At 37.3% G+C, this 57,671-nt stretch carries 48 protein-coding genes (2 of these 48 cut by a window edge); 18 read left to right on the forward strand and 30 right to left on the reverse strand.

Going from position 1 to position 57,671, the window contains the following annotated elements; translation table 11 throughout:
- The 7 genes from ABXH06_RS00260 to ABXH06_RS00290 form a co-directional block, all read right to left on the reverse strand.
- Nucleotides 1-49: the 5' end (the start) of a polysaccharide lyase family 7 protein gene (locus ABXH06_RS00260; RefSeq protein ID WP_353516893.1), read on the reverse strand. 1,346 nt of this gene lie to the left of the window's left edge; 49 of the gene's 1,395 nt are visible here — the first part of the coding sequence; its start codon is at nt 47-49; its stop codon lies off the left edge, out of view.
- A gap of 190 nt (nt 50-239) precedes the next feature.
- A complete protein-coding gene (locus tag ABXH06_RS00265; RefSeq protein ID WP_353516894.1) occupies nt 240-1,190 on the reverse strand; it encodes a polysaccharide lyase family 7 protein in 951 nt (316 codons plus the stop codon).
- Nucleotides 1,191-1,383: 193 nt separating this feature from the next.
- Nucleotides 1,384-3,309, reverse strand: a complete 1,926-nt coding sequence (locus ABXH06_RS00270) for a hypothetical protein (protein ID WP_353516895.1) — start codon at nt 3,307-3,309, stop codon at nt 1,384-1,386.
- Nucleotides 3,310-3,890: 581 nt separating this feature from the next.
- Nucleotides 3,891-4,316, reverse strand: a complete 426-nt coding sequence (locus ABXH06_RS00275; protein WP_311577564.1) for a DUF3010 family protein — start codon at nt 4,314-4,316, stop codon at nt 3,891-3,893.
- Between the two features lie 107 nt (nt 4,317-4,423).
- Nucleotides 4,424-4,663, reverse strand: a complete 240-nt coding sequence (locus ABXH06_RS00280) for a hypothetical protein (RefSeq protein ID WP_311577567.1) — start codon at nt 4,661-4,663, stop codon at nt 4,424-4,426.
- Between the two features lie 88 nt (nt 4,664-4,751).
- Nucleotides 4,752-5,750 carry a Gfo/Idh/MocA family protein gene (locus ABXH06_RS00285; protein ID WP_353516896.1) on the reverse strand — a complete coding sequence of 333 codons (999 nt, stop codon included), beginning with the start codon at nt 5,748-5,750 and terminating at the stop codon, nt 4,752-4,754.
- Between the two features lie 268 nt (nt 5,751-6,018).
- Nucleotides 6,019-6,498, reverse strand: a complete 480-nt coding sequence (locus ABXH06_RS00290) for a GNAT family N-acetyltransferase (RefSeq protein WP_353516897.1) — start codon at nt 6,496-6,498, stop codon at nt 6,019-6,021.
- A 275-nt stretch (nt 6,499-6,773) separates the two neighbouring features.
- Between ABXH06_RS00290 and ABXH06_RS00295 the strand changes: the two genes are divergently transcribed.
- Complete coding sequence (locus ABXH06_RS00295; protein WP_353516898.1) at nt 6,774-8,303, forward strand: dipeptidase; 1,530 nt, start codon at nt 6,774-6,776, stop codon at nt 8,301-8,303.
- 97 nt (nt 8,304-8,400) lie between these two features.
- Here the strand turns inward: ABXH06_RS00295 and ABXH06_RS00300 are convergent, their stop codons facing one another.
- The 17 genes from ABXH06_RS00300 to ABXH06_RS00380 form a co-directional block, all read right to left on the reverse strand.
- Nucleotides 8,401-10,182, reverse strand: coding sequence for a DEAD/DEAH box helicase (locus tag ABXH06_RS00300; RefSeq protein ID WP_311577580.1), 1,782 nt, complete (start codon nt 10,180-10,182; stop codon nt 8,401-8,403).
- 300 nt (nt 10,183-10,482) lie between these two features.
- Nucleotides 10,483-11,307 carry a DUF4097 family beta strand repeat-containing protein gene (locus ABXH06_RS00305; RefSeq protein ID WP_311577583.1) on the reverse strand — a complete coding sequence of 275 codons (825 nt, stop codon included), beginning with the start codon at nt 11,305-11,307 and terminating at the stop codon, nt 10,483-10,485.
- Nucleotides 11,308-11,516: 209 nt separating this feature from the next.
- Nucleotides 11,517-12,965, reverse strand: coding sequence for an NADH-quinone oxidoreductase subunit N (locus ABXH06_RS00310; RefSeq protein ID WP_353516899.1), 1,449 nt, complete (start codon nt 12,963-12,965; stop codon nt 11,517-11,519).
- Nucleotides 12,966-12,967: 2 nt separating this feature from the next.
- Nucleotides 12,968-14,404, reverse strand: a complete 1,437-nt coding sequence (locus ABXH06_RS00315; protein ID WP_353516900.1) for a complex I subunit 4 family protein — start codon at nt 14,402-14,404, stop codon at nt 12,968-12,970.
- Nucleotides 14,401-16,269: an NADH-quinone oxidoreductase subunit L gene (nuoL, locus tag ABXH06_RS00320; protein ID WP_353516901.1), complete on the reverse strand. Its 1,869-nt coding sequence runs from the start codon at nt 16,267-16,269 to the stop codon at nt 14,401-14,403. Before nuoL ends, ABXH06_RS00315 begins: the two co-directional genes overlap by 4 nt.
- An 8-nt stretch (nt 16,270-16,277) precedes the next feature.
- Nucleotides 16,278-16,586: an NADH-quinone oxidoreductase subunit NuoK gene (gene nuoK / locus ABXH06_RS00325; protein WP_353516902.1), complete on the reverse strand. Its 309-nt coding sequence runs from the start codon at nt 16,584-16,586 to the stop codon at nt 16,278-16,280.
- Nucleotides 16,583-17,113, reverse strand: coding sequence for an NADH-quinone oxidoreductase subunit J (gene nuoJ, locus ABXH06_RS00330; RefSeq protein ID WP_311577597.1), 531 nt, complete (start codon nt 17,111-17,113; stop codon nt 16,583-16,585). Before nuoJ ends, nuoK begins: the two co-directional genes overlap by 4 nt.
- Nucleotides 17,110-17,625, reverse strand: coding sequence for an NADH-quinone oxidoreductase subunit NuoI (gene nuoI, locus ABXH06_RS00335; protein ID WP_311577601.1), 516 nt, complete (start codon nt 17,623-17,625; stop codon nt 17,110-17,112). The genes nuoJ and nuoI overlap by 4 nt, the downstream gene beginning before the upstream one ends.
- A complete protein-coding gene (gene nuoH / locus ABXH06_RS00340) occupies nt 17,625-18,596 on the reverse strand; it encodes an NADH-quinone oxidoreductase subunit NuoH (RefSeq protein ID WP_353516903.1) in 972 nt (323 codons plus the stop codon). Before nuoH ends, nuoI begins: the two co-directional genes overlap by 1 nt.
- Nucleotides 18,589-21,450: an NADH-quinone oxidoreductase subunit NuoG gene (gene nuoG / locus ABXH06_RS00345; RefSeq protein ID WP_353516904.1), complete on the reverse strand. Its 2,862-nt coding sequence runs from the start codon at nt 21,448-21,450 to the stop codon at nt 18,589-18,591. Before nuoG ends, nuoH begins: the two co-directional genes overlap by 8 nt.
- Nucleotides 21,437-22,738, reverse strand: a complete 1,302-nt coding sequence (gene nuoF / locus ABXH06_RS00350; RefSeq protein ID WP_353516905.1) for an NADH-quinone oxidoreductase subunit NuoF — start codon at nt 22,736-22,738, stop codon at nt 21,437-21,439. The genes nuoG and nuoF overlap by 14 nt, the downstream gene beginning before the upstream one ends.
- A complete protein-coding gene (gene nuoE, locus ABXH06_RS00355; RefSeq protein ID WP_353516906.1) occupies nt 22,735-23,268 on the reverse strand; it encodes an NADH-quinone oxidoreductase subunit NuoE in 534 nt (177 codons plus the stop codon). The genes nuoF and nuoE overlap by 4 nt, the downstream gene beginning before the upstream one ends.
- 14 nt (nt 23,269-23,282) lie before the next feature.
- Nucleotides 23,283-25,079: an NADH-quinone oxidoreductase subunit C/D gene (gene nuoC, locus ABXH06_RS00360; RefSeq protein WP_353516907.1), complete on the reverse strand. Its 1,797-nt coding sequence runs from the start codon at nt 25,077-25,079 to the stop codon at nt 23,283-23,285.
- The gene (locus ABXH06_RS00365; protein WP_349254878.1) at nt 25,079-25,717 is read right to left on the reverse strand and encodes a NuoB/complex I 20 kDa subunit family protein; all 639 of its coding nucleotides are present in this window, start codon (nt 25,715-25,717) and stop codon (nt 25,079-25,081) included. Before ABXH06_RS00365 ends, nuoC begins: the two co-directional genes overlap by 1 nt.
- Complete coding sequence (locus tag ABXH06_RS00370) at nt 25,717-26,184, reverse strand: NADH-quinone oxidoreductase subunit A (protein ID WP_311577620.1); 468 nt, start codon at nt 26,182-26,184, stop codon at nt 25,717-25,719. Before ABXH06_RS00370 ends, ABXH06_RS00365 begins: the two co-directional genes overlap by 1 nt.
- A gap of 541 nt (nt 26,185-26,725) precedes the next feature.
- On the reverse strand, nt 26,726-29,158 hold the full coding sequence (locus tag ABXH06_RS00375; protein ID WP_353516908.1) for an AAA family ATPase: 2,433 nt from the start codon (nt 29,156-29,158) through the stop codon (nt 26,726-26,728).
- 68 nt (nt 29,159-29,226) lie between these two features.
- On the reverse strand, nt 29,227-29,709 hold the full coding sequence (locus ABXH06_RS00380; RefSeq protein ID WP_353516909.1) for a zinc ribbon-containing protein: 483 nt from the start codon (nt 29,707-29,709) through the stop codon (nt 29,227-29,229).
- Between the two features lie 256 nt (nt 29,710-29,965).
- Between ABXH06_RS00380 and leuS the strand changes: the two genes are divergently transcribed.
- From leuS to lipA, 13 genes are all read left to right on the forward strand, one after another.
- Nucleotides 29,966-32,557: a leucine--tRNA ligase gene (gene leuS, locus ABXH06_RS00385; RefSeq protein WP_353516910.1), complete on the forward strand. Its 2,592-nt coding sequence runs from the start codon at nt 29,966-29,968 to the stop codon at nt 32,555-32,557.
- A gap of 30 nt (nt 32,558-32,587) precedes the next feature.
- On the forward strand, nt 32,588-33,154 hold the full coding sequence (locus ABXH06_RS00390) for an LPS-assembly lipoprotein LptE (protein WP_311577634.1): 567 nt from the start codon (nt 32,588-32,590) through the stop codon (nt 33,152-33,154).
- Between the two features lie 55 nt (nt 33,155-33,209).
- The gene (gene holA, locus ABXH06_RS00395) at nt 33,210-34,253 is read left to right on the forward strand and encodes a DNA polymerase III subunit delta (RefSeq protein WP_353516911.1); all 1,044 of its coding nucleotides are present in this window, start codon (nt 33,210-33,212) and stop codon (nt 34,251-34,253) included.
- Nucleotides 34,246-34,947 (forward strand): nicotinate-nucleotide adenylyltransferase, encoded by a 702-nt coding sequence (gene nadD / locus ABXH06_RS00400; protein ID WP_353516912.1) that lies wholly within the window; start codon nt 34,246-34,248, stop codon nt 34,945-34,947. Before holA ends, nadD begins: the two co-directional genes overlap by 8 nt.
- 134 nt (nt 34,948-35,081) lie before the next feature.
- Complete coding sequence (gene rsfS / locus ABXH06_RS00405; protein WP_353516913.1) at nt 35,082-35,399, forward strand: ribosome silencing factor; 318 nt, start codon at nt 35,082-35,084, stop codon at nt 35,397-35,399.
- A gap of 9 nt (nt 35,400-35,408) precedes the next feature.
- Nucleotides 35,409-35,879, forward strand: coding sequence for a 23S rRNA (pseudouridine(1915)-N(3))-methyltransferase RlmH (rlmH, locus tag ABXH06_RS00410; RefSeq protein ID WP_353516914.1), 471 nt, complete (start codon nt 35,409-35,411; stop codon nt 35,877-35,879).
- 2 nt (nt 35,880-35,881) lie between these two features.
- Complete coding sequence (gene mrdA / locus ABXH06_RS00415) at nt 35,882-37,879, forward strand: penicillin-binding protein 2 (RefSeq protein ID WP_353516915.1); 1,998 nt, start codon at nt 35,882-35,884, stop codon at nt 37,877-37,879.
- The gene (gene rodA / locus ABXH06_RS00420; protein WP_311577655.1) at nt 37,879-38,994 is read left to right on the forward strand and encodes a rod shape-determining protein RodA; all 1,116 of its coding nucleotides are present in this window, start codon (nt 37,879-37,881) and stop codon (nt 38,992-38,994) included. Before mrdA ends, rodA begins: the two co-directional genes overlap by 1 nt.
- A gap of 13 nt (nt 38,995-39,007) precedes the next feature.
- The gene (locus ABXH06_RS00425; protein ID WP_353516916.1) at nt 39,008-39,796 is read left to right on the forward strand and encodes a septal ring lytic transglycosylase RlpA family protein; all 789 of its coding nucleotides are present in this window, start codon (nt 39,008-39,010) and stop codon (nt 39,794-39,796) included.
- A gap of 177 nt (nt 39,797-39,973) precedes the next feature.
- Entirely contained in the window at nt 39,974-41,146 is a 1,173-nt protein-coding gene (locus tag ABXH06_RS00430; RefSeq protein ID WP_353517232.1) for a serine hydrolase, read from the forward strand.
- Nucleotides 41,147-41,322: 176 nt separating this feature from the next.
- Nucleotides 41,323-41,586, forward strand: coding sequence for a DUF493 family protein YbeD (gene ybeD / locus ABXH06_RS00435; protein WP_353516917.1), 264 nt, complete (start codon nt 41,323-41,325; stop codon nt 41,584-41,586).
- Between the two features lie 87 nt (nt 41,587-41,673).
- On the forward strand, nt 41,674-42,336 hold the full coding sequence (gene lipB, locus ABXH06_RS00440) for a lipoyl(octanoyl) transferase LipB (protein WP_353517234.1): 663 nt from the start codon (nt 41,674-41,676) through the stop codon (nt 42,334-42,336).
- A complete protein-coding gene (gene lipA / locus ABXH06_RS00445; protein WP_311577668.1) occupies nt 42,326-43,294 on the forward strand; it encodes a lipoyl synthase in 969 nt (322 codons plus the stop codon). Before lipB ends, lipA begins: the two co-directional genes overlap by 11 nt.
- 171 nt (nt 43,295-43,465) lie before the next feature.
- Here the strand turns inward: lipA and ABXH06_RS00450 are convergent, their stop codons facing one another.
- From ABXH06_RS00450 to prmB, 3 genes are all read right to left on the reverse strand, one after another.
- Nucleotides 43,466-44,611, reverse strand: coding sequence for an MFS transporter (locus tag ABXH06_RS00450; RefSeq protein ID WP_353516918.1), 1,146 nt, complete (start codon nt 44,609-44,611; stop codon nt 43,466-43,468).
- A gap of 63 nt (nt 44,612-44,674) precedes the next feature.
- A complete protein-coding gene (gene aroC / locus ABXH06_RS00455; protein WP_311577676.1) occupies nt 44,675-45,766 on the reverse strand; it encodes a chorismate synthase in 1,092 nt (363 codons plus the stop codon).
- Between the two features lie 42 nt (nt 45,767-45,808).
- Nucleotides 45,809-46,756 carry a 50S ribosomal protein L3 N(5)-glutamine methyltransferase gene (prmB, locus tag ABXH06_RS00460; protein WP_353516919.1) on the reverse strand — a complete coding sequence of 316 codons (948 nt, stop codon included), beginning with the start codon at nt 46,754-46,756 and terminating at the stop codon, nt 45,809-45,811.
- A 114-nt stretch (nt 46,757-46,870) separates the two neighbouring features.
- On the opposite strand from prmB, the gene smrB reads away from it, so the two are divergent.
- Nucleotides 46,871-47,416, forward strand: coding sequence for an endonuclease SmrB (smrB, locus tag ABXH06_RS00465; protein ID WP_353516920.1), 546 nt, complete (start codon nt 46,871-46,873; stop codon nt 47,414-47,416).
- 20 nt (nt 47,417-47,436) lie between these two features.
- Here smrB and sixA read toward each other — a convergent pair whose 3' ends face one another.
- On the reverse strand, nt 47,437-47,913 hold the full coding sequence (sixA, locus tag ABXH06_RS00470; RefSeq protein WP_353516921.1) for a phosphohistidine phosphatase SixA: 477 nt from the start codon (nt 47,911-47,913) through the stop codon (nt 47,437-47,439).
- Between the two features lie 190 nt (nt 47,914-48,103).
- Here sixA and ABXH06_RS00475 point away from each other — a divergent pair, with 190 nt between their 5' ends.
- The 3 genes from ABXH06_RS00475 (at nt 48,104) to ABXH06_RS00485 (ending at nt 56,060) form a co-directional block, all read left to right on the forward strand.
- Nucleotides 48,104-50,875, forward strand: a complete 2,772-nt coding sequence (locus ABXH06_RS00475; protein WP_353516922.1) for an insulinase family protein — start codon at nt 48,104-48,106, stop codon at nt 50,873-50,875.
- Between the two features lie 147 nt (nt 50,876-51,022).
- The gene (locus tag ABXH06_RS00480) at nt 51,023-55,591 is read left to right on the forward strand and encodes an EAL domain-containing protein (RefSeq protein WP_353516923.1); all 4,569 of its coding nucleotides are present in this window, start codon (nt 51,023-51,025) and stop codon (nt 55,589-55,591) included.
- 136 nt (nt 55,592-55,727) lie between these two features.
- Nucleotides 55,728-56,060, forward strand: coding sequence for a hypothetical protein (locus tag ABXH06_RS00485; RefSeq protein WP_353516924.1), 333 nt, complete (start codon nt 55,728-55,730; stop codon nt 56,058-56,060).
- A gap of 246 nt (nt 56,061-56,306) precedes the next feature.
- On the opposite strand, the gene ABXH06_RS00490 is transcribed toward ABXH06_RS00485, so the two are convergent.
- Nucleotides 56,307-56,510 (reverse strand): hypothetical protein, encoded by a 204-nt coding sequence (locus tag ABXH06_RS00490; protein ID WP_303448615.1) that lies wholly within the window; start codon nt 56,508-56,510, stop codon nt 56,307-56,309.
- Nucleotides 56,511-56,728: 218 nt separating this feature from the next.
- On the reverse strand, nt 56,729-57,671 hold the 3' portion of the coding sequence (gene fadJ / locus ABXH06_RS00495; protein WP_353516925.1) for a fatty acid oxidation complex subunit alpha FadJ. It continues 1,199 nt past the right edge of the window; only the last 943 of its 2,142 coding nucleotides appear in the window; its start codon lies beyond the right edge, outside the window; its stop codon occupies nt 56,729-56,731.

Genomic DNA, 57,671 nt, shown 5'->3' on the forward strand with positions numbered 1-57,671 from the left:
GTAGAAAAAATATGATGCTAAGAAATATAAAATAGTGTCGTAAAAGCACTTAAGCCTCCAACATTGTAATAAACAATGGATATTTTTTGATTGCTGAATATAAAAACTTCATTGGCGTCTTCTTGCTACATTTTAAATAAAAAGATCGGCAACGTTTTAGTTATTATTGATTAGTACTGCTGAAATAATTTTCCAGCAGTATGTGTTCATTTGTTTAGAAAAGGTTTAATCCGTAAAAATTAACGTTTTTTATGGCTGTTTTCTAATTGATAAAAGGTAGCTTGTACATAGTCTGTTTTGTCACCAGTATTGTTTTGATTATAAACACCGGCTTTAAAATACATATATTGATCACTTTTGTGGTAACCACTTTCACTCATATCAACTTCTTGTACGACATCGGCTTTACCTGGACGCATAATAGTAACCGTTAATAAATTACCATCAACATGAATCCGATAACTGAAAACTTCGTTAAGCAGCACTCCATCAGGATCGTCTTTGGCATTACTCGCACGAGAGCCAATTAAGTCATACCACTGTTCATCCCCCGTTAAAGGCTCATGAGCCATATAGATTGCACCACGTTCATTGTTCGGTAATTTTCGGTAATACAAACGAACAGGTTCATCATCTTTGGCATGAATTTGTCCGATGATGACACGACCAACTTGTTTCTCATCACCTGTGGTTGTGACATGGTTAACGGCGAGTGTCGCATCAAGCGTTCCATCGACACCGCCTGATTTTTTTCTTACGGATCTTTTTACTGTGCTAAATACCCAATTATTTTTGCTAATACCTTTTGTTTTGATCCTAAGGTTACCGGCTCTTAACATTTCACGTAATTCAGTCCGAGTATATTTGGTATTTTTAGACGTTTTAGGGCCATCAATTGGCGCAGTAAATACCATTCCACCATCTTTTGCCGTATAAAAAATAGGCGCAATAGTTAACCCCTTTGATAAATAATTTTCCGGAATATTATCTGCAATTCCATCCTTATTGGTATCAACAGGTAAGCTAATACTCCATTGGCTCAAATCAAAATTTTTAGCGGGTGTTAAGCTAGGATCTAACTTAATGATTTCGCCTCTAGTGTTTCTCAGCTCATTACTTTCAGCATAACTCTGTCCCGTTAAAGTTATTAATAACAGTAAACTTAGCAATGTTTTAATTGAAACCAACATTTTTTCACCTTATTTATCCTCGACTAATCATTGATTAGTACAAGTTTACCTCTGTAAAACTCAATTTAATTTTTCGTCAGTTGTCGGTAGAACATTCAGACTTAATATAAATAGAATAAAAATAGCGCCAATATAAGCGCTATTTTTGTATCTTGATTAATGACTTAACCAACGTTAATTATACTTTTCGCTTTTATAATCTGTCAGCAACAACCGCTTCTGCAGTGCTTGAATTATAAGGCGAGTCAGGGTTATCTGTATCTAAAGAATCACCTACTGTATAACTTTCAAAGTCATCTGCAAATACTTCTGTAGTACCTTCCATATCTGAATATAGTTTAAAATCATCGACTAAGAATGCAGCATCAGTTACGCCACCATTGTCACCAATTTTAAAGATCACCGTTGAAACCCCATCAGTCGTTAAGTCTGGACCTTCTTTTGTAGATGAAAGAAAAGGACCATACATAACATCATCAATCGTTAATGTTAACGAAGTCACTTCCGTGGTACTTGAAGAGTCCCAGGTCATTTCAACATCATGCCACTCGCCTAAGGTGTAAGTAACTTCACTTAAAATAGCGTCTTCATTATTACGAATTTGGAACACGCCATTTTGAATGCGTAAATCAATCACAGCGTTATTTGTGCTAGTTGAGCTACCGTATAAGCCGATATAGGCATCTTTACTATCATCCATTGTTTTATTAAATGAAACGGTCAGTTTACCTTGCTCTAACATTGAATCTTTGTAACGTAATTCGCCCGCATCATCGGTCATAGTATCGGTAATTGAGGCAACATTGAAATTAGGCTCAGCCGGTTCTTCTGGCTCTTCTTCAACTAAACGCTCAGCTTCTGCAACTACCGCTTCAGCAGTACTAGAGTTATATGGAGAGGCCCCGTTATCAGTATCTAAAGAATCACCTACTGCATAACCTTCAAAATCATCAGAGAATACTTCAGTCGTTCCTGCAGTATCTGAATACAGTTTAAAATCATCCACTAAGAATGAAGCATCAGTTAAGCCACCGTTATCACCTAATTTAAAGATGACCGTAGATACACCGTCAGTGGTTAAGTCTGGACCTTCTTTTGTAGATGAAAGAAATGGACCATACATTACGCCATCAATCGTTAATGTTAACGTAGTCACTTCTGTAGTACTTGAAGAGTCCCAAGTCATTTCAACATCATGCCATTCATCTAAAGTATAAGTAACTTCACTTAAAATAGCGTCTTCATTATTACGAATTTGGAACACACCATTTTGAATGCGTAAATCAATCACAGCATTGTTGGTACTAGTTGAGCTACCGTATAAGCCGATATAGGCATCCTTACCATCATCTAATGTTTTGTTAAATGAAACGCTCAGTTTACCTTGCTCTAACATTGAATCTTTGTAACGTAATTCGCCCGCATCATCTGTCATGCTATCGGTAATTGATGCAACTTTCGTGATCTCTACAGCTGGAGGAACAATAATTTCATCCGTAACAGGTCCAACGCCTTCAGACGTTGCCATCTCATCAAATCCGTCATTATCTGTATAAACAACAGAAACGGTGATAATCGAACCTAGTTCAGCCGCAGTTAAGGTGTAAGTTGAAGCATTTGAATCAGCAATATCTGAACCATCAACCATCCAAGTGTAAGCAACTGGCGTTGCTCCCGTGCCATTAGGATCTGTGATTGTCGCTTTTAGCTCACCGTCAACGACAGCATCACCAGAAATAGCAACAGTCCCTTCGGTATTCACCGCAGGAAATTCTACTGTGCTAGAAGGATTAGATTTAGCTACCTCATCATAACCATCATCATCAGTATATGAAGCCGACACGGTTATTTTTGTAGCAGCATCTGCCTCTACTAATGTGTATGAACTTGAAGTTGCACCCGAAATTACCACATCGTTTGCCATCCAAGAATAAGTTACCGCAGCAGCGTCATAACCATTAGTGTCAACCAAGTTTGCTGACAATGATGAACCAACTATCGTGTCACCAGAAATACTTATTGAGCCAATTGAGTTACCTTCTTTATTGCCTTCAAAGTCATTATCACATGCACTTAATGCCAATAGAATTGGCAAACTCATTAATAATTTCGTTTTCACAATCATTATTCCCCTAATAAATTATTGTATGAACCATTTAAGTACTAAAAAGAAAACTAATTTTGTTATTTATATTTCTTTTGTACTAAATACTAGATACGATACTCTCAACAGCTTACCAATTTGTCAACCAAAGTTTTTAAAAATATCTTAATGAGAACACAAAATCGGTAAACCAACTCGGTTAACAATAGAAATATTTCAGTCCATTAATTCACATTGTATTTAACATAGTAAAAGGATTGAAATTTATACAGATTGGTCATCAATTTTTCATTATTGTTCTGAATAATTGTTTATTTCCATCTCACTTTCACCACAAAATGATAGGCAATAAATTAAGTTGATTTAATTTAGGTATGATTAACTTGCTATAGAAAGGTTTATTACAGAAAAACAAAAACGAGTAATAAAACACTGCATTTATAAATGGTAAATTTTTTTATCAAAAGGCTCGCAAAAAAAACATTACCAATTTAAAGGGTATTGGTAATGTTTATTTTAAATAATTAAGGATGATGTGTAAGTTTAACATAAGCACTTTTTCTACAAAGTGCTCTAAAAACGTTGAATTTTAAGAGTTAATTATTTTCCAAATATGAAAAAACTGTTTGGAATGCCGTCTCTTGAAGATTTTTTAAACCTGTGTCTCTAAAATCTATATTCACTTGAGATTTTGCTAACGTATTTTTGACATAGCTTGCCGATAATATTTCTACCGGTAAATTATTAATTAATTGAATGGCCGCTTCTAATTTAAAACCAACAGGCCCACCAGAAAACTTACCTTTTAATGCACGACCTTTAATAACAACTTTATCAATTTTATAATCTTCAACCAACTTAGCAAAAGCAAATTGAAAATCTCGTAAATGATCGGCATCGCCTGCATCTTTAATGGATATTTTAGGCACTCTAATGTGTGGAATATCATATAAACCATTAGCTTTAGACATCACACAAATAATGGCATCACTACCTTTTAACTCTACACCACAAACTTTCATAATTTTCCTCACGTATAATCTCGCGTTATTATATGTGAGATTACCGTGATCTGCTGCTTTTTATTAAAATAATTAATAAATAATTACCCTACTTTAAATAACACCGCTTAGTTTTCTTTTTTCAACTTTATGATTAAATCAATGTGAGGAATCAGTTCTTCAATTTCTCTGATATGATCACGCAGTGATTTCCACTGACTTAACTCTAATTTACCTGAATCTAAAATAGCTCGTTTTAATTCACTCACTAAAGAATTTTCATCTTGTTGGCCAATAAATTCATTAATTCGCAATAAATCATCAAGATCTGATTGTGAAAGAATTTCTAATTCTTGTTCAGCTACCACAGCAAATACCTCACTTTACAAAGAAAAACTTATATTTATTAAAGACAATAAATAAGTATATGATTGAGTATAGCTTAGCTTATTTTATTCACACGTTATCATTAGGGTAAACAATACTTTGCTGAGCTCTCACTTGCTCTAACACTTGTAATACAAGCAATGATAATTGCCATGAGTTAACCGGAGACTCAATGCGCTTTGCAGCAATCAAATCCAGAAAGTGCTGACATTCATACACCATTTTGTTGCTATTTTGCTCAACGGAGAGTGTTTGTTCTTCACCATCATTTAATAGTAGCTTTACTTGATTAAATTCAGATGAATGTTGCCAAACAATCCGACCGTTTTCACCTTGTAATTCGCCAATGTTTTCACCAGAGCTGACCTTTGAATGACTGATCACCGCTTGCAATTGCCACGATTTTTCATAACTTAATAACACATCACCACAACCATCAACACCAGATGCTAATTTAGTACACTGACTCTGAACATTATCCGGCTCTCCAAACAATGAAATAGCAGCATAAAGCGGATAAATACCGATATCGACTAACGAACCGTTAGCGAAGGCTAAATTAAAAGTATTGGGATTATCTCCATGTAAATAGGCCGGATAACGAGAAGAATACTGGCAAAAACTAGCCGTGAATTTTCTTAATGGTGAGATTTTATCTAATGAATTTTTAATGGTTAAAAAGTTTGGTACAAATGAACTTAGCATAGCTTCCATTAAGCAAACATTGTTTTGTTTAGCACTAGTTACCATCGCCTGAAACTCATTGCTATTCACGGCAATCGGTTTTTCACACAATACATGCTTGCCCGCATTCATCATTTGAATCGCTTGTTGAGCATGGTAGCTATTGGGTGAAGCAATATAAACGGCATCAATTTCTTGGCATTGTCCTAGCGCTGACAAATCAGTGAATACATGCGCTGCGTTATGATCTTTTGCAAACGCTTGTGCGGTTTCTTTGCCGCGAGAATATACGGCATGTAGTTCAAAACGTTGATCTTGTTTAGCTGCTTCAATAAACATTTTAGTAATTTTACTGGTGCCTATTACGGCAAATTTTACTTTCATTTGAGACCTTAAACTTTACTGAAACTATTCGCTCAAAACAAAAAACAGCAACCCCATAATTACTCTTTCTATTGATGTTTGAACAGTACTTTTATTTGTGTTCCCTAAACACCTGTACTTTGGCACAAGTCTATAGATGTTTTCACACTTTAATGATTAATATTTCAAAGTCACAGATGACTGTTCCTAAAATTAACCATCTAACGACTCTTACTCACCAGTAAAAAATACTGTCAAGGGTAAGCGTTATACCAATAAATTTTAAACGTTAACGAGCAAAGTCTGTTAACGTTTTTCCTGACATTCTATAACCTAACCATTCATGTTGTGGTTCTGCGCCCAGTGATTCATAAAACTCGCGAGAAGGAGTATTCCAATCTAAACAACTCCATTCAAAACGACCACAGCCTTCATTTAAAGCGATGTTGGCTAATGCTTTTAATAAAGCAATGCCTGCACCTTGCCCGCGATACTCGGGCGAGACATATAAGTCTTCCAAGTAAAGTCCCGGTTTTGCTAACCAAGTAGAATAATTATAAAAATACACAGAAAAGCCGATTGCTTTACCATCAAGCTCACAAATCAAACCATGTACACCACCTTTCTCACCAAACATACTTGATTTGATCGTCTCTACTGTAGCTAGCACCTCATGTTCAGCCTTCTCGTAAATCGCAAGTTCACGAATAAAGTATAAAATGGTTTCTGCATCGTCAATCGTTGCAGTTCTGATGTTTAAATTTGACATATATTACTCTATAAAGTGGGGGTTATTTATTAAAACATAGGGATGACAAATGTATTTCAAACGTGTAGAAATTTCATTTAGTTCCATATGATCATTTTTTAAAACTTTAACTAACTGTATAAGTTTATTTTTTTATTTATTGTAGCTGTTTTTACCTTGAACCAGTTAATATATTAACGGTCTACGTTATCAGTTTATATTTGAGTTAATCGATTACATTCAAATGATGTATGTTAGCTGATTTGTTACTTTACTTATATCTGAAAGGAAATCTTGTGTTAAAAAATCTGAAAAAATTATCCTTACTATCCCGAACCGTATCGATAGTAACCATGCTCATATTTTCTGTTAATGCTATGGCTAACACTGTGAGTGTTCTTGCAAAAGATACCGCACAATACGCGGTAGAAACCTACAAAAAAGACATGATTAACAGCCTCAGCCAACTCGTAAAACATAATACGGTTGCTGTTGAAGGAATTAAATCTACCGATAATCCTGAGCATATCGCCTTTAAGAAAACCTTAAAAACTCAAGCTGAGCAGTTAGGTTTAGATTATCAAGATGACGGTTATGTGGTAATAATCGGTTTAGGTGATAGCCAAGAAAGACTAGGTATTATCACCCATGGTGATATTCAACTAGTTAATCCAGCTAAATGGGCTAAATCTCCTTTTGAATTAGATAGCACCACCGAACCGGGAAAGTTAATTGCTCGAGGCAGTGAAGATGATAAAGGGCCAATCTCTTCTGTACTATATGCCATGAAAGCCATTAAAGACAAACATATTAAATTATCTAAACGTATAGAGCTCTATGTATATATGGCGGAAGAGTCAGACTGGGGACCTTTACAAGAATATGTGAAGAATAATGATCTCCCGCAGATAAACATTACTACTGATGCAGAATATCCTGTTGTTACTGCAGAAAAAGGCTATGGCACATTAAAAATAGCCTTTAATAAACAAGATAAATCTAGCAGCTTAGATCCATATATTAGTCATTTTGAGGGGGGATATTTTGGCAGTCAAATTCCCGAAGATGCTAAAGCCATTATCGAAAATGCAGACATTACATTGCTACAGAAATTAATGGACAAGGTCCAGTTTTATCAAGGGATCTCTTTTGATTTAACCTTAAAAGACCAGCAATTAATAATTACCGCTTTAGGGAAATCAGCCCATTCTTCAAAACCTCAAGAAGGGGTAAACGCTATTCCCTATTTAGCAGACTTATTGTCCAATACCCGTTGGCCCAATAATGGTGCCGGCACGTTAGTTAATTTTATTAACGATAATATTGGCTTAGGATTAGAAGGAAAAAAATTCGGCAATATCGCATACACTGACGACTTTATGGGTCCGATGACGGTGTCTCCAACGGTAATCAAACAGAATAAAAACAATCTTGAATTAAATATCAATATAAGACGACCGAGAGGTAAGAGTGAACAGCAATTGCGCAATGAAATCAATCATGCCATTGCCAGCTGGAAATTAAAAAATATGGCTGATATTACTGAGTTAGATCATTATATTGGCGAACCCTTTGTACAAAATAAAGCCCCACAAATCGAGACATTATTAGCTGTTTTCTCTCATTTTACTGGCATAACAGATGCCAAGCCCATTTCAATTGGCGGTGGTACAAACTCTCGTTTATTCCCTAATGCGGTATCTTTTGGGCCGTCAATGCATGGTGCAGAATATACTGGACATTCTGAACATGAGTTTATTACCGTAGAACAATTTGCTCTTAATTTAAAAATGTATACCGCAGTTATGGTTGAATTAGCCAAATAACGATAGGTAATTAACTTAACAAGTAAAATGCACAGACAAAAAAGGCGAGTCAACTGACTCGCCTTTTCTATATATTAATACTGTCTAATATTGGTGCTTAGTTTGCACGTCTTGGACGTTCAGTTCTATTTGAACGACGAGGACGATCTTTTACCAATGCTGCATCTGACACCGAAATCTCTAACGCTTGACGTCGAATGCGAACATTCTTTAATTGTTTAAATGACTTATCAGGCATACCTTTTGGTAACTGAACAAAAGTATGACGTTCATGTAAGTTGATTTGTCCAATGTAGCTACTATCAAGTGAAATTTCATTAGCAATGGCACCAACAATATCACCCGGTTTAGCACCATGCTCTTTACCAACTTCTAAACGGTAAGTCTGCCAATCTACATCGTTACGCACTTCTTTCGCTTTACGAGGCGCACGTTCGCTGCGGTTATCCCTACCACGGCCTTCACCACGAGCATCACGACGACTATCATTACGACCACGACCGTCTCTATCATTACGGTTATCTGAACGCGCATCACGACGAGGCTTAGGATCTTCTTTCGGCTGTAAAGGTTGCTTTAATTGTTTTTGGAACAATAATGCTGCCGCTAAATCAGTCATCGAAAGTTCAGACTCTGCCGCCATACCTTCAATAATTTCGCGCATTGCCGTTAAATCTTTTTCAGCAATAATTTCAGCTATTTCAGTGCGTGTTCTTTCGATACGTTTTTTACCAATTTCTTGAATATTTGGTAAATCATAAGGTTTCACAACACCTGAAGTTAAACGTTCATAATGACGTAATGAATACATTTCGCGCGGACGAACAAACGATATAGATGTACCTTCACGACCGGCACGACCAGTACGACCAATACGGTGAACATAAGATTCATTATCACTCGGTAAATCGTAGTTAATGACTAACGAAATACGCGGAATATCTAAACCACGAGCAACCACATCTGTAGCGACTAAAATTGAGGAACCACCAGATTTTAATTGATCAATAGTTCGTTCGCGTTGCTGCTGGTTCATATCACCGTTTAACGCCAATGCAGGGTAACCTGCACGCTCTAATTTTTCAGCAACATCAACAGTATCGTTTCGGGTGCGTACGAAAATAATCATCGCATCATAATCAACAATTTCAGCAATACGTGTTAATGCAGTAATTTTTTGAATTCCGCTAACTTTCCAAGCATATTGCGTAATATTCGCTTTTTCTTTCTTAACCGCGGCAATTTTTACATGCACAGGATCTTTTAAGAAACGATTGGCAATTTTACGAATGCCAGCAGGCATTGTTGCTGAAAACAAACACATTTGTGTAGATTCAGGCACATGATCTAGTGTCCAAGTAATGTCTTCTAAAAAGCCCATGTTTAACATTTCATCAGCTTCATCAAGTACACAAACTTTTAATTGATCTAATTTAAGGCTCTTACGACGTAAGTGATCCATTAAACGACCAGGTGTGCCAACAACCACTTGCGCACCGCGCTCTAATTGTTGAAATTGTGGACCATAAGATTGACCACCATATAAAGTAGCAACCTTAAGACCTTTAATATTTTTCGCAAATGATTCAATGGCTTCAGCCACTTGCATCGCTAACTCACGAGTTGGTGCTAATACCATCAATTGTGGTTTTCTAATTGATGTATCAATTTTTGCTAAGGCAGGTAAACCAAAAGCAGCTGTTTTACCTGTACCCGTTTGTGCTTCACCTAAAACATCGTAACCTTCTAATAAAGGTGGAATTGTTTTTGATTGAATAGGCGTTGCATTCTCAAAACCAAGTGTTTTAAGGGCAGATAACAAGTTTTCAGGCAAACCAAGGCCATCAAAGCCTACAGAGGCATTGTCAATATTTAACATAAATTTTGTCTTCTCAATGGCAGGTATAGTTGTAAACTAACAACCCCTGCGTTCAATAACGAGGAAACCACCGGAAGACTCAAGGCACATTCTAAAGCTTAGTTAGGAAACTAGCTGGGCAAGTCTATTGGGATAACCCCACACTATAAATATATCAAGTACATCCAACGACTTGATATCGAGGCGCGCATTATACAGAGGTTAAAATTAGAAGCAAGGAAAACTACAAGAAACGTAAAAAATAACGCTAAATTATCGCAATTTAACGTTATTTACCGGCAAAATTGTGCTATTTATCGATTAGCTATCAATATTAAAACCACCTTTAACATTCTTGACTTTTAAGCCACCTGAGCCTGATTCTAAAATTTTCAAACCGCCTGCATTATCGACCGTTATACTACCTGAACCATCATCAATGGTTACCATACCGGTAATTTCTTTAACCGTTAAATCGCCAGAGCCGTCATCAAAGTCGGCACTTCCATCAATATTGCTCGCATAGATCGTTCCTGAGCCATCATCTACGTTAAGATTACCTTTGATTTCATGGATATTTATTTCACCAGAGCCATCAATAATTTTTAAGTTGCCAGTAATTTGACTCACATCTATTTCTCCTGAGCCATCATTAATATTAATATCGCCATTAATATCTTTTACCAACAGTCCACCAGAGCCATCTTTAATATCTAATTGACCGTTTAAGTTTTGCACGTCAATATCACCCGATCCGTCATCAATGGTTAACGACATAGATTTAGGAAGTTGTATAACCACATCAATATGTGGCGAGTCACCCACCCAAAAACCAGATGTACTATGGTTTTTAGCAACAAAGTAACCTGAATTCCCCGACTTATTTAGGGTAAGTTCATAATTGTCGGTATACTTTTTATCCGTATAAATATCCGCTGTTACTCTAATTTCAGTTAACTCTGCATTGCCTATCACGCTGAGTGAACCACTGCCGGTTTCAATATCTAAAGCGGTTAATTCACTCGCGTCTATAGAAAGTTCTTTTTGCATATGAAAATCTGCGCGAGAAGGTGACGAAGCAATGACTACGCAACCACTCATTAAAGTAGTAAGAGTTATGGCTGAAATTATTTTTATATGTTTCATCTACGATATTCCTTGAATAATAAATAAAAGATCAACGTTCTGATCCTTTTTAGCAAGAATATATACAAACATCACGCCAACATATTTTTTATAAGATTAACAATACGTTAGTAATTTTTTTACTATTAAGTATGTTGTTAAATGACATATTAGTCGTCAAGAAAACAATTAGTTTGTGAAATTAACCAAGCCGTTATTTTATAAAAGGGTTAAATCGCCTGTAAAACACTGCCGATAGCATTAGGGAAAATACCAATCGCTAAGCCGGTAAAAATCAATAATATAACCGCACACTTTTCCAGTATTGACATTGAAGCCGGAGGCAAAACATCACGAGGTTTTTCCAACGAAAACAATGAAAATATAACCGGTAAATAATACGCTAAAGCAATACCGCTGCCGATAATTAACGCGGCTAATAACGCCCATAGTGCCTGATTTGCCGCTAAAGTGATTAAATAAAACTTACCGATAAAACCTGCAGTTAAAGGGATGCCAGCAAGGCTTAACAAAGAAAAAATGAGTAACGTGGCCCTCAAAGGTTGTTGCCAAAATAAACCACGCCAATCATTAATCGTAATGTCTTGATACACCTCACTATCGCGATTCATCAAGGTAATAACTGTGAATATTGATGCATTAGCTAAAAGATAAGCCGTTAAATAAAACAGCACACTTTGCCACGCCATATTTAAACCTTTGCTGTCACTGATCAGCAACACGATTAGAAGATACCCCATATGTGCAATAGAAGAATAAGCCAATAAGCGCTTAATAGATTGTTGTTTTAATGCCAAACTATTCCCAACTATCATCGATAAAATGGCAATCCAAGCAATAAATTCAAACAGTTTATCATTTTGTAATAACATTAAATTTGTAGCGGTATAACAGCATTTTAATAACACAATGAACATCGCACATTTAGAGACGGTCGCCAATAACATAGCCACAGGGGAACTCGCCCCTTGATAAACGTCTGGTGTCCAAAAATGAAAAGGCACTAAAGATAACTTGAAGGCAACTCCTGAAAAAAACAGCATAAAACCAATTTGATATAGCAAAGATATTTTCAATAAAGTGACATTTTCCAAGCCAGTTTGTGTAAAGCTTAAATCCCCCGTTTGGGCATACATAAACGCAATACCAAGTAACATAAAACTTGATGCACTGGCACTTAATATTAAATATTTAAATCCAGTTTCTACGGCATTGGGCGCTTTTCGACAATAACCAACTAATCCAACAATGGCGATGCTTAATAATTCAAAACCTAAAAACAAACTAGCAAAATGATCACTAACAACTAAAATTCCAGCACCCAATACCACTAGTAATAATAATAAATAGTATTCATCATGAACGTCTTCGACTTGTTTAAGCATAATTTTACTTAAATACAAACAAACGATACTGGCCGATAACACTAAAATAAAAGCAAAGCGGCTATAGTCATCAACCGCTAACAACATAGTTACCGATATTTTATCAAAACCAAAACCATGAATAGTTGCGACCAAAGAAAGGATTAAAGTGAACAAAGTAAAGTTTGCGATAAGTTGCTGACTTCTTCGCCATGCAACTAACAACATAGCAAGAACAATGCCTGCGGCAATTATTAATTGTGGGACAATCATACTAAGGGCAAATAAATCCATGGTTATAGCCCTCCATTAAACGAATATTGCAAAATTAAATTGGGAAATAATCCGAGCACTAACAGAAAGATAAACAGACTTGTTGCAATAAACCTTTCTCTTATCGATAAATCAATAAAGCTATTTTTTACCGGGCCTTGAAAACTAGATTGAAACAGTAACATGCCATAAATTGCTGATCCGATAATGCCTAAGGCCGCTAAAATTGTGATCAAAGGGAACCGTTGAAAAGCGCCGATTAAACTATAAAATTCACCAATAAAATTCGCTAAACCTGGCATACCAAACGCTGCGACTACAAATGCCAAAGCAAAGCCTCCCATCACGGGGGAGGCTCGCCAAAAGCCTCCCATTTCCCTTAAATCTCGTGAATGGATCCGCGCATAGATCATGCCTGCAAAGGTAAATAATGCCGCACTGCTCAAACCATGAGCGACCAAAGTAATAATCACCCCTTGAAAAGCATTCGCATTAAACGCGAATAACGCCAACATCACAAAGCCCATATGACTGATACTGCTATATGCCACCAAACGTTTAAAATCAGTTTGTGCAAAGGCCATTTTGGCGCCATATAAGATGCTTATTAAAGCTAATACAGCGGCAATAGGCGCAAATTCCTCACTAGCTTGTGGAAATAAGACGATAACAAAACGAATGAGTCCATAAGCTCCTGTTTTTAATAAAATGCCGGCAAGTAATACACTACCTGCCGTTGGGGCTTGTGTATGAGCATCAGGCAACCAACTATGAACAGGAAAAGAAGGTAGCTTCACGGCAAAAGCAATAAAAAAACCTAACATTAAATAATAACTATAATCAGCAGGAAGGGTTAATGTTAACCAGTCTTGATAAGCGAAACTTAGTTGGCCTTCTTGCTGTTGATGAATAAAAGCCATTAATATAATGGCAATAAGCATTAATAAACTACTTACTTGCGTAAAGATGAAAAATTTAATTGCTGCAAAATGACGGTTTTCATGACCCCAAATTGCAATCAGTGCGGTCATAGGTAATAACATCACTTCCCAAAAGAAGAAAAACAAAAACATATCTACCGCGGTAAAAACCCCAATAATGCCAGCGATGGTGGTTAATAAATTAAAATAATAGAAACCTTGTCGGTGCGTGATCTCACGCCATGAAATTAAAATGGCAACCACAGTGAGTATGAAAGTAAGTAATAATAGCAAGATACTTAAATGATCTAAGGCAATCATATAATGGATATTAAAAACAGAAATCCATGTAACCTTAGTGAGTAACACTAACTCAGCATAACTTTCTGGCGAGGTGGCGATGTAAAGTGTAAAACAACTTCCAAGTATGATCGTGGCTAACAACGCAATAAACTTTGCTTGCCCTGTCCGTTTGGTTTCCATATACCACGCGAAACCACCTGAGAAAACAAGTCCGATCATCAGTAAAGAAATGATCATAATAACCAGCCTCCTATAAAGCAGACCAAACCAATAGCAAAAGCCGCAGCATACCAACGCATCAAACCATTTTGACTATAAACTAAGATATCTCGCCATAGGCCAACATACCATGTAATACTCATGATGCATTGATCGACCACATCACGTTTATTTAAGCGTGCGATAAAAACAAAAGGTTTAATAAACACTAATTCATATAAATGATCAAAACCAAGCCCTGAAAAACAATAGCGAACAATCGGGTTTTGATTTTCCTTTAGTTGGGCCTGTTGATAAATATTAGGCTCTGCACTGCGGTACTGACTAAAATAAAACCAGGAAAATACAATGCCAACAATTGGAGTTGCAATCGCGACACTGTGTAACCACTCTGGCTCAACGACATTGTTTACACCTTGAGTTGCGTTAACAAACACTCCAGACAAATCAGGTACAAGAAAACCACCAACAAGTGATAATAAAGCTAAAGTAATTAACGATGCTTTTAACCCCTTATTTGATAAGTTTGTCACTGAATGACTAAAACGTTCTTGACCAAGAAAAGCAATGAAAAATAATCGACAACTATAAACACTGGTTAAAAAAGCGCCTAAAATTGCACACCACCATAATGCTTGTCCTGCCGTTGTCGAGGACCAAAGTTGGCCAATAATAGCCTCTTTTGAGAAAAAACCTGACGTTCCCGGTAACGCCATCAGGCAGATCAAACCAATAATAAACAAACTTGATTCGAACGGTAAACGCTTTAACACACCACCCATTTTAAAAATATTTTGTTGGTGATGTAGTGCATAAATAACCGCGCCTGCCGTTAAAAACAACAAGGCTTTGAAAAAAGCATGGGTCATTAAATGGAAAATCCCCGCAGACCAAGCGCCAGCACCTAAACCTAACATCATATAACCAATCTGACTCATGGTGGAATAAGCTAAAACCCGTTTGATATCAGTTTGTACCAGTGCCGAAATACCGGCAAGAAGTAAGGTAATGGCTCCTATCCAAGCAACATAATTCATCACTTGAGGAGACAAAATAAATAATCCGTTCATCCTAGCAATTAAATATACACCTGCCGTGACCATAGTAGCGGCATGAATCAAGGCACTGACAGGTGTTGGTCCAGCCATAGCATCAGGTAACCAGGTTTGTAATGGCAGTTGTGCTGATTTTCCTACTGCGCCGCCCAACAATAATAAACAAATCCAATAAGCGTCATTATTACCTACTTGCCATTGAGCGCTGGCAAGTTCACTTACATCAACAATATTTACACTTCCTAACGCATTAAAGAGCATAAATAGCCCTATAGCCATAGAAGTATCGCCAATACGCGTCACAATAAACGCTTTTCTTGCTGCTAATACATTGGCTTTTTCTTGATACCAAAAGCCAATCAATAAAAAGCTACATAAGCCAACACCTTCCCAACCTAAATACAGTAAAACTAAATTATCAGCTAAAACTAAAATAAGCATCGCTACGATAAATAAATTCATATAGGCCATGAAACGGCCAAAATTTTCATCTTCCTTCATATAAACTGCGGCAAAAAGATGAATAAGAAATCCCACGCAAGACACGACACAAATCATCACCGCAGACAAAGCATCTAAGTAAAAAGAAAAATTGACACTGACAAAGCTATCGCCATCACTGAGAGAGAACCAACGCCATAAATGTGAAGTTATCACGCCATCTGGGGCTTGGTTTAAAGCATTAAATAACACTAAACTCGTGATAGCACACAACAACATAGCCCCGACACTCAGCACACTGGTTTGCCACCACGACAGTTGTTTTTTTAATAAAATGATCAACAAGAAGCTGATTAATGGGTAAAAAGGCAAAAAGCTTAATAACATAATATCTCCTACCCTTTTAACTGGCTTAAACAGTCGATATCGAGCGACTTAAATCTTTGCTGTAAACGAATAAGTAACGCGAGGCCAACGGCTACTTCCGCAGCGGCCAAGGTTAAAATTAAAATAAACATGACTTGTCCATCAGCTTGTTGCCAAACGCTGCCTGCTCCAATAAAGGCAACCCCAACTGCATTTAGCATCACTTCTAAACTCATCAACATAAAAAGCGTATTTTTTCTGACGATCACACCAAAAAATCCAATGCTGAAAAGAATACAAGCCAAAATTAAAACGTGCTCCAGTGGAATTGCTGTCATAAATGACCTCCTTGGGCGTCAGGTTTTGCATAATGATAACCAGCCACAAGACCGGCTAATAAAAGAAAAGAAGCAATTTCAACAGCGAGTAAGTACGGGCCATAAAGCAGAATGCCTACATCTTTGGAACTAATGACGGTTGCATTAAGTTGCTGTTGAATGTCAGCACTATCAAAAGAAAGCAATAAGGCCAACAGCAAAAATACAGCTAAGAGACAAGGACCAAGCCAAATAGTTAATCCCGTACTTTGAGGGGCATATTTGGTTTCATCATTTTTTAAACCAAACATCATAATAGCAAAAACAAACAGCACTAAAATGGCGCCGGCATAAACAATCACTTCTAAACCGGCAGCAAAAGGAGCCCCCATTAAATAAAAACAAACAGCAACGGCGAGTAAAGACACCACTAAATACAATAAAGCATGAACGGTATTTTTTTGTGTGACAACTTTTAAACTCGCGATAATGGCAATTAAAGCAGCAAGATAGAATAAGGTTTCAATTGAAGCAAAGCGTGTAATCATGGCATTAACCCCTTCACATCTATCGGCGGTTTCTCTTGGAGCCCCTCCCCTTTGTCTTTGTCTTTTATTTTGATGCCTGACTGTTGATAAAAACTATAATCAGGGTATTTACCAACGCCTTTAATTAACAAATGTTCTTTTTCATACACTAAATTTTGACGGTCATATTCAGCTAACTCAACATCAGGGGTTAATTGAATGGCATAGGTAGGACAAGCTTCTTCACAAAAACCACATAAAATACAACGCGAAAAATTTATCCGAAAAAATTCAGCACGTTTTCTTCCGTCATCATCAATCGTTTGCTGAAGAGCAATGCAATCAACTGGACATGCAACTGCGCATAAATTACAAGCAACACAACGCTCCTCACCGTTAGGCTCTCTTGTGAGAACAATACGACCTCGGTATCTTGGCGCGAGATACGGTTTTTGTTCGGGATATTCAACCGTATCTGCCTTCGTAAAGGTATGTTTTAACACCAACCACATGGTTCTTAATTGACTAAGCATTACAGCACCTCCATCAGTTTTAATGCAGCGGTGACCAATAAATTAAAAAGCGCCAGAGGTAACATAACAAGCCAACCAAAGGCTAATAACTGATCAAATCTTGGCCTAGGTAATGAGGTACGAAGTAAAATAAAAAATAAGATAAAAAAAGCAATCTTCACGACAAACCACACTATTGGCGGTAACCAAGTATCTAATGGTGCAGGCATTAACCAACCGCCAAAAAATAATACCACTGACATCGCAGAGATTAATGTGACCCCTAAATATTCACCTAAAAAGAATAAGGCAAATTTTAAGCCTGAATACTCAGTATGAAATCCTGCTGTTAATTCAGTTTCCGCTTCAGGTAAATCAAACGGCAAACGATGACTTTCAGCAATCCCTGCCACTAAAAAAACAAAACAACCGATAAATTGTGATTGAATAAACCAACCATCCGATTGTGCCAACACCACTTCGCGTAAGTTAAAGCTTCCTGAAAGCAATACGACTCCCATAACAGATAAGCCCATAAAAACTTCGTAACTTACTGTTTGCGCTGCCGCTCTCATCCCGCCAAGTAAGGCATATTTAGAATTAGAAGCCCACCCCGCTAACACCACGGAATAAACTGCCAGTGATGCCATGGCCAAGAAAAACAACAAACCGATATTGAGATCAGAAACCCCTACATCAGGAGCAAAAGGGATGACCGCAAAACTCATCAACACACATACCGCACCAATTATTGGCGCTAATACAAAAACGAACTTTTCACTAAAAGGTGGGATCCAATCTTCTTTACCGAGAATTTTTAATAAGTCGGCAAACGATTGCAAAATACCAAATGGCCCAACACGATTTGGCCCTAAGCGATCTTGCCATATTCCTATCATGCGTCGTTCAACCCACACCAACATGGCAGCCATTGGGATCAACAAGGCAATAATGATAGATATTTCAACTAGCTTCCATATCATTTCAGGCATTATCTAACCCTCCAGAGACTAATCGAATTGGAATATAAGCATCTTGTGCTTTGAGTTTTTCAAGGATTAACGCTTTATCTTGAGTCGCTTTTTGTTGTAAATGCTGACATTGGTTTTGATATTTTTCTACTTGATGCGCACTTGCAATGGAAACAGCAACTTTGCTATAGATTTGATTAGGTAATTGATCAATATCACCATAAATTAAATCTCCCAATAGATTTTCATCTAACAATAGTTGTGCAATATATTGTCTTTTCTCACCCGTGCTTGCAGCCGTAAGATCAACACTCACCCAGTGATTTTCAACTAACTGTCGTTTAGCTATTTCAGTAGATGACATAAATATCTTGTTGACTTTATGCAACAAAGCAAACTCCGGATTTAACCCCGATTGCCAACCACTACGATGCCAAGGTATTTGAGGATGAAAACATTGCTGATGCTCGCTTAAGGGTGCTCGTCGCTCTATCACCGCTTTAATTTGGCTGAAATCAAAAAACAAAGCGTCGGCTTGATGGGTTAAATGACCCGCCACTTTTTGTTGATATTGATGTATAGATTGATTGGAATTCCACCCGGGAGACCAAGTAAAAGGCATTTCAGTGGCATGATTTAAATCGCTACCTTCCATTGAAAAACGATAATCGCCTTCGCTTTGGCTAACTTTCGCTTCGTGTACACTAATATTGGCCATCTTAGCCGTACGACCACTAGCACGATGAGGCTCCCTAGCAATCGGTTTAATCGCGTTAGCTTGATAAGCCGTCGACTTCGTAATTGGCCAATTATCGTCATGTTGATGAAAAAGTTGGTGAAGCTCAGTAAGCGAATGTACCTCTTGGGACAGAGCATGTTTAGGATACATAGCTTTGGCAATTAATGTTAACCAACGCCAGTTCTCTTGCACAGGTAAAACACAGGGGTGCACTTGATAAAAAGCTTGGATTTGACCTTGATAGTTAACGAAATGTCCATCGCTTTCCGTTATCGGCGCAGCGGGAAAAACAATATCAGCCAACGCCGTTATTTGGTTGTCACTATGATCTAAACAAATAATGGTTTTATCTGTCTCTTTTAAACAATTAAGCTGTGATTGATTCATCACTTCAAGCTCGTTTTCTAACAAGATAATCCCATCGATATCACTATCATTATCGGTTAATTTATAAATAACTTGTTCAATCGATAAACTGCTTTCATCCATCAAAGCTAATTGCCCAACGCTATTAGCTTCAGGCGGCAATAAAAGTGATCGCAAGTTTTTTTTAGCTCGAGACAAAACGGTCATGAATTCAATTGATGCGTTAAATAATGCGGGTGATTGGTGACTCCAACCGCTAATTATTAAAGGTTTTTTAGCCGTTAATAATTTATTCAGTAAAGCAACATTATCATCACTGACTTTGGCCAATTCATGGTTGTTTTGAATTAAGGTCGAAAATAAATGCAGCAGTTCAATGCTGTCTTGCGTGTTTTGCATCAGCACAGCTTCAGCAACATCGTCTAATTTGGTTGCTTTACTTTGCAGTAAGAATAATGGTGACAGTGCACTCCCCCCTATGGTTCTCACTGCACTGTCTTGCCACGAAGGTACGCCTAGTTTATCTGCTTTTTCAATGCTTGCATTGCGCAATGCTTGACGCACCGCAAGCGCAATTCTTGGTGCTGTTTGTGTGATATCTTCATCAATAATAAGCACAAAATCACTTTGCTCAATTTCAGCTATACTTGGCGCTTTATGGTGGATTAAAAATTGTTGATGTAGTTCTGCAAAAACCATTTCATTATGGCTATAACCTAAAGAGAAATGACTTTTACCGACAAGTTGTTGCAAATAATAGTTAGCTTCAAACGAGGCACGCGCAGAACCAACACCGATAAAATTCTTTCCTTTGTAATGCACTAACGCTTTACTTACCTCTAAGCGGGTCAGTTTCTCAGGAGACTGTTGCGAAATACCTTTGGCTTTGCGCAATCGTATTAACCCATTGACAAAACCGATGCCAAATCGTCCTTTATCACACAAAAAATATCCATTTAAGTCATAATTATAACGATTCATTACCCGTCGAACGCTGCCATATCTCTCGCCTACACTGGTATTACAGCCCACAGAGCAAAAAGCACATATTGAAGGTGCCGATTGTAAATCCCATTTTCGAGTGTAATGAGCAGAAAAAAGTTTATTGGTAAATACGCCTGTTGGACAAACTTCTATTAAGTTACCACTGAATACACTTTCTAATTGCCCTTCTTCTTGGCGACCAAAGCAAACTTTATTGCTGGTGCCGTAAACACCAAAGTCAGTACCTCCCGCATAATCTTTATAAAATCGAACACACCGATAACAAGTGATACAACGGTTCATTTCATGACCAACAAATTCACCTAAATGTTGATTAACAAAGGTTCGCTTATCACCTTTATATTCGCGAGTACTATGCCCTGTCATGACAGTCATATCTTGTAAATGACACTCACCGCCCTCAGCGCAAACCGGACAATCATGGGGGTGATTAGTCATCATGGCTGAGATGACTTGCTCTCTAAAAACTTCGGACTGACTGTCTTTTAAACTAATGCGCATGCCATCGGTTACAGGTGTTGTGCAGGCCATGACTAAACGGCCGCGTTGATCATTTTCGTCTTGGTATTGCGTCACAGCGCATTGTCGGCATGCCCCCACAGATCCCATTGAAGGGTGCCAACAAAAATAAGGCAGGTTTAATTTTTGAGAAAGCACGCCAGCGAGTAAATTGTCGTCACTGCTTACTTGATAGGGGAGATCATCAATATACACTGTGACCATAGTTGGCGTGTTGTTATCAGCACTCATCTTAGTAAGCTCCATGATAAGGGCAACAACCTTGTTCTATGTGTTGCATAAATTCATCATTAAAATATTTTAACGCGCTTTTTAATGGCTCAACTGCTCCTGGGGCTAATGCACAATGGGTTTTGCCTATCCACATAAAATCACATAACTTTAACAGAGAATCGATATCGTCAATCGTGCCTTTCCCCTGTTCAATGCGAGTTAAAATTTCAACCGCCCAGGGAGTACCATCACGACAAGGTGTACACCAACCACAGGATTCTTGTGCAAAAAATTGTAATAGGTTTAACACCATTGCCACCGGACAATTCTTATCGTCTAAGACAATTAATCCCCCAGTACCTAAACGGCTTCCAGCTTTAGCGATAGAGTCATAATCCATCGGTGTATCTAAATGTTCAGGCAAGAGAAAATCAGTTGATGCACCACCGGGTAACAAACCTTTAAGTTTCAAGCCTTCTTGCATACCTCCGGCGTGTTTATTTAAAACTTCATCTATCGTCGCTCCCATGGGTAATTCCCACAAACCTGGATTTTTTATTCGCCCACAAGCACCATATATTTTGCTGCCAGCATCGCTATTTGGGGCAAGGTTAATAAACCATTCAGGGCCATTTTTTAAAATATGAGGAAGGTTACATAAGGTTTCGACATTGTTCACGATCGTCGGTTTGCCAAATAATCCCGCCACCTGTGGAAATGGCGGTTTTGCACGAGGATTAGCGCGTTTACCTTCCAGCGCATTAATCAACGCAGTTTCTTCGCCACATATATAGCGACCGGCACTCGTATGTAAATATAAATCTAATTGATAATCACTGCCTTGAATATTTTTCCCTAGCCAATTGGCTTGATATGCCTCTTTAAGTGCAGTTTCGATACGTTGTGCCGCGAGATGATATTCTCCACGTAAAAAGATATAAGCTTTATTAGCGCCTATGGTATATGCCGCGATAATCATTGCTTCAATTAATTGATGAGGAACCCCTTCCAGTAATAAACGGTCTTTAAATGTGCCTGGCTCCATCTCATCAGCATTACAAACTAAGTACTTATTTTCTTGGCTACGAGGATCTGACTCATCATAATCGGGTACAAAACTCCATTTCATGCCGGTAGGAAAACCTGCACCTCCTCGGCCCTTTAACTGAGATTTTTTTACAATGTCGAGCACCTGTGACGGACTATATTCTTTCAATGCTTTTTCAGCGCCTAAATAACCACCTTGTTGATAGTAATCTTTTAAATTAAGTGGGGACTGTAGGTTCACTAAATGCGTTAATGGGTGTGTTAAGGCGTTCATAGTTCTACCTCAACGTTTTGATTTTCATTTTGTAAAGCGGTAATTATTTCAACTGCTTTTTCCGGGGTTAACTGCTCATAATGTTGCTTACCTATCATCATAACAGGCGATTTATCACAACCGCCTAAACAAACATTTGATAGTAATGTAAAGCGATTATCTTCCGTTGTTTGTCCATAACCAATATTAAGATGTTGTTCAATGGCGTGAAGCACTTGTTGATAGCCGGTTAAATGGCAACTGACACTATTACAAAGATGGATCACATACTTGCCAACCGGTTGTCGATAAATCAAATTGTAAAATGTCGCAACACCTTCTAACTCTGCCGATGACATTTTTAAATAAGCAGCGATAACATGTAACGATTCATCACTGATCCAGCCGCGATGTGATTGCACCACTTTTAAAGCTTCAATACCTGCCGCCTCGCGAGTTTCCATAAGACTAATTTCATGCTCAATGTCCGCCAACTCTTGTGAGGTTAAGTAATCTGTTGGATGTACTGTAATTGTTTTAATAATTTCCAATGCAACTTCCTCCGCTATCTATCGACATCAGCCATGACATAATCAACACTGCCTAGCGTGGCAATTAAGTCAGCCACCATTTGCCCCTTGCAGATCACCGGTAACATTTGTAAATGTGCGAAGCTTGGTGTGCGAATTCGGGTACGATAGCTCATGGTTGAGCCATCACTAATCAAGTGATAAGCCATAATGCCTTTAGTCGCTTCAACGCTCATCGAAACTTCTCCTACCGGAATGGTTGGTCCCCATGAAACATTGATAAAATGCGGGATCAAACTGTCGATATCTGTCATGGTATTAGTTTTATTTGGAGGTGTAGTTTGAGGGTGTTCAGCTTTATAAGGCCCTTCTGGCATATTATTTAGGCATTGTTCAATAATACGAATGCTTTGACGCATTTCTTCAACTCGGACACGACAGCGATCGTAGCAATCTCCTTTATGACCAAGTGGTACTTCAAATTCAAATTGATCATAGCCGCCATAAGGGCGTTGCTTACGCAAATCCCAAGAAAAACCCGTAGCACGTAATCCAGGGCCCGTTACGCCCCACTCAATAGCTTCTTTGGTTGAGTACGCGCCAACATCAACCGTTCTTTTTTTCAATAAGCTATTTTGCATCACCATTTTTTCGTATTCATCGAGTCGCTTGGGCAAATAATTGACGTAATCACGCACTAAGCTATCCCAACCTTTCGGTAAATCAGAAGCGATGCCACCAATACGAAACCAGCTTGGGTGCATTCTTGCACCAGTAAACGCTTCAATGATACCAAAGAGTTTTTCTCGATCGACAAACATATAAAATATCGGCGAAAGAGCGCCAATATCTTGTGCAAAGGTGCCATAGAAAAGTAAATGAGAAAGGATGCGAAACATTTCAGCGGTCATAATGCGGATCATTTTCGCGCGCTCAGGTACTTCAATGCCCGCTAGTTTTTCCACGGCCATGACATAAGGATAATTGTTCATCACACCGCCGAGGTAATCGATACGGTCGGTATAAGGAATATAACTATGCCAAGATTGACGTTCACCCATTTTTTCAGCGCCACGATGGTGATAGCCTATATCTGGGACACAATCGACAATTTCCTCTCCATCCATTTGTAAAACAATTCGAAACGCGCCATGAACACTCGGATGATTAGGGCCAAGATTTAAGAACATAAAGTCATTATCTTGACTTTGACGTTTCATCCCCCATGCCTCTGGATTAAACTGTAATGCTTGTTGTTCTTCATCTTGCTTCTGGGGGGGAAGTACAAAGGGATCCATTTCGGTCGCACGAGCAGGATGGGTTTTCAATAGCGGATGGCCTTGCCACGTATTGGGCATTAAAATACGCGTTAAATGCGGATGACCTTCAAAAATAATGCCGAACATGTCCCAAATTTCTCGTTCATACCAGTTAGCATTGGGCCAAAATGAACAAGCACTGGCTAACGTTTTATCATCATTAGTCAGGGCAACTTTAATGCGAATGTCTTGATTTCGTTGATAAGAACGCAAGTGATAACTCACGGTAAAATCACTCACATGACCTGCGACATGTTGCCTTTCAGTTTCATCAATAGCGCTTATATCAAAACACATATCAAATGGCTCAGATAAGTCATACCTAAGTACTTGCATCAATTGTGTTAATTGCTTTTTATCGAGCCAAAAAGTGTCTATGCCATCAACAATGTTTTCAATCACCGTGACTGGGGTTAACACTAAATGATCAGCAACTGCCTGTATTTCGTCGCCAATAGGTAAAACGTGAGTCGGTTGCCAGTCTTTACTGGCTTGCAAATCTATCTTCGCCATTAAATTGAGTCCGGTTCATCGAGGTTGGTGACATTCATACGATGTTCGTGCTTTATATCCCGTAGTGAAGGCTTTGCGATTTGTGACACAGATTGTTCGCCAACTACCCAACTTAAAGGTCTTGGTTGATGGGCAATGGAGTTTTGTAATAATAATAATGCTTCTAATAAAGCTTCAGGTCTTGGCGGACAACCGGGAACATAAACATCCACAGGGATAAATTTATCAACCCCTTGTACAACACTATAAATGTCGTACATACCGCCAGAATTTGCGCAAGATCCCATTGAGATGATCCAGCGAGGTTCTAATAATTGTTCATACAAATGTTGGATCACTGGAGCCATTTTTCGAAAACAAGTACCTGAGATCACCATCAAATCGGCTTGTCTTGGTGTTGCCCGAATGACTTCTGCACCGAAACGCGCAATATCATGCCGAGAAGTAAAACTCGTAGCCATTTCAACATAGCAACAACTTAGGCCAAAATTAAACGGCCAGACTGAGTTTTTTCTGCCCCAATTCACCATATCATCAAGCTTGGCCATAAACACATTTCGTTTTAACTCTTCTTCCGAAACTTTCTGAGCTTGCTCCATTGCTTCATCTAATTTCGCTTTTGTTAACGACCACTCCATTAAGCACCTCTCGAACTATCAGTAAATTGATGCGATGATTTCGCTGTTTTGGGAGAATTCACAGTGAATTGTGTTTGCCGAAAAGGTAAATGACGCTTTTTCAGTGATAGGCCACCAATACGCCATATATAGAGTAGTGCGACCAATAAAACGATAATAAAAATACTCGCTTCAATAAACCCTAACCAACCAACTTCATCAAAAGCAATCACCCAAGCAAATAGATAAATAGTTTCTAGATCGAAAATAACAAAGAAAATAGCATAGAGAAAAAAGTGACTAGTAAAACGTGTTTTGTTGTCTGACACTGAAATGATGCCAGATTCATAAGGCGTGTTTTTTGCGCGGCTGTTAGTTTTAGGCCCAAGAAAGTGAGACAATAACATCATCACGGCCAACATTACCGCTAATATTAAAAAATAGGCCGCAATAGGCCATAACTGATCTATTTGATTCGATTTATCCACAACGCCCTCACTGCTGACAGTATTCACTACTGACAAAAACGATAGACAGCTGACTTATCGTACTCAAAATAAAGAATGCTACTAATTTATAATTGAGTATTCGTTTACTTTTTAATCATCTTTATTAAATCATAAACCAAAGTAAATAAATTGCAAAATATTCTTAAATTTCAATAACTTTAATTAATTTACGGCATGCGTTAGTCGGGGCGTCAGAGCTAAAGTGACGTCAAATGATGCGGCAAAATGGACATTGCCATAACTGAAATTGACCTTAAAACGTTTCACTGAAAACAGTAATAGCGCGTTACTCAGTTTACAAACAGTTAAGGGTATTGTTTTTTTATTATTTTTATAAACGATCCTTCTCAACAGAGTATGAATAATAATTTGTTGGCTAAATTAACGATTAATTTATATGTTGATCTCAGTATAGAAAGAAAAACTTTATTTGCTTAATTTTTAAGCAAATAAAGTTAATAAAGTGTTTAAACTAGCATTGAAAATTAAATGAAAAGCTACGTGTAACTATTGATAGCGCTTACGCTTCACCGCCTTCTAATAATTCTGATAAATGAGATAATTTATTTAACACGAGTGCGTGGATTGATTTTCTAGGATAACGCCCTACGCTATTTTTCACACCGGCGCTTAACCCCATTAATATTTCTAACGATTGGTCAACATTATCAACCGCATAAATATGAAAATCGCCATTTTTTACGGCATTAATCACTTCATCACGTAGCATTAAGTTAATCACGTTAGTGGTAGGAATAATTACCCCTTGTTCACCTGTTAAGCCTTTATCTTTACATAATCGATAAAAACCTTCGATTTTTTCATTCACTCCACCGATAGATTGCACCTCGCCATGTTGGTTCATTGAACCGGTAATGGCGATACTTTGATCAATTGGTAAGTGAGAAATGGCAGAGATAAGAGCACAAAGTTCGGCCATTGATGCGCTATCTCCGTCGATATGACCATAAGATTGTTCTATGGCTATATTTGCCGAAATAGCTACAGGTAAGTTTTGTCCATACTTATGACCAATATACCCCGATAATAACAAGACACCTTTCGAGTGAATCGACTTCCCTAAATCCACTTCTCTTTCAATATCGGTTATACCATGGCTACCGGCATAAACAGTCGCGGTAATTCTAGCTGGTGTTCCAAAAACACTATCGCCAATTTCAAGTACAGTTAAACCATTGACTTTACCAACTTGCTTACCTTGTGTGCTTATTAATACTTGCTCTTCTTTTATTTCAGAAAGCCAAGCTTCGCTAATTCTGCCGGTTCTACGTTGTTGTGCATTTAACGCTTGAATAACAAATTCGGGAGTTAACAAGCTTTGTTCCGTTTGCTTTTTCCAGAAGTATACCGACTCATCCAGTAAATCATTGACCTGCACAATATTGGAAGATATTTTATGTTGATGCTCAGCTCTTCTTAACGCATATTTCACTAATTCTTTAATGGCAGCATCGGAGACGTTAGGGTAATCATATTTTTCTGCACGCTGTCTGATCAATTGCGCATACTCAATTAAATTTTGATCTGTGCTATCTAAGTAGCGATCAAAATCGGCTAGTACTCTAAATAGCTCAGTAAACTCTTGATCGTAATCTTGCAATGTATAATAAATTTCAGGATCACCTAATAATATCACTTTAACTTTCAAAGGAATTTTTTCAGGTTGTAAACTAAATGCACCTGGCTGTGATATTTCGAAGTAAGGGTTTTCAATGGTTATTTCTTGAGTTTTAAGTGCCAATTTTAAACGTGACCAAACCAAAGGTTGGTTCAGCAATTTTTCCGCTTCTAATAACAAATAACCGCCATTGGCTTTATGTAAAGCACCCGGTCTAATTAACCGATAGCTAGTATATGAACTTCCTTGAAAACTGGCAAAATCAACATGGCCAAATAAGTTTTGAAAGGTGGGGTTTTGTTCATAAACAACTGGAGCCCCCTCTTCAGGTTCACGAGCCACAAGAAGGTTTGGTAAAAAGCGTTCTTGCATTAATTTACGAGAATCTTTATCGTTTTGATGCTCGCTGCCTTCATCGACCAAAATTTCTAACACAGCATCAACCACATGTGTTTTAACTTTTGATAGGTATTTGAGCACACCAATATTACTGGCAAACTCATGTTCCAATTCTTTTAAAAATGGCCGAATACTTTGCTCAGCGGTTTCATGTTTAAGTTTCCGCATTTTATCGGAAGAAATACGCTTCCATAACGGTAACTCCAGCAATTGCTCGGATAATAAGTTTTCTAGTTTTGCTAATAAAACATAAAAATCATTACGCTTTTTTTCATCTAAATTAGCAAATTCTTTATCGCCTAACGGCTTACCATCAACTAATAACGAAAAACCAATTTCACCATTCTCTTCAAATAAAATGACATTATTTTTTAACGCCGTATCTTCAACTTTACTTATCGCTTCGTCATACTTTTGATTAAACTCGCGATCTATCGCTGCTTTTTGTCGCTGATAGCCAGGGTTGTCAAATATTTCTGGAAATAAATCTAATAACTCATCTATAAATGTATTTATTCGAGTAAGTAACTGCTTACCATCTCCAGGACTAACATAAAGTTTATATGGCGCATGCACATCATCAAAGTTATTAATGTAACACCACTCAGGAGGAGTTGGTTGCACACTTGCTTTGGCATTTAACATTTGTCTAATTAAGGTTTGACGACCGGTACCATGTTCCCCCATGGCAAACACATTAAATCCGCGTGATTCCATAGACAAGCCAAAATCAAGGGCTTCTTTTGCACGGTGATGACCAAGAAAAATATCGCTGTCATTACTGTTTTGTTCCGATAACGAAAAAATATCATCACGTAAATCGGCCGTTAATTGTTCTGGGGTTAAACGCCACTGCGTTGAATGTTGGCTCATGAATGCATCACCGTAAGCACCTAAAGAAAATTGTGCGGTCATTGTTAATTATGGATGATTGTACTCGTTAACCGTTTTAATTGGAAAAAGATCTTAAGCTATTCAATCAATTAAGGCGTTAAACTTTTTCTTAAAAATAGATTATGTCCACAATGCAAACAATTATTCACTTTGGAAAAATGAGTAATTTGTTGTGTCTGGTGACAATTTTGACATTCAAGTAGGCCAAAACCAATCACGTCATTGGTTTGATAAACCCCATCATGATGAAAATCTTCACATAATTCAGCCCATTCCACTTGAGATTTATCGGTAATATTAGCCATAACAGCCCAAAAAGACTCTTTCATTAAACCTAAATAAATAGAATGTTTTGCTTGCTCTTGGTTTTGTTGATAAAACTCATGTAAGTCATATTTAAAATTTTCAATAAATTGTTTAAATTTTTCTTCGGGTATTTCTTCTGCTGCTTTCATAATAGTTTTTGCATGTTCAATAAGCTCAACCACTTGGGTGACTTCATGCTTTTTAACATCGGTTAGCCATTGCGCTAAATCTTGATAAAAATCAGCTAGTTTCTTTTTCTCTGTCATCACTCGCTCCTCTATCGTCTTTAACTAATTTATAGCTTATATATTTCACTATTACCTAACTATTATCGAACTAAGGGCAATGATTAAAATTAAAAGCAATTAAAATGACGGATATTCAACTAATATAGCGGATTAAACTTGTCGACTATAGGGGTGTTCATGTATTCTATGGCGATTATTTTACTCGCCATATTTCCTGACTGTTAACACCTAAAGTCATGAGTGGCTCCCACATCAATTTTTGAGAAAATCGTTAATGGAATCCATTTACAATCCCCAAGCAATCGAAGCTGAAGTGCAATCTTTTTGGACTACTAATCAAACGTTTAAAGCGGTTGAACAACCCGGAAAAGAAAAGTTTTATTGTCTATCTATGTTTCCTTACCCAAGTGGTAAATTACATATGGGTCACGTACGCAATTATAGTTTGGGTGATGTTATTTCTCGTTACCAACGCATGCAAGGTAAAAACGTCATGCAACCAATGGGATGGGATTCTTTCGGTTTACCTGCTGAAAACGCGGCTATTAAAAATAACTCTGCCCCTGCTAAGTGGACGTATCAAAACATTGATTACATGAAGAACCAATTAAAATCATTAGGTTTTGGTTATGATTGGGATCGTGAATTAGCGACGTGTAAAAAAGATTATTATCGTTGGGAGCAATGGTTTTTCACCCAACTTTTCGAAAAAGGCTTAGTGTACAAAAAAAATGCCACGGTAAACTGGGATCCTGTTGACCAAACTGTTTTAGCTAATGAACAAGTCATTGATGGTCGAGGATGGCGTTCTGGCGCGATTGTTGAGCGAAAAGAAATTCCACAATGGTTTATCAAAATTACCGACTATGCCGAAGAATTATTAACTGATTTAGACCAACTTGAAGGCTGGCCTGAACAAGTTAAAACCATGCAAAAAAACTGGATTGGTCGCTCTGAAGGCGTTGAAATGACCTTCCAGGTTGCCGACTCTGATGACAGTTTTGATATTTACACAACTCGACCTGACACCTTAATGGGGGTCACTTATGTCGCACTTGCAGCGCAACATCCTCTTGCACTTGCTGCAGCAAAAAATAATGCTGAACTAGCTGAATTTATCAACGACTGTAAAACCAATAAGGCCACTGAAGCCGATATGGCAACCATGGAGAAAAAAGGGGTTGATACCGGTCTGAAAGCGGTGCATCCATTAACGGGCGAATTAGTACCAGTATGGGCGGCTAATTTCGTGTTAATGGATTATGGTTCAGGTGCCGTAATGTCTGTTCCTGGCCATGATCAACGAGATTACGAATTTGCCAAAAAATATGGTTTAGCAATCAAACAAGTAATTGAAGGCGCTGACGGTGATGATATTACTCAAGCTGCTATTACCGAAAAAGGTAAATTAATTAACTCAGGCGAGTTTGACGGTTTAAACTTTAAAAAAGCATTCAAAGCAATTGCCTATAAACTAAAAACAGAAAAGAAAGGCCAAATAAAAGTTAATTACCGATTGCGCGACTGGGGCGTATCACGCCAGCGTTATTGGGGAACACCGATCCCAATGATCAATTTAGCCAATGGTGAATCTGTACCAGTTCCAGCAGATCAACTTCCTGTAGAGCTACCTGAAGATGTCGTGATGAATGGTGTCACGTCGCCGATTAAAGATGATCCAGAATGGGCAAAAACCACATATAACGGCGAAGCAGCATTTCGTGAAACAGACACGTTCGATACATTTATGGAGTCATCATGGTATTACGCACGTTATTGTTCACCTAGTGATGACAAGCAAATGCTTGATCCAGAAAAAGCCAATTATTGGTTGCCGGTAGATCAATATGTAGGTGGTATTGAACACGCTATTTTACATTTGTTGTATGCTCGATTTTTCCACAAGTTATTACGCGATTTCGGTTTAGTAAATAGCGATGAGCCATTCAAAAGCTTGTTATGCCAAGGGATGGTTTTAGCCGATACATATTATCGTGAAGCAGATAATGGTGCACAAGATTGGGTTGCGCCAACCGATGTTGAAGTTGAACGTAACGAAAAAGGTCAAGTAACTTCTGCGATAAGCAAATTAGATGGACAACCTGTTATATCAGCTGGTATGAGCAAAATGTCTAAGTCTAAAAATAATGGTATTGATCCTCAAGAGGTAATTAATCAGTATGGTGCTGATACCGTACGTTTATTTATCATGTTTACTTCTCCACCTGAGCAAACGTTAGAATGGTCAGATTCTGGCGTTGAAGGTGCTCATCGCTTTATTAAACGTGTCTGGAAATTAGTGCATGATTTTTCCCTTAACCATGAAAAAGGTGAAAACCCTGTTTCACTTGAAGGCTTAACGCTAAATAGCGCACAAAAAACATTACGTCGAGAACTGCATAAAACCATTCATAAAGTCAGTGATGATATCGGTCGACGAAATACCTTTAATACGGCGATTGCAGCCATTATGGAATTAATGAATCACTTATCAAAAGCGAGCATGGATAGCACTGAAGACCGCGCTGTAATGCACGAAGCGATTCAAGCATTAGTGTTAATGCTTACGCCAATCGTACCGCATGTTTGTCATCACTTATGGCAAATTATTGGCGATGGTAATCCCGTTGAAAATACGCTTTGGCCACAAGTCGATGAAGCAGCATTAGTGGAAGATGAAAAGCTGATAATCGTACAAGTAAATGGTAAAGTTCGTGCAAAACTAACGGTTGCAGCGGATGCGAGCAAAGAGCACGTTGAAACATTAGGGTTGAATGAAGAAAATGTCGCTAAATTTATTGATGGTAAAACGGTCCGTAAAGTGATTTATGTACCAGGTAAACTGTTAAATATAGTTGCGAATTAATCGATTTCTATTAGCGAAATGATAATTAATATGAGTCAAGTAAATAAACACTTAGCAATAATAAAACGTTCAATTTTATTCGTTGTTCACGCTAAAGTAAGTGCCTTTAAAAGCTATCATTGGTCACTGTTTCCACTGATGCTATCTGTGATGGTAACAGGTTGTGGCTTTCAATTACGTGGTGATTATTTACTTGCTCCTGAGTTACAAACCTTGTATCTCAGCTCAGTTGATAAACATGGCGAATTAACTCGGCTAACTCGCCAGCACTTAACCCGAAACCAAGTAACACTAGTGGAAACTTTTACTCCACAAACCCCCGAGTTACGCATATTAAAAGATGAATTAGACCGACGCACTTTATCTGTATTCCCTAATGGTCAAGTCGCTGAGTATGAATTAATTTATACCGTCAATTACCAATTACGTTTTGCCAATGAAGACATTCAATCTTTTTCATTTGAAATCAATCGTGATTATCAAGATGATCCAGATTTAGCGCTGGCAAAAAGTCGTGAATTGTCATTAATGTTAAGAGAAATGCGACAAGAAGCTGCAGATAAAATTTTAAGAAATATGGCCACCATTCAACGTTAGCATATTGAGTAATGCGTCTATATTTACTTTTGTTTCAGGGTAAAAGGTAATCATCATGCGAATTTATCACAACCAATTAACCAACACATTGCATCAAGGTTTTAAACCTGTTTGGTTGATTTTTGGTGATGAGCCTTGGCAAAAAAATGACAGCCTTTTCAGCATTAAAGTTCACTTTAAACAACAAGGATTTGATGAATTAATTCGCTTTAGTGTCGATGATAAATTTGATTGGTCATTGTTGTTACAAGAATACCAAGCCATGAGTTTATTTTCGAGCCAACGCATAATCGAGCTTGAATTAATGACCAACAAATTAGGCGATAAAGGTAGTAAAGCTTTAGCGCAAATCAGTGAACAATTGCATCCAGATGTTTTGCTCATTTTACACGGCGCCAAAATGGATGCTGCGGGTCAAAAACGAAAATGGTTTAAAGTTTTAGAAAAAAACGGCTGTTTTTTACCGCTTTATGATATCGAAGGTAACCAATTAAATCAGTGGATTCAACGCCAAGCCAGGTTAAACAACCTGAATTTGCACCCTGATGTATTTCTTATGTTAGCGGAATTGTTTGAAGGTAATTTAAACGCCTTAACGCAAGAGATACAGAAGCTATCGATATTATTCGGACAACAATTAATCACAGTTTCCGACGCAGAAAGCTTACTGATTAAACAAGCTAAATTTAACCCATTCCAATTAATAGATGCGATGTTAATGGGCGATATCAAAAAGTGTGTTGCCATGTTAGATCAACTGCAACAGGATGGTACTGCCATCAATCAACTCATTTGGTTTATCCATAAAGAAATCAATCAGTTATTTATAATGCAAGAAAAAATAGCTCAAGGTGACTCGTTCGCTACTTTATGTAAAGAGTTTAGAATTTGGGATAAAAGGAAGCCTCTTTACCAACATGCTATTAATCACATAACAGAGCATAATTTAGCGTATGCGCAAGCTAGAATTGCAGATGTAGATACCATCAGTAAAACCAATAGTGAGTTTAATCCGTTTGTTTTACTCGCCGATGTCTTAGTTAGTTTATATCATGGTGAAACCATGAAACATTATTCGCTAAATTATGAATATGCTTAAGCCTTCACAACATGAAAGCCAATCAAAGCTGACACCTGTAAAAGCAAGCCAGCAATCTTTTTCACGAATTGGTATCTTGGGGGGGACTTTTGATCCGATTCATTTAGGTCATATTATTCCTGCGATAGAAAATGCTAACTGGTTATCACTTGATAAACTTTATCTTTTACCTGCACACATTCCGCCTCATAAAACACAAACATCAGCCAACGCAACTCACCGCAAAGCAATGGTTGAATTAGTTTGTCAGCAATATCCAATTTTTCAACTTGATGATAGAGAGTTATATAAAGATACCCCTTCGTATACTTTAGAAAGCTTGAAAGATATACATCAACAATATCCAAATAGCCAAGTATTTTTTATCATTGGCATGGACTCATTATTAACATTTACCCATTGGCATCGCTGGTCTGAAATATTGCAATATTGTCATTTATTGGTTAATACTCGACCAGACTATGATGTTAATGCACTTAAACAAGCTTGCCATCAATCATTATCGCCTTACTTTACCGATGACCTTACCCTATTGAGTAATACTCAATCAGGAAAGATCCTTTTTCATCAAAACACGAATATCGATATTTCATCTACACAAGTTCGCCAAGCAATAAAGGCCAATAACTTAGATGAAAACACGCTTTGTCCGAGCGTGCTAAACTATATCAAACAACACCAATTATACCGTTAACCACATCTATTTATTCATAATACGGCGAATGCATTTTTCTTGCAGTGTAAAAATGCCCCTACACTATTAACCTAACATTAGAATAGTGATATTATTGTTTTCAATTACCATCAAATTAATGAAGAGTACTCACTTTGCAAATTGAAGCATTAACCGCTTTTGTTACTGAAAAAATAGAAGACATGAAAGGCCGTGATCTTATCACGTTAGATATTGCTGAAAAATCTGACTTTGCCGATGTGATGATTATCGCCTCAGGTAATTCAAATCGTCATGTAAAATCAATCGCACAATCTTTAACAGCAGAATGCCGTGCTGCTGGCACAGAGCCATTAGGTGTTGAAGGTAATGATGTTGGAGAATGGGCCTTAGTGGATTTAGGCGAAATTGTTGTTCACATCATGACAGACACTACCCGTGATACTTATCAACTAGAACAATTATGGGAATAAGTTAAACACATGCGTTTAACCCTCTATGCTGTAGGCAATAAAATGCCTGCATGGGTCACTCAAGGTTTCAACGAATACAGCCGTCGTTTTCCTCGGGATATGTCTTTTCATTTAGTAGAAATTCCTCCTGGAAAGCGCGGCAAAAATGCCGACATTGCCCGCATTCTTGAAAAAGAAGGCGAACAAATGCTCGCGGCTATTCCAAAAGGCAACCGCATTGTCACCTTAGAAGTGGAAGGTAAACCTTGGACCACGCCGCAATTAGCAAAACAATTAGAAAATTGGCAACTCGACAGTCGTGATGTTGCGCTTTTGGTTGGCGGACCCGAAGGTTTAGCTCCTGCTTGTATCAAAGCATCAGAACAAAAATGGTCATTATCGCCATTAACACTTCCCCACCCTATGGTTAGAATCGTGCTTGCAGAAAGTTTATATCGCGCGTGGAGTATCAACAATAATCACCCATATCATCGAGAATAAAGATGCCTAGGCCAAAACGTGTCGTTATTCGAAATCATAGTGCAGAAGCAAATTTATTCGCCCGAAGAGCCTTTATTACGCTATTAGGCGTTATCGTCATCATACTCATATTGTTTAATAATATTTATGAACTTGAAATTAGCTCTTACGAAAAATATCAAACTCGTTCTAACTCAAACCGAATTAAACTTTTACCTGTTGCGCCTAACCGAGGGTTAATTTATGACAGAAACGGCGTGTTACTTGCTGAAAACAAGCCTATTTTCAGCTTAGAGGTGATCCCTGAACAAGTTGAAAATCTTGAAGAAACAATTAAAGCAGTTAGCGAGCTTTTAGAGATCCCCAAAGAAAAACAAACGAAACTTTTTGAATCTTTACGCAGTAAACGTCGCTTTAAACCACTCGAGTTAATTTCAAGACTAAGTGATCAACAAGTCGCATTATTTTCGGTCAATCAACATAAATTTCCCGGCTTGTTTATAGATGCACGGCTAAAACGGTATTACCCTTTTGCGGATTTAACCACACATTCATTAGGTTATGTCGCGCGGATAAATCGCAGAGATGTGATTAAATTAGAAGAGCAAGGAAAAGAAGAAAACTATGCTGCCACCCGCAATATTGGCAAGCTTGGCTTAGAAAGATTTTACCAAGATATTCTTCATGGCACCATTGGCCACCAAGAAGTAGAAATAAACAATCAAGGTCGCATTATTCGTACGTTAAACTTTACCCCGCCAGTGCCAGGCAAAGATTTAACCTTAACCCTTGATATAGAATTACAAATGATCGCAAAACGCGCCTTATCAGGTAAACGTGGGGCAATCGTCGCGATAGATCCTCGTGATGGCGGCGTACTCGCAATGTATTCTAACCCTAGTTATAACGGTAATTTATTTGTTCATGGCATCAGCAATAAAAACTATAAAAAATTACTTAGTTCTAAAGATCGTCCTTTAGTGAATCGTACCGTCCAAGGTTATCCACCCGCCTCTACGATAAAGCCACTTCTTGCGCTCACAGGCTTAGAAGAAGAAATAATTACGCCTGAAACAGAAATATACGATCCCGGATTTTATCAATTACCAGGTATTGAAACCAAACGTCGCGATTGGAAAAAATGGGGACATGGCAAAGTTAACCTAGCTAAATCTCTCGAGCAATCGTGTAATGTTTATTACTACGATTTATCATATAAGTTAGGTATCACGCGTATCGCCAGAATGATGGAAAAATTTGGCTTTGGCGAATATACCGGTATCGACATTTATGAAGAAAACAGAGCAATCATGCCCAGTGTAGAATGGAAACGCGCACGCTATAACCAACCTTGGTATACGGGAGAAACGTTATCAGTAGGCATTGGACAAAGTTATTGGACTGTAACACCACTGCAATTGGCTCAAGCAATGTCAATTTTGGTTAATAAAGGCCATATCAAAGTCCCACATTTACTTAAAGCGACCAAGGAAATCGTCTTAACGCCAAGCGAAAACAACGATGCGCCTATGGAGGGGACTGAACATGTGATTGAAATGCCTGTTGATGAAAAGCCTCCGATTGAATTATCCAAAAACGAATACTGGGATATTGTTTTAGACGGTATGCATAATACGGTACAAAAATTTGGTGCAACTGGTTATTCTGCCTTTAAAGGCAGTAAATATGATGCTGCAGGAAAAACAGGTTCGGCACAAACCGCGAATATTGGTCAAGATGAAAAATATGACGCTGAAACAACGCAAGAAAACCAACGTGATAATGCTATGTTTGTTGCCTTTGCACCGTATGAAAAACCTGAAATTGTCGTTGCTGTCGCAATAGAAAACGTTGCTAAAGGTGGTGGTGGTACTAATGCTGCACCTGTCGCGCGACAAATTATGGATCAATATTTCGGTAATCGAGTTATCGTCAGTAAAAACAAACACCCGCATCATAATAAAACCTATGGTGAACAATATTTAGATTCACCTAAAAATAAACACTCAGGAAGTAATTAATGCGTTCTACTGGTCACGATCAACAAAAACAACGCAGCATTTGGTATCGTCTCAATATCGATGTGCCACTTTTATTGGGTATTTTATCTCTGCTCGTCTTAGGTTTATGCGTCGTTTACAGTGCCGGAGGTCAAAGTGCCGATATGGCGATTCGACACGCGAAACGAATTGGTATCGCATTATTTGTTATGTTTTTGGTTGCTCAAATTCCTCCACTCGTGTATCGAAAATGGGCCGTTCCTGCCTTTATTGTGGGTATTTCTTTATTGGTAGCGGTGCTTTTATTCGGGCACGTTGGTAAAGGTGCCCAGCGCTGGATCAATTTAGGTTTCACTATGTTTCAGCCATCTGAAATCATGAAATTAATTGTACCTATCATGATTGCTTGGTATGTCAGTCAATTTAATTTACCGACTAAAATCATCCACATTATAGCCGCTTTCATTTTAGTGTTGATCCCAACATTGTTGATCGCGAAACAACCTGATTTAGGCACGTCACTGTTAATTGCAAGCTCCGGAATTTTTGTCATTTTCTTAGCCGGAGCGAGTTGGAAACTCATTGGGGCTTGTGGGGTACTCGCTTCGGCATTTGCCCCTATATTATGGTTATTTTTGATGAAAGATTACCAAAAGCAGCGTGTGTTAACTTTTTTAAATCCAGAGCAAGATCCGCTTGGCTCAGGTTATCATATTATTCAGTCAAAAATCGCCATTGGATCTGGAGGTCTGCAAGGCAAAGGCTGGCTACAAGGCACTCAGTCTCAATTAGAGTTTTTGCCTGAACGCCATACTGATTTTATTTTTGCCGTCTTTAGTGAAGAGTTTGGTTTAATTGGCGTCACATTATTATTATTGGTCTATTTAGCGATAGTCATGCGCGGTTTATGGATTGCTATCAGCGCAGAGCACGCGTTTACTAAACTTTTAGCAGGAAGCCTCACCCTCACTTTTTTTGTTTACGTGTTTGTTAATATTGGTATGGTTTCTGGGCTATTACCTGTGGTTGGTGTACCTTTACCTCTTGTCAGTTATGGCGGAACCTCCATGGTTACATTAATGGCAGGTTTTGGTATTTTAATGGCAATCAGTACGCATAGGCGCTTTATAGCTTAATTATCCAGTCCTTATGAAAAAAATAAAACTAATCACTCTCGCTTTTCTCAGCTTACTAATCGCCGCTAGCTGTAGTAGTAATCACGGCCGTTATCAGCAAAAAAATGACAGTACACCTACAAGGTTGCCTAATGAATTTGAATTACGCGATGCCATTCCACGTGCTGAAGAGAAAAGTCGAGGCGGTAATAAACACTATCAAGTCAGAGGAAAAAACTACCAAGTTTTACATACAGCTGACAATTTCAAGCAATCAGGCATTGCTTCATGGTACGGCAAAAAATTTCATGGTCATTTAACCTCAAATGGTGAAATTTATAATATGTACGGAATGAGTGCTGCGCATAAAAACTTGCCCTTACCTTCTTATGTAAAAGTCACCAATAATGATAATCAAAAAACAGTGATTGTTAGAGTTAATGACCGCGGACCGTTCCATCAAAATAGGATCATTGATTTGTCCTATAGTGCCGCTTATAAATTAGATATGTTAAAAACAGGCACCGCTAATGTCACAATAGAAGCCATTACTTTTAATGCAGATAATCAACCAATCATCATCGTCGATAATAAAATATCGACCGGTAATTATATTCAGGTATTTGCGACACGTGATAAGCAAATAGCAGAAAAAACGGCTAAAGCAATCACCACATTATTTCAACAGCCTGCAAGCCATCAAAAAATACACAATATATACAAGGTTCAAGTAGGACCTTTTCAAGATCAAGCCTCTTTAGAGAAAGTATTAAACCAGCTTAAAACAAACGGGTATTCAGGGGCTTTTAGAGTGAGTCTATAAACTCATTTAATCAATAAATTCATTAAATGATACATTTGCTTTATTTCTCCCCATAGCAATCAAAATTAAAACTGGTATACTGCTGAAAACACATATTTTCCAGGTAGCGTTTTTATATTAAAACGTTTACCTACAACTTTTCACAGGACTGTTATGCCTCAGCAATTGGCCAAAACAATGACCAAAAAACATCGTAAAATCATTAGCCTTTTAGGCTCTATCGCATTCACCCTTTCATCATTATCTCAAGCGGCTACTATTATACCTTCGCCGCCACAAATGAACGCTAAAGGGCATATTTTAGTTGATTTCACTACCGGTAAAGTTATCGCTGAAGGAAATGCTGATATTCTTCTTGCTCCAGCCAGCTTAACTAAAATCATGACAAGTTACATTGTTGGTAAAGAGCTGCAATCTGGAAATATCAAAAATGACGACCCTGTTAAAATTAGCAAAAATGCTTGGGCAACAGGTAATCCTATTTTTAAAGGCTCGTCATTAATGTTTTTAGAAGTTGGTAAAGAAGTCCCTATTCATGAAATAAACCAAGGGATTATTGTAGCTTCTGGCAATGATGCATGTGTCGCTATTTCCGAACATATTGCCGGCAGTGAAGGTGCCTTTGCCGATATGATGAATGCTTATGCAGAGCAACTCGGCATGAGCAGTAGTTATTTTGAAAATAGCCATGGTTTAGATAGCACAGAGCATAAAACTACTGCTAGAGATATGGCAACGTTAGCTAAAGCATTAATCCGTGATGTACCTGAAGAGTATGAGATTTATAAACAAAAATCTTACACTTATAACGGTATTAAAACAGTAAACCGTAACGGGCTTTTATGGGATAAAAGCATGAATGTAGACGGCTTAAAAACTGGTCATACTGCTCAAGCTGGTTACAGTTTAGTAAGTTCTGCAACCAAAGGCGACATGCGTTTAATTAGTGTTGTGATGGGGGCAAACAGTGAACGTTCGCGTCTTGTTGAAAGTAGAAAATTATTAAATTACGGATTCCGATTTTTTGAAACTTATACCCCCTATAAAGCAGGCGAAAAATTTGTTTCTGATCGAGTTTGGATGGGAGATGTTAAAGAAGTTGACTTAGGTATTCTTGAAGATACCCCTATTACCATCCCGCGAGGACAACGCAAAAACTTAAAAGCAAATTTCGAGTTGAACCAACAACTTATTGCCCCTCTTGCTAAAGGCCAAGTAGTCGGTAAAGTATTTTTACAACTTGATGGTGAAGATATTGGCGAATACCCGCTTGTTACCTTACAAGAAATTAACGAAGGCGGTATGTTCGATCGTTTAATGGATTACGTAAAACTACAATTTCAAAATTAGTTTGCCAAACAATCAACAAATCACCGTATAAAGCTCAGTATTTACTGAGCTTTTTTTATTATCTGGTAAAACTTGATTTATAACAAAACGTCACCATTTTTCTTACCAAGAAATAGTGTTAAAATAACGCCATTAAAATCGATACTGTAAAGTCATACTCAAGATTGAGAACTTAAATGAAAACCAAATTTGATGAACTACTTGAATTTCCAACTGTTTTAAACTTCAAAGTAATGGGAGTTGCCAGTGATGATCTACCAGACATAGTGATTGCTGAATTGCAAAAACATACCCCTGGAGATTATTCGCCCACAATTAAGCCAAGTTCAAAAGGTAATTATCATTCTTTATCGATAGCAGTAACGGTTACAAGTAAAGATCATATTGAAACCATCTACAAAACCTTAACTGCCATCGAACAAGTTAGATACGTGCTGTAATCAATCTAATAGCCGTACATATTGTACTGCTATTTGAAGAGAATACTCAGCAACAAGCACTTAACGGCACTGCCTAACACAAGGTATATTTTGAAACACTCGCTTATAATACGGCAATTGAACCGAATGGATTATGTATCTGTTTGGCAGGCCATGCAAAATTTTACGGATAACCGTGACGATTCAACACAAGATGAACTTTGGTTAGTTGAACACCCGAGCGTTTTTACGCAAGGGCAAGCAGGTAAAGAAGAACATTTGCTGATGCCAGGAGATATTCCAGTTGTCAAAGTGGACAGAGGTGGGCAAGTTACCTATCACGGTCCCGGTCAGCAAGTTATTTATTTTATGATTAATTTGCGTCGTCGTAAAATGGGCGTTCGTCAACTCGTCACATTAATAGAGAATGGTATTGTACAAGCGCTCGCCGATTACAATATCCAAGCCAATGCAAAACCTGATGCCCCAGGAGTGTACGTGAACGGCGATAAAATAGCTTCTTTAGGGTTAAGGGTTCGCAAAGGCTGCTCTTTTCACGGTTTAGCATTAAATGTAAAAATGGATCTATCACCTTTTCTACGTATAAATCCATGTGGCTATGCCGGACTGGCCATGACACAAACAGCAGATTTTAGCTCATTAAAAACCATTGATGAAGCAGGTAAAGCATTAATCAAACACATGTCAGTATTGTTAGATGCTGACACTATTAGTTATCAAACGGGATTGGAGTCATTAAATGACCACTAAATCATCACGCATTGCACCGGGTACAAAATTACGAGACGCTGAAAAAATGGCGCATATCCCCATTAAAGTTGTGCCTTCAGAACGTGAAACCATGTTAAGAAAACCAGAGTGGCTACGAATTAAATTACCTCGCACAACTGAGCGTATTGATAATATTAAATCGGCGTTACGTAAGCATGATCTTCACTCGGTTTGCGAAGAAGCTTCTTGCCCAAATTTATCAGAATGTTTTAACCACGGTACTGCCACCTTCATGATTTTAGGGGATATTTGTACAAGACGTTGTCCGTTCTGTGATGTTGGTCATGGTCGCCCATTAGCACCAAATGAAGAAGAGCCTCGAAAATTAGCGCTGACGTTAAAAGACATGGCATTAAAATACGTAGTGATCACCTCAGTAGATCGTGATGATTTACGTGATGGTGGAGCACAACAGTTTGCAGAATGTATTAAAGAAATTGCCGTTCATGCCCCTCATACAAAAGTAGAAATCCTAGTACCTGATTTTAGAGGGAGAATGGATAAAGCGTTAGAGATATTAAATCAACATCCGCCTCACGTTTTTAACCATAACTTAGAAACCGCCCCTCGTTTATATACAAAAGCCAGACCTGGTGCAAACTACCAGTGGTCTTTAGACTTATTGAAAAAATTTGGTGAAGCAAACCCAAGCGTTAATACGAAATCAGGATTAATGGTCGGTTTAGGTGAAACCAACGAAGAAATTCTACAAGTGATGAGAGATCTTCGCGCTCATGGTGTGAAAATGTTGACCATAGGTCAATATTTACAACCGAGTAAAGATCATCTCCCCGTTGAGCGTTATGTTCACCCTGATGATTTTGACATGTTCCAAGAAGAAGCGATGAAAATGGGCTTTGAACATGCTGCTTGTGGACCTTTGGTACGTTCTTCTTATCATGCAGATAAACAAGCTGCCGGTGAAGAAGTAAAATAAATTACCGTTATATCGACAACCATTATCATAAAAAGTAGTGTATTTAATATTTATTCTAAATTAAATACACTGCTTTTTTTTGTCGTTAAAATTTTAATTGTATAAATATTAGTACCACGATTGGTAACTGTTAAATACTATAAGTCACAATAAGGCATAACAGTTTTCAAGCTATTTCTTTGCCACAATAAAGCATGCTAAACCACTTGCAATTAAACACATGATTGCTGCAAATTCAAAAGACTGCACAGCACCAAAGCCATCTTTCCATAAATAACCCGAAACATAGGCGCCAATCGCACCACCAATACCGTAAACTCCCGCGATATAAATTGCTTGACCACGATTTTGTTGATTACTTTGAAAATGTTGCTGAACAAACTGAATCGAAGCACTGTGATACAAACCAAAGCTGGCAGCATGAAGTAATTGTGCCAATAATAAAATATAAACATTCTCCGCAAAGTGTCCTGTAATGTACCAACGAATAGTTGTAACGAGTAGACTAAAAACAATTAATAATCGTGCACCAAAAAGTTGATATAAACGCCCCGCGACAAAAAACACCGCAATTTCTGCGACAACCCCAAAACTAATAAATAAACCAACAGCATAACTTGGATAAGCTAAATCTCTTAAAAATAAAGCAAAAAAACTATAATAAGGGCCAAAACTTACCTGTAATAATAAGCCGGAAATAAAAAATAATAAAAAACTTGGCAGCACTAACCTAGAGATCAAAGAGCTATCCTCTGATGATTTTTTATAAACTGCTCTAGGTTGTTTTAACTGTAAACTTGATATAAACAAGGCAAGTAAAATTAACCAGCCAATATACGTAAACGCTTCTGAATTAAACTGCTCAATAACCTTACCAGCGATTATTGCTAAGACGATAAAACCGACACTGCCCCATAGCCGGATCCGTGCGTAAATTTTCGCACTTCGTCGTATAGATATCATGGTCATGACTTCTAACTGAGGCAAAATAGCAGTCCAAAACAAGCTAAACAATGCTAATGCAAAGGTTACCGACCAATAACCTGTCATCCAAAAAAGCAAAGTAAACGAGAGCAAAGCTAAGCCCGAGCCTAATTGAATAATTGATAATTGTTTCCCTGACTTATCCGCTAACATAGCCCACAAGGTTGGACCGACAATTTTCGTCGCGGTAAATATCGCTAAGATCTCGCCAATTTCCATCGAGGTATAATGACGACCATCTAGAAACACAGACAAATAAGGTACGATAAGACCTAAAATGCCAAAATAAGCGAAGTAGCTAAACGAGAGTTTAGTAAAAAGAGGTGAATTCATAGAAGTATAAAAATGCGAGTTGCTCTTTCATGCCAACTGGTTGCATAAAAGAGCATAATAATATTACTGACAAATATCAGGCGTAATGCAGGAAACATCGGCATTTTGCGCACGATGACGTAGATAGTGATCAACCAATGTCAATGCTAACATTGCTTCTGCAATAGGCACGGCACGGATCCCAACACATGGATCATGGCGGCCTTTGGTTATGATATCTGTTGGTTCACCTTGTAGATCAACCGTCTTACCACTTACGCCGATACTAGAGGTAGGTTTCATCGCAATATGAGCGACAATAGGTTGACCAGAAGAAATCCCACCTAAAATGCCACCAGCATGATTTGTACTAAAACCTTCTGGTGTTAATTCATCACGATGCTCTGAGCCTTTTTGATTAACCACTTCAAAGCCATCGCCAATTTCAACGCCTTTTACGGCATTGATGCTCATCAAGCCATGAGAAATATCAGCATCTAAACGATCAAATATCGGCTCACCAAGCCCCACCGGCACATTGTTCGCCACGACAGTAACTTTTGCGCCAATAGAGTCTTTTTGACGAATGATTCCGCGTAGTAATTCATCTAGCTGTTCAAGCTTTGACTCATCAGGGAAGAAAAAGGGATTCTCTTCAACTATATCCCAATCAAAACGTTCCGCTTTGATATCACCTATTTGTGTCACACATGCTTGAATAGTAATACCAAATTTTTCCGCTAAATATTTTTTAGCCACAGCACCTGCGGCAACTCGCATGGCAGTTTCACGTGCCGAAGAGCGACCGCCGCCTCGGTAATCGCGTAAACCATATTTTTGCCAATAAGTATAATCAGCATGGCCTGGGCGAAAGCTTTGTGCGATATTGCCATAATCTTTCGAGCGTTGATCAGTGTTTTCAATCATCAAACCAATTGGAGTTCCCGTAGTTTTACCTTCAAAAACCCCTGACATAATTTTAACTTGATCCGGTTCCCTGCGGGCCGTGGTGTAACGAGAAGTGCCTGGTCTTCTTCGGTCTAAATCATGTTGTAAATCTGCTTCTGATAATTCAATTCCTGGCGGGCAACCATCAATAATCGCACCTAACCCTAAGCCATGACTCTCGCCAAATGATGTAACTGTAAATAATTTTCCGAACGTATTACCTGACATATTTATTTCTCAACATATTTATTACTCGACACAGCTAACTTTTCACTCACGATTTTTTAATGCATAGTTAAAAATTTCTTGAAACTGAACTAACTGTTGTTGCGTTAGCATAAAAACTCCATGACCACCTCGTTCAAAAGTTAACCATTGAAAATCAACTTCAGGATAAAGCGCTTCAACATGTACTTGTGAATTACCAACTTCACATATTAACACACCATCTTCATTTAAATGTTCAGCACTTTGCGCCAAAATTTGACGAACAATATCTAAGCCATCAGCGCCACAACCTAAGCCCATTTCGGGTTCATGGGTAAACTCAGTTGGTAGTGAGTCAATATCTTCTTGATCAACATAAGGAGGATTAGTGACAATTAAATCATATTTCTGGCCTACAATCCCAGAAAAAACATCAGATTGAATTGGAATAACTTGTTCTGTTAACCCATGATTTTCAATATTTATCTGGGCAACATTTAAAGCGTCAATCGATAAATCAACGGCATCAACGTCTGCTTCTGGAAAATAACTCGCACAAGCAATAGCAATACAACCGCTTCCCGTACATAAATCAAGAATTCGACCAACGTTTTTTTCATCACTAATAATAGGTGAAAAACGCTTTTCAATCCATTCACCAATTGGCGAGCGAGGCACTAATACTCGCTCATCAACATAAAAAGGTAATCCAGCAAAATTAGTTTGATTGGTAAGATAAGCCGCCGGCACTTTTTGTGCAATTCGACAATGGATAATCTCCATTGCTTGTCTTTTTTCTTCCAAAGTTAATCGACATTGCATGACATGTTCAGTTAATGAATCGGGCAATTCAAGGATAAACATGATTAATGTAATAGCTTCATCCCAGGCATTATCATGTCCATGGCCAAAAAATAAATCAGCGCGATTAAACTCACTTGCCGCATATCGGATATAATCGGCGACGGTATGCAACTTTTCTGTGATATCTGTTGATTGATGAGTAGTCACTCAACTCCCCTAAATTTAAATAAAAACTGTAACGATTGAGCTAAAAGAAGGTAAAATTCACTTATAAGACTCATTTATAGTGTTATTGTACAGGGAAAATTTTAGACTGCGCATATGAAATTTAAAGATATTATCTCAAAACAAGAAAAACAGCTCTTTAAAGACGCGATAGGTAAAGTAAAACCTATGGTGCAAGACAAAATACCACCAAGTAAAAAAACAATACACGCGAAAACAATTGTCAATCAACCAAAAAACGCGAAACAACAAGCAAGCTTTTATTTCTCTGACGAGTTTGAACCAAATTTAAACACTCAAGGTCCGACAAAATATGTCAGAGATGACGCCAATAGTTTTGAAGCTAAGAATTTACGCCGCGGTGTTTATGCACCAGATTTAATTCTGGATCTACATGGCTTAGATCAAAACCAAGCAAAACAAGAAATCGCCGCATTGTTATATGCGTGTCAAAAAGAACATGCGCAATGTGTTTGTATCGTGCACGGATTAGGTGGCAGAATTTTAAAAACCAAAGTACCGCATTGGTTAGTGCAACACCCTGATGTAATAGCTTTTCATCAAGCTCCTCTTGAGTGGGGAGGTAATGGTGCATTACTAGTATTGATTGACTTACACGATAAATTTAACTTAAAAGATTAGCGTCTGAACCTTCATCAAACTTAGGCAAGATCAGCTGGTGCAATTAGCCTGACTAAACGACCTGTCATTTTTTCCACATCATAATCAATTTGCGCTATAGCCGCGGTTTGAAATATCGGAGATTGACGATCAATTGTTAATGTTTCGACTAAATAACTCACCAAAGGCATATGAGAGACAATGATCAGATGCTCAATGTGGGTATCTGTACAAATGCCATCAATATAATCATGTACTTTTTTAGCGTCATCAAGTGGGGTAATAAAATCGATGGTTGCTACCTGAACCTGACCATTAAACTCATTTAGCAAAGTATTAGCGGTTTGTTGAGCGCGTACATAAGGACTAACGAAAACTTGTAAGAAACTTATACCTTGTTGATTAACCCATTTCCCCATACATTGCGCTTCATTATAGCCAGTAGATGTTAATTCACGTAAATGATCGATATTCCCAACAGGGTTTGCTTGACCATGACGCATAATATAAAGCTGCATATTGTTACCACAATGCTAAAAAGGTTTATTGAACTCGCTATTTGCGGCTATAGTAAAGGAAAGTAAGCGATTGTTATAACATCCGTTAAGAATAAAATAGACTCACCTTATTCCATAGGGTAATTTAGAACGTCATAAATGAAAATATTTTGGGTATGCTCACTCATCAAGCTATCTGTCGGAGTATGTATTGAAACAAAGTCCTAATGACCTTAAACATTACTTTCCATTCACCTTAGAAAATGGTTTAAGGGTTTTAGCCGTACACAATCAAGACACGCAAAAGTCTGCTGCTGCGTTAGCTGTTAATGTTGGTCATTTCAGTGATCCTATTGATAGACAAGGACTTGCTCACTTTTTAGAGCATATGCTGTTTCTCGGCACAAAAATTTATCCTGATGGAAGTGAGTATCAAAAATTTATCAATCAATATGGCGGAAGCAATAATGCATGGACAGCCACAGAGCATACTTGTTTTTTCTTTGATATCCATCATCATCACTTTGAACCTGCATTAGACAGATTTAGTCAGTTTTTTATCTCACCACTTTTATCGGAAGAATTCGTCAATAAAGAACGTAAAAATATTGACGCTGAATTTAAACTGAAATTAAAAGATGATATCCGACGTTTATACGACGTGCACAAGGAAACAATTAATCCTGAACACCCTTTTGCCAAGTTTTCAGTGGGTAACACGGAAACACTCTCAGATCGTGAAGATAAACATTTAAGAGATGAAGTCGAAGACTTTTTTCTTCAGCATTATGTTGCCAAAGCAATGACCTTGGTGATCGAGGGGCCACAATCGCTTGAACAATTACAACAGTTAGCGAGCGAAAAATTTTCCGATATTTCAAGCAATGAAGTTAGCCAAATAAAACCAGACATTCCGCTTTATCTTCCTGAGCATCAACAAATATGCTTGCAAGTAAAACCTGTGAAGAACGAGCGACAGTTAATTCTTAGTTTTGCCCTGCCAAGCATAGATGAGTTTTATCGAGAAAAACCTGAGTCATTAATTTCATACTTAATGGGTCATGAAGGGCCACATTCAATCTTGTCATTACTCAAAAAAAATCAATGGGCATTAGGGTTAACAGCGGGTTCTGGGGTAAATGGCTATAATTTTAAAGATTTTAATATCAGTATCCGTCTTACCCAAGCAGGTGAAGAACATATCGATGACATTATTGCTATCGTATTTTCTTATATTAACTTATTAAAACAAACGCCATTAGCAGAGCATTATTACCAAGAAAAAAAACTCATAGCCGAACTTTCATTCCATTATCACGAAAAAATGAAACCAATAGACTCGGTAAGTCAATTGGTGATCAACATGCAACATTACCCACAAGAAGATTATATTTTTGGTGATTACGTAATGGAAAAAATGAATCAGTCTCTGTTAACTCAGTTACTTGATTTATTAATACCAGAAAATATGCGCACTATCTTTATCGCTCAAAATGTTGCCACTGATAAGATCAGTCGATGGTATAAGGTGCCTTACCAAGTCAACAAGATCCCACAAGAGAAAATACAAACGTGGCGTGAGTGTCAAAATAACCAGTATTTAGCATTACCTCCAGAAAATAAGTATATGGTTGAAAAACCAGAATTATTTGGCTTAAAGAATAGTAAATCAGCATCAACACCACAATTATTAAAGCAAGAAAATGGCTTAAATTTTTGGTATATGCAAGATCACATCTTTCATGTGCCCAAAGGCTATATTTATATAGGTATAGATAGTCCAATAACATTAGACAATGCTCAAAATATTGCCATGACTCGTTTATTTGTCGACTTATATACTGAGTCTGTCATTGAACGTCATTACGATGCTGAGTTAGCGGGTATTCATTACCATTTGTATTCACATCAAGGTGGCCTTACTTTGCAATTATCAGGCATCAGTGAAAAACAAGGTGAACTACTCGATAAACTTTTAGCTGAATTGCAAGAGTTTAGTTTTTCGGAACAAACATTCGCCTTACTCAAGCAACATCTAATTAATCACTGGAAAAATGCTGACAATAGTAAGTCGATCTCACAATTATTTTCCGTGTTAAGTTCGACTATGCAGCCCAAGTGCCCCAGTTCAGAAAGTTTATCTAATGCTTTGATAGATATTAATTTTATTACTTTTAAAGACTTTTGCCATACTATTTTCAAGCATATAAATTTAGATGTTTTAGTTCATGGTAATTGGCGAGAGCAAGATGCCCTAAAAATACATGCCATAATAAAAAAGGCTTTCAATGGCCAATATCATCAACAACACCAAGTAAAAATTCCGGTGTTAGATATTAAAAACCAAGGAAGTATTCAGTACCTATTAGATTTACCTGAGCATGATTATGCGGGGGTGGTTTATTACCCTATGAATGATAAAAGCTTAATAACTGTGGCTAAAACTATGATAGCGAGTCAAATTTTATCACCACAATTTTTCCATCAAATGCGTACTGAAAAGCAGTATGGTTATTTAGTAGGCGTAGGCTTTGTTCCAATTAATCGATATCCAGGCATTGCTTTTTATATTCAATCACCCAATTATGAAGCCAGTCATTTACTGGCGGCGATGGACGAATTTATAAATGAATGTCACTTAGTGGTAGAAAATATGCCAGAAGAAGACTGGCAACATTTGCAACAGGGACTTGCCAGTCAATTACAAGAAAAAGACACCAGTTTGCGGATCAAAAGCCAAAGGTTTTGGACTTCTATTTGCAATAAAGAAACCGATTTCAAGCAAAAACAACGTTTGATCGAAACTATTCTGTCACTTTCTAAGCATGATATTTCTGACTACCTTTTAACTCAAATAACTGATAATCATCATGTTATTGATAGATTTTGTTTGTTGTCGACAAAAGATGAAAATCAGGACACCCCATCAATTCATTTAAAAAATTTAGAAAATATTTTAACTAAATGCTCAATAAAACATTAATGCTGCCGATATAAAAATAGATAACTATAATTAGCACGTAATTTTAGCAAACGCTTTATCTATTGCTAATAAGTTGACTTAATCGCTGCCATCCTTTGTAATAGTGGCTTCCATAAAAATAATTATAAGTTAAGCAAGGTCGTATTTGTGCAATTTTCCTTTAATAGCTCTGCTTTTTTCTCCCGTTATCTGTCGAGTTATATATCGCTATTATTCTTAATTATTTTTTGCTTTAGCTTTTCTCTTTTTGCTGCGCCTGCCAATTATGATGAAAAGTTAAAATTTAAACACATAACCCCAGCTGATGGTCTCTCTCAAAGTTATGTATTTGATATCATTCAAGATGAAGACGGTTATATCTGGCTTGCCACGCAAGACGGTTTAAATAAATACGACGGCAGAAAATTTAAATATTATCGCAGTAATATTTTAAATGATCATTCACTCACTGATAATTACATCCGCAAGCTGTATAAAGATAGCCAAGGTAATATTTGGGTCGGCACACAAAATGGCTTAAGTAGATATAATAAAAAGTTAGATAATTTTGATTACTTTACCTTTAATGAAAGTGAAGAAAATAGCCTGTTAGATAATACCATTTGGGAAATATACGAAGATCAAGCAAGTGAAACATCTAATTTAGATATTCCAAATAATTTATGGGTGGCAACCGCAAAAGGTTTACATAAATTTGATGCCGCTAATCAACAATTTATAAGAACTAGGATTAGACAACCGAGTAATAATACCTCGATAAATCTGAAAGAAATAAAAAGCATTTTTCACGATAAAAATGGTAATTATTGGTTTAATAGTTACGATCAAGGCTTTTTCGTCACTAACAAACACTTATCACTTGATCACTCTCTACATAAACAAATTCAATCACAATTAGGCAGTGAAACAAGCCAAATAAATAAGATATTATTGATTGAAAAGGAATACTGGTTAGCGACAAATACCGGTGTGTATGTTTTAGACGAGCGATATACCTTAAAAGAGCATTATACGCTTGCAGAAACCGGTCAAACGCCCCTACTAGCTCGAAATATAAAAATGGCGAGTGACGCCCATATTTGGGTCGCAACAGATTCAGGGTTAAAGTCTATCAACCCGTTAACTGAAACGTCGAAGTCTCACAGTTACACTAATATAATTGATCAAGAATACAATGCTTATACATACGGATTATTAGTCGATAACACCGATAAACTTTGGGTCGGTACATTAAATGGGGTGTTTGTCTTAACCCCAGAGTTCAATATAATTAAAGAAAGTAAGTTTATTAGTGAACTTACAAATACAAACATTACATCTTTTACAGTTATTAATGACTCTGTTTGGTTTTCAAGCGAAAACGAAATTTTTCAACTAACACCTCAAAAACAAATTATAGAATTAAATATAGGAATTGATGGACTCATAACACATATCCAAAGTAGTACTTCTGAGATATTTATTATTACTGATAATAGTCAATTATTTACATATAACGTCAAAAACAAAACCATTAGTGAGCATCCAAAATGGAAGGCTAAGTCTAATCACAACGGAACAGCTCCTATTTATTATGGCGCAGAAAAGATTTGGTACTTAAATAAATCTGGTGATTTACGTAGTTATCTACCTAGTGAAGAAATCTTTTCAACAACGCCTGAAATTGATTTAAAGTTTACAAATTTATTCTTCAATACAGATAATGAAGTTTGGTTAACTACAAAATCAGATAAGCTAATTCAATACGATGTCATAAATAATAAATTCAATGAATTTGAGCTCGAACACAACTCAAATTATCGTATCCATAGCACGACTACAATTAATATATCTAAAAAACATATAATTCTAGGTTCATATAACCAAGGTGTATTGTTAATCAATAAACAGTCTCATCAAACTCAACTATTTAACGAAGAGAACTTACTTTCTAACAATTTTGTTGCAGACATAGTTAAAGATCATTCGGACAATTTTTGGATAAGTACAAATAAAGGAATAAGTGTTTTTCAAAATAAAAACAACAAGATCCATAGTTTTTATATGGACTTTTCTTTAGATAATAATGAATATTTAAGTAAAAGCTCTTTCATAGCTAATAATGTCATATATTTTGGAGGAAATAATGGCTTCCATTATTTCTCGCCTGATGAACTCTTAAATTCAAAACAAGTCATAAATAAGCCAATATTGTCTAATTTACTTATCGCGAATAAAAAAATTAAAATTGAAGAAAACAAACAAAGTAAAACCTATACCCTACCTGAAAAGTTAAATAATTTATCAACAATAAAACTCCAATATATTCATTCGCCATTTAGCATAGAGTTTATATCGCCTAATGCTAAATTACCGACTCAAATCGGTTACAAATATAAGCTTAATGGCGTTGATGAAAATTGGCTTGAAACTGATAAAGACAATCTAAGAGCCACCTATACTAACCTTAATGCGGGTACTTATCGTTTTGAAGTGCAAGCGTTTGATATTTTTGATCCTAACATTTTTCAGTCTAAATCCATTGATATCAAAATCATGCCGCCTTGGTGGTTATCAAATAGCGCGGTGCTTATTTACACTTTAATCGTATTATTATTTCTAGCTTATTTATTACAACAATTTCGTCATAAACGCTTATACCACTTACAAATAAAAGCCAGTGAAGAACGATTAAAACTCTCTCTCTGGGGAAGCGGTGATGAAATGTGGGATTGGAATATTAAACGAGGGAAAATCTATCGCTCAAATATTTGGGGAATTTTAGAATTTCCACAAGACGGTAAACGAAATTTAGGCAATGATGGCGATAATGAAACGAATATCAACCAAGATGATATCGCTAAAATCACGCATGCCCTTCAAGAACATTTTGATGATAAAACAGAGCATTTCGAAGCAACCTATCGTGTAAAAGATAAAGATAACCATTGGATCTGGGTACTTGATCGCGGAAAAATCGTTGAGCGAGATGATAACAATCAACCAACACGTATGACGGGTACATTAAAAGATATCAGTCAAATCAAGAAAGCAGATGAAAGACTTAAATTATTTGCGAAATGTATTGAAAACATTTCTGATGCCGTGGTTATTTATGATAGAAAATTCAACATTGTAGATGTGAATAAGTCTTTCCAACGTATAACGGGCAAAGCAAAACAGCAAATGATCGGTAAACAAATGGGATTTTCTCGCTACCCAGAAAGTTTTACCCGTGACGTGAAAAAACACTTATTGAATAAAGGTGGTTGGCACGGCGAAATTGAAAGTAAGCGAGATAACGGCGAATTATATTTAACCGACTTAAACATTGATATTATCCGAGATGAAAACAAAAGTATTTCTCATTTTGTTGGTGTTTTTTCAGACATCACTAAACGCAAAGAAACCGAAGCTGAATTAAGAAAACTTGCTAATTCAGATACCTTAACGGGCTTACCCAATCGTTCATATTTTCAAGCAAACCAAGCACGTCTAGTCAAAAATAAAGTGCCTCATGCTTTATTAGTTTTTGATTTAGATAACTTTAAGAAAGTCAATGATTCAATGGGGCACGAAGTAGGCGATTTATTACTTTGTAAAGTTGCCAAGCGCATTAAAAACGTTGGGCGTAATTTAGATACGGTTTATCGTCTTGGTGGAGATGAATTTAGCTTAATCATTGAAGATACTAACGACATTCATACCATTACCACAATAGCAAAAAATATATTAAGTACTATTGCTCAACCTTTAAAGCTTAAAAACCAAGAAATAGTTCTGTATTCTAGTATTGGTATCGTACTTTACCCTGAGGATGGTACATCACCACAAGAGTTATTAAAAAATGCTGATACAGCAATGTATCATGCAAAACATGTTGGCGGTAATCAGTATCAATTTTTCAACGGCTCTATGAATAAAAAAGCGGTAAAACGTTTACAAATTGAAGGCCTAATTCGTCATGGTTTAAAAGAAGATTATTTCTCGGTGTTTTATCAACCTAAAATAGAAATATCTACAGGTAAAGTTGCCGGCATGGAAGCATTAGTTCGCTTTGAAACGCCGAGTAAAGGGATTATAAGTCCAGTGGTCTTTATACCCGTATCAGAAGAAACAGGGCAAATTATTGATATTGGGGAAACCGTTTTAAGAAAATCTTGCTTTGCCACTAAGCAATGGCTTGATGCTGGATTATTTGATGGGCGAATAGCGGTTAACCTTTCAGCAGTACAATTTACTCAACCTAACCTTGTAGGCATGATTGAAAGTATCTTAAAGGAAAGTCAACTGCCTGCTAAACACCTTGAGTTAGAGATAACGGAAGGAACGGTAATGGACTCTCCACAAAGAGCCATTGAAACCATGTTACAAATACGCGCTATGGGTATTCATTTATCATTGGATGATTTTGGTACCGGTTATTCTTCTTTAGCTTATTTGAAAAAGTTCCCTTTAAATACCCTTAAAATCGATAAAGCGTTTGTCGACGATATTGAGTCATCTGAGCAAGGTCGTAATATGGTTGCTACGATTGTCACAATTGCACACAACCTCGGACTACAAGTGGTTGCTGAAGGGGTAGAAACCAATCAACAACTCAGTTTCTTATCTGGGTTACGCTGCGAACAAATGCAAGGCTATTTATATAGCAAACCATTACCAGAAAAAGATTTTCGCCGATATTTACTATCTCACCAGATCACCGACAAATCTACGTCGTTTAATAAATCCTAAATCACTTCAGTGTTGACAACTTTATGACGGTCAGTTAAATCCTTCGCAAGGCCAATAAAAATATGGCTTTGCGAATTGGCACACTTATAGCTTAACTTCCTTCGAGTTATTTAACCAATCAGAAAGGAATATATAAATGTTAAGTTCAATAATTTTATCTCTAGCGATGAACGCAGCCCCAGTTCCAAGTGCTGATATTGTAAAGTTAGATATAAACGAAGTAGGTACAAAGCGTAGTGAAATCAGATTAAATAATAAATTTGAAGCAATTGAAGTTGGCACTAAACGAAGTGAAATCAGATTAAATAATAAATTTGAAGCAATTGAAATTGGCACTAAACGTAGTGAAATCAGATTAAATAATAAATTTGAAGCAATCGAAGTTGGTACTAAACGAAGTGAAATCAGATTAAATAATAAATTTGAAGCAATTGAAGTTGGCACTAAACGCAGCGAAATCAGACTTTAGGAGTTTATTATGATCAAATTAATCAAAGCGTTATTTGTTGAAACACCAAAAGAAAATGCAATTGCTGCGACAATTGTTATTAAAGAAATGCCTGCTAAATCGTTGTGGTCTTAATCTAAACAGACCAACAAGAGATTTACCTGAGATATTCGCTACACGGACGTTAGCGGCTATATTATTAGCCAGAAAGGAAGCAATCAAAAACAGCTCAATAGCCTGATTACCTTCCCTTATCTAATCCGTTAATTACGCACGAAAAATTAAACAATTAAATCCGAATAATCGATTTATTTTCATTCGCTTTTTCATGTTAAACATTGGCCAAATAAATGGACCAAACATAAAACCAGCAAATGCCCAACGCTTACGACCTAAACCGTTTGATAAAGCTTGGCAATAGAAAAAAATAGAAAACATTAGTGCAACGATAACAACAAGTAACGACAACATACTTTACCTAAGCTTTAATGATTAATAACTTACAAACCTTGATGGCGAGCAATATAATGCAATTAGAGTTTTTATTCAAATAATTTAGCATTAATTTGTTCAAATCCTATTAAAGGATCAGATTAAAAAAGAGGCAAAAATTTGCCCCCCTTTTATACAAAGTTTGCCGCCCTACCCGGAAATAAATTTCCGAATATTCGACTTTTACTCTTAGCTACTTATTCATAAAATTTAGCGTTGCTTTCAGCCATCTCTACTAGCTTAGAGCAAGGAGCGAATCGTTCTCCACATTCATGCTTAAACGCATTCATTTGTTTGACCACTTCAGTTGCACCAATGTTATCAATATAGTTAAAAGGTCCCCCTAAGAACGGCGGAAAACCTATACCAAAAATTGCACCGATATCACCGTCTCTTGCATTTCTAATGATACCTTCATCTAAACACCTTACCGCTTCATTTAGCATCATATAAACACAACGTAGACTTATTTGTTCTACAGATAGTTTCTCTTGCTTAGTGATTGACAACAATGGATAAACCGTTTCATCAACAAGTTTCTTTTTTGTCCCATACTGATAAAAGCCTTTTTTCACTTTTCTTCCTAAGCGACCATCAGCAATTAATTTATTAAATGCTTCAGGGGGTGAAAAACGATCGCCTAATTCAGCTTGTAAAATAGGACCTATTTTCGCGCCAATATCAATACCCACCTCATCAAGTAATTGCATTGGACCTACAGGGAAGCCAAACTTCACTAATGCTTTGTCTAACTTTTCAACGGGCTCACCGGCAAGTAATAATTGTGCCGCTTCGTTCATGTAAGGCGCAAGAATACGGTTCACATAAAAACCAGCTTTGTCCTTAACCACAATAGGAGTTTTGCCTTGTTTTTTCGCTAATGCAACGGTGGTTGAAATTGTCTGATCCGAGGTTTTATCATGGGCAATAATTTCAGCAAGCGGCATTTTATCAACGGGTGAAAAATAATGCAGGCCAATCACGTTTTCAGGGCGTTGAGCTAACTGCGCGATTTGACCTATCGGTAAGCTGGAAGTATTACTAGCAAAAATCGTAGATTCTTTACAATGGCTCTCAATATCAGCCACCATATTTTGTTTTAATGTTAAGTCTTCAAATACCGCTTCTATGACTACATCA

This window comes from Thalassotalea sp. SU-HH00458, assembly GCF_040362795.1.
Taxonomy (GTDB): Bacteria; Pseudomonadota; Gammaproteobacteria; order Enterobacterales; family Alteromonadaceae; genus Thalassotalea_H; species Thalassotalea_H castellviae.

What these genes read in the sequence shown, in the direction of transcription:
- ABXH06_RS00265 (WP_353516894.1), bottom strand. Translation starts at nt 1,190, where the DNA reads ATGTTGGTTTCAATTAAAACATTGCTAAGTTTACTGTTATTAATAACT.
- ABXH06_RS00275 (WP_311577564.1), bottom strand. Translation starts at nt 4,316, where the DNA reads ATGAAAGTTTGTGGTGTAGAGTTAAAAGGTAGTGATGCCATTATTTGT.
- ABXH06_RS00285 (WP_353516896.1), bottom strand. Translation starts at nt 5,750, where the DNA reads ATGAAAGTAAAATTTGCCGTAATAGGCACCAGTAAAATTACTAAAATG.
- ABXH06_RS00290 (WP_353516897.1), bottom strand. Translation starts at nt 6,498, where the DNA reads ATGTCAAATTTAAACATCAGAACTGCAACGATTGACGATGCAGAAACC.
- ABXH06_RS00300 (WP_311577580.1), bottom strand. Translation starts at nt 10,182, where the DNA reads ATGTTAAATATTGACAATGCCTCTGTAGGCTTTGATGGCCTTGGTTTG.
- ABXH06_RS00305 (WP_311577583.1), bottom strand. Translation starts at nt 11,307, where the DNA reads ATGAAACATATAAAAATAATTTCAGCCATAACTCTTACTACTTTAATG.
- ABXH06_RS00310 (WP_353516899.1), bottom strand. Translation starts at nt 12,965, where the DNA reads ATGGATTTATTTGCCCTTAGTATGATTGTCCCACAATTAATAATTGCC.
- ABXH06_RS00315 (WP_353516900.1), bottom strand. Translation starts at nt 14,404, where the DNA reads ATGATCATTTCTTTACTGATGATCGGACTTGTTTTCTCAGGTGGTTTC.
- nuoL (WP_353516901.1), bottom strand. Translation starts at nt 16,269, where the DNA reads ATGTTATTAAGCTTTTTGCCTTTTTACCCATTAATCAGCTTCTTGTTG.
- nuoK (WP_353516902.1), bottom strand. Translation starts at nt 16,586, where the DNA reads ATGACAGCAATTCCACTGGAGCACGTTTTAATTTTGGCTTGTATTCTT.
- nuoJ (WP_311577597.1), bottom strand. Translation starts at nt 17,113, where the DNA reads ATGATTACACGCTTTGCTTCAATTGAAACCTTATTCTATCTTGCTGCT.
- nuoI (WP_311577601.1), bottom strand. Translation starts at nt 17,625, where the DNA reads ATGCTTAGTCAATTAAGAACCATGTGGTTGGTGTTAAAACATACCTTT.
- nuoH (WP_353516903.1), bottom strand. Translation starts at nt 18,596, where the DNA reads ATGCCTGAAATGATATGGAAGCTAGTTGAAATATCTATCATTATTGCC.
- nuoG (WP_353516904.1), bottom strand. Translation starts at nt 21,450, where the DNA reads ATGGAGCTTACTAAGATGAGTGCTGATAACAACACGCCAACTATGGTC.
- nuoF (WP_353516905.1), bottom strand. Translation starts at nt 22,738, where the DNA reads ATGAACGCCTTAACACACCCATTAACGCATTTAGTGAACCTACAGTCC.
- nuoC (WP_353516907.1), bottom strand. Translation starts at nt 25,079, where the DNA reads ATGGCGAAGATAGATTTGCAAGCCAGTAAAGACTGGCAACCGACTCAC.
- ABXH06_RS00365 (WP_349254878.1), bottom strand. Translation starts at nt 25,717, where the DNA reads ATGGAGTGGTCGTTAACAAAAGCGAAATTAGATGAAGCAATGGAGCAA.
- ABXH06_RS00375 (WP_353516908.1), bottom strand. Translation starts at nt 29,158, where the DNA reads ATGACCGCACAATTTTCTTTAGGTGCTTACGGTGATGCATTCATGAGC.
- ABXH06_RS00380 (WP_353516909.1), bottom strand. Translation starts at nt 29,709, where the DNA reads ATGACAGAGAAAAAGAAACTAGCTGATTTTTATCAAGATTTAGCGCAA.
- leuS (WP_353516910.1), top strand. Translation starts at nt 29,966, where the DNA reads ATGGAATCCATTTACAATCCCCAAGCAATCGAAGCTGAAGTGCAATCT.
- ABXH06_RS00390 (WP_311577634.1), top strand. Translation starts at nt 32,588, where the DNA reads ATGAGTCAAGTAAATAAACACTTAGCAATAATAAAACGTTCAATTTTA.
- holA (WP_353516911.1), top strand. Translation starts at nt 33,210, where the DNA reads ATGCGAATTTATCACAACCAATTAACCAACACATTGCATCAAGGTTTT.
- nadD (WP_353516912.1), top strand. Translation starts at nt 34,246, where the DNA reads ATGCTTAAGCCTTCACAACATGAAAGCCAATCAAAGCTGACACCTGTA.
- rlmH (WP_353516914.1), top strand. Translation starts at nt 35,409, where the DNA reads ATGCGTTTAACCCTCTATGCTGTAGGCAATAAAATGCCTGCATGGGTC.
- mrdA (WP_353516915.1), top strand. Translation starts at nt 35,882, where the DNA reads ATGCCTAGGCCAAAACGTGTCGTTATTCGAAATCATAGTGCAGAAGCA.
- rodA (WP_311577655.1), top strand. Translation starts at nt 37,879, where the DNA reads ATGCGTTCTACTGGTCACGATCAACAAAAACAACGCAGCATTTGGTAT.
- ABXH06_RS00425 (WP_353516916.1), top strand. Translation starts at nt 39,008, where the DNA reads ATGAAAAAAATAAAACTAATCACTCTCGCTTTTCTCAGCTTACTAATC.
- ABXH06_RS00430 (WP_353517232.1), top strand. Translation starts at nt 39,974, where the DNA reads ATGACCAAAAAACATCGTAAAATCATTAGCCTTTTAGGCTCTATCGCA.
- ybeD (WP_353516917.1), top strand. Translation starts at nt 41,323, where the DNA reads ATGAAAACCAAATTTGATGAACTACTTGAATTTCCAACTGTTTTAAAC.
- lipA (WP_311577668.1), top strand. Translation starts at nt 42,326, where the DNA reads ATGACCACTAAATCATCACGCATTGCACCGGGTACAAAATTACGAGAC.
- ABXH06_RS00450 (WP_353516918.1), bottom strand. Translation starts at nt 44,611, where the DNA reads ATGAATTCACCTCTTTTTACTAAACTCTCGTTTAGCTACTTCGCTTAT.
- aroC (WP_311577676.1), bottom strand. Translation starts at nt 45,766, where the DNA reads ATGTCAGGTAATACGTTCGGAAAATTATTTACAGTTACATCATTTGGC.
- smrB (WP_353516920.1), top strand. Translation starts at nt 46,871, where the DNA reads ATGAAATTTAAAGATATTATCTCAAAACAAGAAAAACAGCTCTTTAAA.
- sixA (WP_353516921.1), bottom strand. Translation starts at nt 47,913, where the DNA reads ATGCAGCTTTATATTATGCGTCATGGTCAAGCAAACCCTGTTGGGAAT.
- ABXH06_RS00485 (WP_353516924.1), top strand. Translation starts at nt 55,728, where the DNA reads ATGTTAAGTTCAATAATTTTATCTCTAGCGATGAACGCAGCCCCAGTT.
- ABXH06_RS00490 (WP_303448615.1), bottom strand. Translation starts at nt 56,510, where the DNA reads ATGTTGTCGTTACTTGTTGTTATCGTTGCACTAATGTTTTCTATTTTT.